The organism is Streptomyces thermodiastaticus (genome assembly GCF_014656135.1).
GTDB lineage: Bacteria > Actinomycetota > Actinomycetes > Streptomycetales > Streptomycetaceae > Streptomyces > Streptomyces thermodiastaticus.
Genome location: NZ_BNBV01000004.1, coordinates 1 through 57671, shown reverse-complemented (window position 1 = coordinate 57671; position 57671 = coordinate 1). Strand labels below are relative to the sequence as shown.

At 71.3% G+C, this 57671-nt stretch carries 51 protein-coding genes and 3 pseudogenes (1 of these 54 running past the window's edge); 18 read left to right on the top strand and 36 right to left on the bottom strand.

The window, feature by feature from the left end:
- Window positions 1–933, bottom strand: partial view of a succinyl-diaminopimelate desuccinylase gene (gene dapE / locus IE286_RS05545; RefSeq protein ID WP_189795487.1) — the 5' portion only. 147 nt of this gene lie to the left of the window's left edge; 933 of the gene's 1080 nt are visible here — the first part of the coding sequence; the start codon lies at window positions 931–933; the stop codon falls past the left edge of the window.
- A 177-nt stretch (window positions 934–1110) separates the two neighbouring features.
- Here dapE and IE286_RS05540 point away from each other — a divergent pair, with 177 nt between their 5' ends.
- Complete coding sequence (locus tag IE286_RS05540; protein WP_189795486.1) at window positions 1111–2085, top strand: VldE C-terminal domain-containing protein; 975 nt, start codon at window positions 1111–1113, stop codon at window positions 2083–2085.
- Window positions 2086–2463: 378 nt separating this feature from the next.
- A complete protein-coding gene (locus IE286_RS05535; protein WP_189795485.1) occupies window positions 2464–2883 on the top strand; it encodes an ATP-binding protein in 420 nt (139 codons plus the stop codon).
- Between the two features lie 112 nt (window positions 2884–2995).
- On the opposite strand, the gene IE286_RS05530 is transcribed toward IE286_RS05535, so the two are convergent.
- On the bottom strand, window positions 2996–4093 hold the full coding sequence (locus tag IE286_RS05530) for a bifunctional succinyldiaminopimelate transaminase/glutamate-prephenate aminotransferase (RefSeq protein ID WP_189795484.1): 1098 nt from the start codon (window positions 4091–4093) through the stop codon (window positions 2996–2998).
- A 203-nt stretch (window positions 4094–4296) separates the two neighbouring features.
- A complete protein-coding gene (gene fdxA, locus IE286_RS05525) occupies window positions 4297–4617 on the bottom strand; it encodes a ferredoxin (RefSeq protein ID WP_125496634.1) in 321 nt (106 codons plus the stop codon).
- A 140-nt stretch (window positions 4618–4757) separates the two neighbouring features.
- Between fdxA and IE286_RS05520 the strand changes: the two genes are divergently transcribed.
- A complete protein-coding gene (locus tag IE286_RS05520; protein ID WP_189795483.1) occupies window positions 4758–5807 on the top strand; it encodes a GNAT family N-acetyltransferase in 1050 nt (349 codons plus the stop codon).
- 20 nt (window positions 5808–5827) lie between these two features.
- On the top strand, window positions 5828–6691 hold the full coding sequence (locus IE286_RS05515; RefSeq protein ID WP_189795482.1) for a transglutaminase-like and tetratricopeptide repeat-containing protein: 864 nt from the start codon (window positions 5828–5830) through the stop codon (window positions 6689–6691).
- A 186-nt stretch (window positions 6692–6877) separates the two neighbouring features.
- On the opposite strand, the gene IE286_RS05510 is transcribed toward IE286_RS05515, so the two are convergent.
- The 7 genes and pseudogenes from IE286_RS05510 to mshB all read right to left on the bottom strand — a co-directional run bounded on the left by IE286_RS05510 (window position 6878) and on the right by mshB (window position 14208).
- Entirely contained in the window at window positions 6878–7492 is a 615-nt protein-coding gene (locus IE286_RS05510) for a response regulator transcription factor (RefSeq protein WP_189795481.1), read from the bottom strand.
- Window positions 7489–8696 (bottom strand): annotated as a pseudogene (locus IE286_RS05505) (sensor histidine kinase). Before IE286_RS05505 ends, IE286_RS05510 begins: the two are co-directional and overlap by 4 nt.
- Entirely contained in the window at window positions 8693–9448 is a 756-nt protein-coding gene (locus tag IE286_RS05500; protein ID WP_189795480.1) for an ABC transporter permease, read from the bottom strand. The pseudogene IE286_RS05505 and the gene IE286_RS05500 overlap by 4 nt, the downstream one beginning before the upstream one ends.
- Window positions 9445–10404, bottom strand: coding sequence for an ABC transporter ATP-binding protein (locus IE286_RS05495; RefSeq protein WP_189795479.1), 960 nt, complete (start codon window positions 10402–10404; stop codon window positions 9445–9447). Before IE286_RS05495 ends, IE286_RS05500 begins: the two co-directional genes overlap by 4 nt.
- Before the next feature lie 95 nt (window positions 10405–10499).
- Window positions 10500–12665 carry a peptidoglycan binding domain-containing protein gene (locus tag IE286_RS05490; protein WP_189795478.1) on the bottom strand — a complete coding sequence of 722 codons (2166 nt, stop codon included), beginning with the start codon at window positions 12663–12665 and terminating at the stop codon, window positions 10500–10502.
- Window positions 12666–12862: 197 nt separating this feature from the next.
- Window positions 12863–13315: a DUF6113 family protein gene (locus tag IE286_RS05485; RefSeq protein WP_189795477.1), complete on the bottom strand. Its 453-nt coding sequence runs from the start codon at window positions 13313–13315 to the stop codon at window positions 12863–12865.
- Complete coding sequence (gene mshB / locus IE286_RS05480; RefSeq protein WP_189795476.1) at window positions 13312–14208, bottom strand: N-acetyl-1-D-myo-inositol-2-amino-2-deoxy-alpha-D-glucopyranoside deacetylase; 897 nt, start codon at window positions 14206–14208, stop codon at window positions 13312–13314. The genes IE286_RS05485 and mshB overlap by 4 nt, the downstream gene beginning before the upstream one ends.
- Window positions 14209–14337: 129 nt before the next feature.
- Here mshB and IE286_RS05475 point away from each other — a divergent pair.
- A pseudogene (locus IE286_RS05475) lies at window positions 14338–14700 on the top strand (Scr1 family TA system antitoxin-like transcriptional regulator); the annotation flags it as partial.
- Entirely contained in the window at window positions 14697–14906 is a 210-nt protein-coding gene (locus IE286_RS05470) for a DUF397 domain-containing protein (RefSeq protein ID WP_189795475.1), read from the top strand. The pseudogene IE286_RS05475 and the gene IE286_RS05470, both read left to right, overlap by 4 nt.
- Window positions 14907–15194: 288 nt before the next feature.
- Here the strand turns inward: IE286_RS05470 and IE286_RS05465 are convergent, their stop codons facing one another.
- A complete protein-coding gene (locus IE286_RS05465; RefSeq protein ID WP_189795474.1) occupies window positions 15195–15389 on the bottom strand; it encodes a hypothetical protein in 195 nt (64 codons plus the stop codon).
- Window positions 15390–15589: 200 nt separating this feature from the next.
- On the opposite strand from IE286_RS05465, the gene IE286_RS05460 reads away from it, so the two are divergent.
- On the top strand, window positions 15590–17722 hold the full coding sequence (locus IE286_RS05460; RefSeq protein WP_189795473.1) for a S9 family peptidase: 2133 nt from the start codon (window positions 15590–15592) through the stop codon (window positions 17720–17722).
- Window positions 17723–17924: 202 nt separating this feature from the next.
- Here IE286_RS05460 and IE286_RS05455 read toward each other — a convergent pair whose 3' ends face one another.
- The 12 genes from IE286_RS05455 to IE286_RS05400 form a co-directional block, all read right to left on the bottom strand.
- Window positions 17925–19022, bottom strand: a complete 1098-nt coding sequence (locus IE286_RS05455; RefSeq protein ID WP_189795472.1) for an ABC transporter ATP-binding protein — start codon at window positions 19020–19022, stop codon at window positions 17925–17927.
- Window positions 19003–19989, bottom strand: a complete 987-nt coding sequence (locus IE286_RS05450) for an ABC transporter ATP-binding protein (RefSeq protein WP_189795471.1) — start codon at window positions 19987–19989, stop codon at window positions 19003–19005. The genes IE286_RS05455 and IE286_RS05450 overlap by 20 nt, the downstream gene beginning before the upstream one ends.
- A 9-nt stretch (window positions 19990–19998) precedes the next feature.
- The gene (locus tag IE286_RS05445; RefSeq protein WP_189795470.1) at window positions 19999–20979 is read right to left on the bottom strand and encodes an ABC transporter permease; all 981 of its coding nucleotides are present in this window, start codon (window positions 20977–20979) and stop codon (window positions 19999–20001) included.
- Complete coding sequence (locus IE286_RS05440) at window positions 20972–21895, bottom strand: ABC transporter permease (protein ID WP_189795469.1); 924 nt, start codon at window positions 21893–21895, stop codon at window positions 20972–20974. The genes IE286_RS05445 and IE286_RS05440 overlap by 8 nt, the downstream gene beginning before the upstream one ends.
- Before the next feature lie 6 nt (window positions 21896–21901).
- On the bottom strand, window positions 21902–23521 hold the full coding sequence (locus IE286_RS05435; protein ID WP_189795468.1) for a peptide ABC transporter substrate-binding protein: 1620 nt from the start codon (window positions 23519–23521) through the stop codon (window positions 21902–21904).
- 252 nt (window positions 23522–23773) lie between these two features.
- Window positions 23774–24922 (bottom strand): ABC transporter ATP-binding protein, encoded by a 1149-nt coding sequence (locus tag IE286_RS05430; protein WP_229861980.1) that lies wholly within the window; start codon window positions 24920–24922, stop codon window positions 23774–23776.
- On the bottom strand, window positions 24915–25973 hold the full coding sequence (locus IE286_RS05425; RefSeq protein ID WP_189795467.1) for an ABC transporter ATP-binding protein: 1059 nt from the start codon (window positions 25971–25973) through the stop codon (window positions 24915–24917). Before IE286_RS05425 ends, IE286_RS05430 begins: the two co-directional genes overlap by 8 nt.
- Window positions 25974–25984: 11 nt before the next feature.
- Window positions 25985–26932: an ABC transporter permease gene (locus IE286_RS05420; RefSeq protein ID WP_189795466.1), complete on the bottom strand. Its 948-nt coding sequence runs from the start codon at window positions 26930–26932 to the stop codon at window positions 25985–25987.
- Window positions 26925–27857, bottom strand: a complete 933-nt coding sequence (locus IE286_RS05415) for an ABC transporter permease (RefSeq protein WP_189795465.1) — start codon at window positions 27855–27857, stop codon at window positions 26925–26927. Before IE286_RS05415 ends, IE286_RS05420 begins: the two co-directional genes overlap by 8 nt.
- A 168-nt stretch (window positions 27858–28025) precedes the next feature.
- A complete protein-coding gene (locus tag IE286_RS05410; RefSeq protein ID WP_189795464.1) occupies window positions 28026–29648 on the bottom strand; it encodes a peptide ABC transporter substrate-binding protein in 1623 nt (540 codons plus the stop codon).
- Between the two features lie 747 nt (window positions 29649–30395).
- Window positions 30396–32306 carry a translational GTPase TypA gene (gene typA, locus IE286_RS05405; RefSeq protein ID WP_189795463.1) on the bottom strand — a complete coding sequence of 637 codons (1911 nt, stop codon included), beginning with the start codon at window positions 32304–32306 and terminating at the stop codon, window positions 30396–30398.
- A gap of 306 nt (window positions 32307–32612) precedes the next feature.
- Window positions 32613–32879 carry a GntR family transcriptional regulator gene (locus IE286_RS05400; protein WP_189795462.1) on the bottom strand — a complete coding sequence of 89 codons (267 nt, stop codon included), beginning with the start codon at window positions 32877–32879 and terminating at the stop codon, window positions 32613–32615.
- Window positions 32880–33037: 158 nt separating this feature from the next.
- Between IE286_RS05400 and IE286_RS05395 the strand changes: the two genes are divergently transcribed.
- On the top strand, window positions 33038–33217 hold the full coding sequence (locus IE286_RS05395) for a hypothetical protein (RefSeq protein WP_189795461.1): 180 nt from the start codon (window positions 33038–33040) through the stop codon (window positions 33215–33217).
- A gap of 671 nt (window positions 33218–33888) precedes the next feature.
- On the opposite strand, the gene IE286_RS05390 is transcribed toward IE286_RS05395, so the two are convergent.
- Together IE286_RS05390 and IE286_RS05385 are read right to left on the bottom strand one after the other, a co-directional pair.
- Entirely contained in the window at window positions 33889–36129 is a 2241-nt protein-coding gene (locus IE286_RS05390) for an ABC transporter family substrate-binding protein (RefSeq protein ID WP_189795460.1), read from the bottom strand.
- A 286-nt stretch (window positions 36130–36415) separates the two neighbouring features.
- The gene (locus IE286_RS05385; RefSeq protein WP_189795459.1) at window positions 36416–37651 is read right to left on the bottom strand and encodes a glycoside hydrolase family 18 protein; all 1236 of its coding nucleotides are present in this window, start codon (window positions 37649–37651) and stop codon (window positions 36416–36418) included.
- Between the two features lie 204 nt (window positions 37652–37855).
- Between IE286_RS05385 and IE286_RS05380 the strand changes: the two genes are divergently transcribed.
- From IE286_RS05380 to IE286_RS05345, 8 genes and pseudogenes are all read left to right on the top strand, one after another.
- Complete coding sequence (locus tag IE286_RS05380) at window positions 37856–39520, top strand: hypothetical protein (RefSeq protein ID WP_189795458.1); 1665 nt, start codon at window positions 37856–37858, stop codon at window positions 39518–39520.
- Window positions 39521–39752: 232 nt separating this feature from the next.
- Complete coding sequence (locus tag IE286_RS27740) at window positions 39753–41096, top strand: Imm49 family immunity protein (RefSeq protein ID WP_308115049.1); 1344 nt, start codon at window positions 39753–39755, stop codon at window positions 41094–41096.
- 37 nt (window positions 41097–41133) lie between these two features.
- Window positions 41134–41931, top strand: coding sequence for a hypothetical protein (locus IE286_RS05370; RefSeq protein WP_229861978.1), 798 nt, complete (start codon window positions 41134–41136; stop codon window positions 41929–41931).
- Window positions 41865–43106 (top strand): hypothetical protein, encoded by a 1242-nt coding sequence (locus IE286_RS05365; protein WP_189795457.1) that lies wholly within the window; start codon window positions 41865–41867, stop codon window positions 43104–43106. The genes IE286_RS05370 and IE286_RS05365 overlap by 67 nt, the downstream gene beginning before the upstream one ends.
- Window positions 43107–43276: 170 nt before the next feature.
- Entirely contained in the window at window positions 43277–44128 is an 852-nt protein-coding gene (locus tag IE286_RS05360; protein WP_189795456.1) for an immunity 49 family protein, read from the top strand.
- 65 nt (window positions 44129–44193) lie between these two features.
- A complete protein-coding gene (locus IE286_RS05355) occupies window positions 44194–44592 on the top strand; it encodes a hypothetical protein (protein WP_189795455.1) in 399 nt (132 codons plus the stop codon).
- 232 nt (window positions 44593–44824) lie between these two features.
- A pseudogene (locus IE286_RS27855) lies at window positions 44825–44989 on the top strand (SUKH-3 domain-containing protein); the annotation flags it as partial.
- 13 nt (window positions 44990–45002) lie between these two features.
- Entirely contained in the window at window positions 45003–45155 is a 153-nt protein-coding gene (locus IE286_RS05345) for a DUF397 domain-containing protein (RefSeq protein WP_189795454.1), read from the top strand.
- Between the two features lie 146 nt (window positions 45156–45301).
- Here IE286_RS05345 and IE286_RS05340 read toward each other — a convergent pair whose 3' ends face one another.
- From IE286_RS05340 to IE286_RS05320, 5 genes are all read right to left on the bottom strand, one after another.
- The gene (locus tag IE286_RS05340) at window positions 45302–47953 is read right to left on the bottom strand and encodes a SpoIIE family protein phosphatase (RefSeq protein WP_189795453.1); all 2652 of its coding nucleotides are present in this window, start codon (window positions 47951–47953) and stop codon (window positions 45302–45304) included.
- Window positions 47954–48355: 402 nt separating this feature from the next.
- Complete coding sequence (locus IE286_RS05335; protein ID WP_189795452.1) at window positions 48356–48847, bottom strand: ATP-binding protein; 492 nt, start codon at window positions 48845–48847, stop codon at window positions 48356–48358.
- Window positions 48848–48912: 65 nt separating this feature from the next.
- Window positions 48913–49326 (bottom strand): (deoxy)nucleoside triphosphate pyrophosphohydrolase, encoded by a 414-nt coding sequence (locus IE286_RS05330; protein WP_189795451.1) that lies wholly within the window; start codon window positions 49324–49326, stop codon window positions 48913–48915.
- Between the two features lie 113 nt (window positions 49327–49439).
- Complete coding sequence (locus tag IE286_RS05325; RefSeq protein WP_189795450.1) at window positions 49440–49637, bottom strand: SPOR domain-containing protein; 198 nt, start codon at window positions 49635–49637, stop codon at window positions 49440–49442.
- A gap of 556 nt (window positions 49638–50193) precedes the next feature.
- On the bottom strand, window positions 50194–50946 hold the full coding sequence (locus tag IE286_RS05320) for a GntR family transcriptional regulator (RefSeq protein ID WP_189795449.1): 753 nt from the start codon (window positions 50944–50946) through the stop codon (window positions 50194–50196).
- A 154-nt stretch (window positions 50947–51100) separates the two neighbouring features.
- On the opposite strand from IE286_RS05320, the gene IE286_RS05315 reads away from it, so the two are divergent.
- Window positions 51101–52204 carry a pyridoxal-phosphate dependent enzyme gene (locus IE286_RS05315; protein WP_189795448.1) on the top strand — a complete coding sequence of 368 codons (1104 nt, stop codon included), beginning with the start codon at window positions 51101–51103 and terminating at the stop codon, window positions 52202–52204.
- A gap of 196 nt (window positions 52205–52400) precedes the next feature.
- Here IE286_RS05315 and IE286_RS05310 read toward each other — a convergent pair whose 3' ends face one another.
- The 4 genes from IE286_RS05310 to ychF form a co-directional block, all read right to left on the bottom strand.
- On the bottom strand, window positions 52401–52616 hold the full coding sequence (locus tag IE286_RS05310; RefSeq protein ID WP_189795447.1) for a hypothetical protein: 216 nt from the start codon (window positions 52614–52616) through the stop codon (window positions 52401–52403).
- Window positions 52617–52674: 58 nt separating this feature from the next.
- Entirely contained in the window at window positions 52675–52956 is a 282-nt protein-coding gene (locus tag IE286_RS27735; RefSeq protein ID WP_373312676.1) for an ATP-binding cassette domain-containing protein, read from the bottom strand.
- Window positions 52957–53133: 177 nt separating this feature from the next.
- Entirely contained in the window at window positions 53134–53514 is a 381-nt protein-coding gene (locus IE286_RS05300) for an aminotransferase class IV (protein WP_189795445.1), read from the bottom strand.
- Window positions 53515–53723: 209 nt separating this feature from the next.
- Complete coding sequence (gene ychF / locus IE286_RS05295) at window positions 53724–54812, bottom strand: redox-regulated ATPase YchF (protein ID WP_189795444.1); 1089 nt, start codon at window positions 54810–54812, stop codon at window positions 53724–53726.
- A 351-nt stretch (window positions 54813–55163) separates the two neighbouring features.
- On the opposite strand from ychF, the gene IE286_RS05290 reads away from it, so the two are divergent.
- Complete coding sequence (locus tag IE286_RS05290) at window positions 55164–55610, top strand: DUF6542 domain-containing protein (RefSeq protein WP_229861977.1); 447 nt, start codon at window positions 55164–55166, stop codon at window positions 55608–55610.
- A gap of 66 nt (window positions 55611–55676) precedes the next feature.
- Here IE286_RS05290 and ppgK read toward each other — a convergent pair whose 3' ends face one another.
- Window positions 55677–56423: a polyphosphate--glucose phosphotransferase gene (ppgK, locus tag IE286_RS05285; RefSeq protein WP_189795443.1), complete on the bottom strand. Its 747-nt coding sequence runs from the start codon at window positions 56421–56423 to the stop codon at window positions 55677–55679.
- Between the two features lie 77 nt (window positions 56424–56500).
- Complete coding sequence (locus IE286_RS05280) at window positions 56501–57508, bottom strand: 4-hydroxy-3-methylbut-2-enyl diphosphate reductase (protein ID WP_189795442.1); 1008 nt, start codon at window positions 57506–57508, stop codon at window positions 56501–56503.
- Window positions 57509–57671 lie beyond the last annotated feature (163 nt).

The window sequence follows — 57671 nt, the reverse complement described above, 5'->3', positions numbered from 1 at the left end:
CGTCCAGCCGTACTTGGGCTGCGGGGTGCCGCCGACGGCCTCGACGAAGGCCGCCGCGGCCGGGTGGTCCAGGCCCGGCAGGGCGCCGGGGCTGTGGTCGTCGACGACGAACTCCTCCACGCCGCAGTCCGCGAACACCTCGTGGACGTGGGCGACCGCCTCCTCGGGCGTGCGGTCCGGCGCGTAGCGGAAATTGACCGTCACGACGCACTCGTCGGGGATGACGTTGCCCGCCACGCCCCCGGAGATCCGCACGGCGTTCAGGCCCTCGCGGTACCGCAGGCCGTCGATGACCGGATCGCGCGGCTGGTACTCCCCGAGCCGGGCCAGAATCGGCGCGGCGGCGTGGATCGCGTTGGAGCCCATCCAGCCGCGCGCCGAGTGCGCCCGCTCACCCTTGGTCTTCAGCAGCATGCGCAGCGTGCCCTGGCAGCCGCCCTCGACCTGGCCGTCGGAGGGTTCCAGCAGCACCGCGAAGTCGCCCCGCAGCCAGTCGGGGCGGGTCTCGGCGACGTGGCGGAGCCCGTTCAGCTCCGCGGCGACCTCCTCGTTGTCGTAGAAGACGAAGGTCAGATCGCGGTTCGGGGCGGGCACGGTGGCCGCGATGCGCAGCTGCACGGCGACGCCGGACTTCATGTCGCAGGTGCCGCAGCCCCAGAGCACCCCGTCCTCGTCCAGACGGGAGGGCACATTGCCGGCGATGGGCACGGTGTCGATGTGGCCGGCCAGGATCACCCGCTCCGCGCGGCCCAGCCGGGTGCGGGCGACGATGTTGTTGCCCAGGCGGTCGACCGTCAGGTGGGGCAGGGCGCGCAGCGCGGCCTCGATCGCGTCGGCGAGCGATTTCTCGGTGCCGCTTACCGAGGGGAAGTCGACGAGCTGCGCGGTCAGCCGCGCGGCGTCCAGCGTGAGGTCAAGCGGGGAATCGGCCATGTCCTCGACCCTAACCCGCGGTGCGGCCCGGGCCCGCCGGGCGCGCCCCTCGCCGGGCCCGGCGCGCCGCGGCCGGCTCCCGGGCGGTCAACGTCCGGCTCCGCCGGGCGCGTTGAGCTGGGAACTCCTGCCACCGCCTGGCTCGACAGCGGGCTCGTCTCCAGTACCTTGTACCGCGTGTCTGAGCCGTCCCCCACTTCGAAAGTTCGTGGCCGCCTGCTGAGAACCGGGGCGGCCGTTGCCGTTCTGCTCGCGCTCGCGGGATATCTCACGGTGCAGTACGTGACGGGCGGCGCGGCCCCGGGCTGCAAAGTGGTCGCCGCGCACGGCGACGCGTCGTACGAGTTCACCCCGGAGCAGGCGGTGAACGCGGCGACGATCGCGGCCGTCGGCACCGGGCGGGGCATGCCCGAGCGGGCGGTGACCATCGCGCTGGCGACCGCCCTGCAGGAGTCGGGCCTGCGCAACCTGCGGCACGGCGACCGCGACTCCCTCGGCCTGTTCCAGCAGCGGCCGTCCCAGGGCTGGGGCGCTCCGAAGGAGATCATGGACCCGACGTACGCGGCCGGGATGTTCTACGAGCACCTCGCCAAGGTGCCCGACTACGCGCATCTGCCGCTGACCGTGGCCGCCCAGCGGGTGCAGCGCAGCGGTTTCCCGGAGGCGTACGCCAAGCACGAGCCGGACGCCACGCTGCTCGCGGACGCCCTCACCGGGCATTCCGCCGCCACGCTGACCTGCCAGGGCCGCCCGAGCGCGACGGCCACCACCGGCCCGCACGCGGTGCGGGCGGCGCTGGTGCGCGACTTCGGGCGGGACGTGCTGCAGGAGGCCGGCGCGGTGGTGGACGGCGACGGGGCGTCGCCGTCGCCCGCGGTGCGGCACGCCTCGGCCGTGGACGACCGGACGGTGACGCTGCCGGTGTCCGCCGCCCCGCAGGACGGGCGCAGCGCGCGGCAGCGCGGCTGGCAGCTGGCGCACTGGGCGGTGGCCAACGCCTCGGCGCTGCACATCGAACGCGTCTCCTACGCCGGCCGGGAGTGGACCGCCGGTCTCACCGACGGCGAGTGGCATCCGATGGACGCGAAGAACGACGACCGGCCCGGCACCGGGGCGGACGCCGGCGCGGTACGGATCACCACCGGACGATGACAGGGCCGTCCCGTGGTCCGGCGGGCACGGAGCACGGGACGGCATCGAGGACTGTCGGACGCGTCTGCGCCCGTTCCCCCTGCCGGGTGATGTACGACCGCCCGGCCCGGCACGGGGCACGGGCTCGCGCACTGTCCGTTTGCCTGGGCCGAAACGCCAGGGCACATCGGGACGAAAGGATTCCGCAGAGACCCGCAGCAGCATTCCTTTCGTCCGTTTTTGTGGGAAGCGGATCATGCGACGCATTACCGATCCTTTACATCGGCGCACCGCAACCTTTCCGCCCTTCGAGCGGTAGTCACAGCGTCCGTGCCCCGCCGTCCGGCGGGGTCGCACACGCACGTGTTCGCACCCGTATCCTCCCGCCGAAGGAGCACCATGTCCCTCCCCCTGACCCGCCGGATCGCCCGTGCCGCGCTGCTCGTCGCCGCGGGAGCGGCTGCCGGGGTCGGTGCGGCCGGCTCCGCCTCCGCCGCTCCCTCGCTGCCGGCCTCCCCGGACCTGGGCGGTCTGACCGCCCTGGACGGGGCGAGCGTCGGCACCACCGTGGACGGCGCGGCGCAGCACGTCACCGGGACCGCGGGCGACACCGGCAGCAAGGCGCTCAAGCAGACGGTGCCCGCCGCGGGCAAGGCGGGCGGCGGGCTGGTGAAGAAGGCCGCGCCGCAGGCGCAGAAGACGGCCGGTGACGTCGCCGGGACCGCGGCCGGGGCGGTCGCGGACACCACCACGACGGCGGCCGAGGGCGGCCTGCCGGCCCAGTCCCTGCCGTCGGCCGGCCTGCCGCTGGGCGGCTGAGCGGTGCGGCCCGGCGGGCCGCGCGGAGCGAGCACCGGCGGGCGGCCGCGGCACACGGAAGGGGCCCGGGGACGACCCCCGGGCCCCTTCGCCGTTCACACCTGTGGGGCGGCTACTGCGCCAGTCGGCGCACCGCCGCCTCGATCCGCTCGTCGGTGGCCGTGAGAGCCACCCGCACGAACGACTCGCCGGCCGGCCCGTAGAAGTCGCCCGGGGCGACCAGGATGCCCCGTTCGGCCAGGTGGGCGACCGTGTCCCAGCAGGACTCGTCCCGCGTGGCCCACAGGTAGAGGCCGGCCTCGCTGTGCTCGATGCGGAAGCCGTGGTCGAGCAGCGCCCGGCGCAGGACGGTACGGCGGGCGGCGTACCGCTCGCGCTGCTCGTGGACGTGGGCGTCGTCGCCCAGGGCGGCCACGGCGGCGGCCTGGGTCGGCGCCGAGGTCATCATGCCGCCGTGCTTGCGGATCTCCAGCAGCGGGCCGAGGACCGCCGGGTCGCCGAGCAGGAAGGCGGCACGGTATCCGGCGAGGTTGGACCGCTTGGACAGGGAGTGCACCGCGACGACGCCGTCCAGCGAGCCGCCGTTGACGTCCGGGTGCAGGACGGAGACCGGCTCGGTCTCCCAGCCCAGCTCCAGGTAGCACTCGTCGGCGACGACGAGCACGCCGTGCTCCCGGGCCCAGGCGACGATCCGCGTCAGCTCCTCCTTGCCCAGCACCCGGCCGGTGGGGTTGGAGGGGGAGTTGAGCCACAGCAGCTTCAGGTTCGCCGGGTCCAGGGCGGTGGGATCGTCGTAGGCCTCGTGGTCCGCGCGGGCCAGGCGGGCACCGACCTCGTAGGTGGGGTAGGCCAGACGCGGGTAGGCGACCTTGTCACCGGGGCCGAGGCCCAGCTGCGTGGGCAGCCAGGCGACCAGTTCCTTGGAGCCGACGACCGGCAGGACGTGCCGGTGGGTGATCCCGCGGGCGCCCAGGCGCCGCTCCGCCCAGCCGGTGATCGCGTCGCGCAGCTCGGGCGTGCCCCACACCGTGGGATAGCCCGGGGAGTCGGCCGCCGCGATCAGCGCCTTCTGGACCAGCTCGGGGACCGGGTCGACGGGGGTGCCGACCGACAGGTCCACGATGCCGTCAAGATGGGCCGCGGCCGTCTTCTTGAAGGGCTCCAGCTTGTCCCAGGGGAAGGTGGGAAGCCGGTCGGAGACTGCGGACACGGGATCAGGCTCACTTTCTCGAACGGCGCGTGCGCGCCAAGAGGCGCGCTCACGCCAGCGTACGCCCGGCGCGACGCACCACCGCGGTCCCGTACGGAGACCGAACGCCGGAGGCGCTCAGGCCGTACGGGACCGGCCCGCGGGGCATCCCGCAGGCGATCGTCCGAGCGGGGTGGCGGCACGCGGCGGCGGGCCGCCGGTGATCACTCGCTCTGCGGCGGCAGCGCGGCCACGAACGGGTGGTCGCGCTCGATCAGACCCAGCTTGCTGGCGCCGCCGGGCGAACCCAGCTCGTCGAAGAACTCGACGTTGGCCTTGTAGTAGTCCTTCCACTCCTCCGGCACGTCGTCCTCGTAGAAAATCGCCTCGACCGGGCAGACCGGCTCGCAGGCTCCGCAGTCGACGCATTCGTCCGGGTGGATGTACAAGGACCGCTGGCCCTCGTAGATGCAGTCGACCGGGCACTCCTCGATGCACGCCTTGTCCTTGACGTCGACACAAGGCTGCGCGATGACGTAGGTCACGCTGTCGTTCCTCCTCGATAGGGCGCTGGCGGGCCTCCTCAGGCTCCGCCGCCTGGCGCGCGGGAGCGCGGCGTCGTCGATGCCCGCCCCTAGTATCTCCGTTCCGTGGTGTGATCCGAACAGGAGGGGTGAACTGACCTGTGGAAATTGCGGCTACAGGACGCTACGAGGTCCGTATCACCGCTTCTGACGTGGGCAAACGGGTCTCCGTCCGGCGCTTGAGCGTACCCGGGGCGACCGGCGAGAAGTTCACCGACACGGTCGGTGTTCTCACATCATGGGACGACGGTGTGCTCGTGATCACACGACGGAACGGAGAGAGTGTCCGGATCGCGGAGAAGGACCTGGTCGCCGGGAAGGTCGTGCCCGCCGCCCCTGCCCGCCGGCGCGGCCCGGCCGCGACCTGGGAGGAACTCGCCCATGTCACGGCACGCGCCTGGCCGCCGGTGGAGTGCGAGCGGCTCGGCGGGTGGGAGCTGCGGGCGGCCGGCGGGTTCACCCGGCGGGCCAACTCGGTGCTGCCGCACGGCGACCCCGGCCTTCCGCTGGATGCGGCGCTGGCCGCCGTCCGGCGCTGGTACGGCGAGCGCGGTCTGCCCGCGTACATCCAGGTCGCGACGGGCGCGGAGGGCACCCAGGAGACGCTCGCCGCGCAGCTGGAGCAGCGCGGCTGGACCCGTGAGGTGAGCGTCGAGCTGTGGACCGGGGCGCTGGCGCCGGTCGCGGACCGGTCCGAGGGCTCCGGAGTCGTGCTGTCCCGCACGGCCGACGCCGCCTGGCGTGCGCGCTACGGGCGCACCGGGGCGGGCGAGGTGGCCGAGAAGGTCCTGCACGCGCGCGGCGCGGAGAGTGCGCCGGGGGTGTCGGTGTGGTTCGCGGCGGTGCCCGGGGCGGCCGGGGAGCCGCCCGCCGCGATCGGCCGGGTGGCCGTGGACGGACGGTGGGCCACGTTCGCCGCCGTGGAGGTGGCCCCCGAGCAGCGGCGGCGCGGGCTGGCCACCGCCGTCATGGCCGCGCTCGCCCGGCGGGCCCTCGAGGAAGGCGCCTTCGCCGGATGTCTGCAGGCGGAGAGTGACAACACCGGGGCGCGGGCGCTGTACGCCGGGCTCGGGTTCGCTGTGCACCACAGCTACCACCACTTCCGCGCGCCGGAGCCGGCGGAGCAGGACACGGCCGGTTCGGGCCGCTGACGAAGGGGCACGAACCAGGCATGACTCCCCTTTCTCCTGCCCCTTGTCCCCCACCGCCGCAGCGGTCGGAGGAGCTGCGCCGGCGGTTCGCCGAGGAGGCGCGGTCCGAGCGGCCTGACGTGTCCGCGCTGTGCCTGCTGGTGGCCGCGGCGGCCGACGGCACGCTGGACGAGGCCGGGATGGACGCGGTTCAGGTGGAGCTGGACGATCTGGCCGGGCAGCTGCCGTACCGGCCGGGCGGGCCGCGGGCCTGGGCGCGGGCGCTGCACGAGCTGCTCGGCGAGCGCTGCGGGTTCCGCGGCTGCGGCGCCGACTACCAGCGGCTGCAGTCCTCGCTGCTGCACGAGGTGCTCAGGCGGCGGCGCGGACTGCCGATCCTGCTGTCGGTGGTGTGGATGGAGGTGGCGCGCCGGGCCGGTGCGCCGGTGTACGGGGTGGCGCTGCCGGGCCACTTCGTGGTCGGGTTCGGCGCGCCCGAGGAGCAGGTGCTGGCCGACCCGTTCGACGGGGGCCGGGTGCTGACCGGGGCGGACGCCGAACTGCTGGTGGCCGGGGCGACGGGGGCGCCGCTGCACCCGTCGATGCTGACACCGGCGGCGCCGCTGGACGTGGTGCTGCGGATCCTGAACAACATCCGGGCGTGGGCGGCGGCGCGGCCCGAGCGGTCGGACGTGGCGCTGTGGGCGGTGGAGCTGTCGCTGCTGCTCCCGTCGCATCCGGCGCGGCTGCGCTACGAACGCGCCCAGCTGCTGGTGCGGCGCGGTGACTTCATCGGCGGGGCACGGGAGTTGGAGGCGTACGCGGACGTCGTCGCGGCGGTCGACGAGCCGACGGCCCAGCGGGTACGCGGGCAGGCGGTGGCGGCCCGCGCGATGCTCAACTGAGCCCGGATGCCGGAAGATCCGCTGAGCCCGTGGACCGGAGGAGACCGGAAGATCCGCTGAGCCCGTGGACCGGAGGAGACCGGAAGAGCCGCTGAGCCCGTGGACCGGAGGAGACCGGAAGAGCCGCTGAGCCCGTAGACCGGAGGAGACCGGAAGAGCCGCTGAGCCCCAAGGCCGGGAGAACCGCTACAGCCAGCCCTTCTCCCGGGCGATGCGCACCGCCTCCGTCCGGTTGCGCACCGCGAGCTTCTGGATCGCCGTGGACAGGTAGTTGCGGACGGTGCCCCGGGACAGGTGCAGGGCCTCGGCGAGTTCGGCGTTGGTGCGGCCGTCGGCGGCGGCGCGCAGCACCTGGCGTTCGCGTTCGGTGAGCGGGTTGGCGCCCTCGGCGAGGGCGGCCGCGGCGAGCGTGGGGTCGATGACGCGTTCACCGGCCAGCACCTTGCGCACCGCCTCGGCGAGCTGCGCCGCGGGCGCGTCCTTGACCAGGAACGCGTCGGCGCCGGCCTCCATGGCGCTGCGCAGATAGCCGGGGCGTCCGAAGGTGGTCAGCACGACCAGCTTGACCGCGGGCAGCTCCCGGTGCAGCCGGGCGGCCGCCTCGATCCCGGTGCAGCCGGGCATCTCGATGTCGAGCAGGGCCACGTCGACGTCGTGGGCACGGGCGGCCTGGAGCACCTCGTCGCCGCGCGCCACCTGGGCGACGACCTCGATGTCCTCCTCCAGCCCGAGCAGGGCGGCCAGCGCCTCACGGACCATCGACTGGTCCTCGGCGAGGAGGACCTTGATCGTGCTGCTCATGCCGGGGATCCTACGTCCCCGCCGGGCCCAGCGGTACGCGGGCGACCAGCCGGAATCCGCGTTCGACGCGGCCCGCCTCCAGCACGCCGCCGGCCGTGCGCAGGCGTTCTTGCAGACCGGTCAGGCCGTTGCCGGGGCCCCTGCCGGAGCCGCCCGAGCCGTTGTCCGTCACGCTCAGTTCGAGCAGGGGGCCGTCGAGGGTCTGCCGGCGCAGCACCTCGACGGTGCAGCGGTCGGCGCCGCTGTGCCGGATGATGTTGGTGACGGCCTCGCGCAGCGCCCAGGCGAGCGCGGACTCCTTCTCCTCGGGCACCCCGTCGAGCGGCAGCTGGTCGGGCAGGTCGGCATGGACCCCGGCGGTGGTCAGGGCGAGCCGGGCGCCGGCGAGTTCCGCGCCGAGCCGGGGCCGCCGGAAGCCGGTCACGGCCTCGCGCACGTCGACGAGGGCCTGGCGGCTGACCCGTTCGATGTCGGCGACCTGCTGGGCCGCCTTCTCAGGCTGCCCGGGCAGCATGCGGCCGGCCAGCTCGCTCTTGAGCGTGATCAGGGACAGCGAGTGGCCGAGCAGGTCGTGCAGGTCGCGGGCCAGGCGCAGGCGTTCCTCGTTGGCGGCGAGCTGGGCGACGGTGGCGCGGGCCTCGCGCAGCTCGATCGTGGTGCGCACCAGCTGCCGCACGCCGGTCATGGCGAAGCCGACGAGCAGCACCACCAGCAGCATGTAGGACACGACGTCCTTGTCGCCGTTGGAGAGCCCGGTGGCCGCCATCGCCGCGGTGGTCAGCGGGATCGTCCAGTACGCGGTCCTCGCGGGGAAGGTGGCGCCGCAGGCGACGGAGACGTAGACGAACAGGCCGATCCACGCCGTTCCCAGGGTCAGGTTGAGCACGACGGCCAGCGCGCCGAGCACGGTGACGCAGCAGGCGACCACCGGCCCGGGGAACGGGCGGCCCATGTTCCGGTAGACCAGTGCGAGATAGGTGGCGGTGAAGCACGCCAGCCCTGCCCAGCCGGCGGCCGTCCCGGCGGCCGTGTGGCGGCCGGACCCCAGGTCGTTCACCGGCGAGCCGAGGAAGACCAGCCAGGGCAGGATCCACACCAGCTTGCGCCGGACGTCGGCCCGGGTGCGCGGCGGCCGCCCCACGGGCACCTGCCGCTCGGGGCCGGTCTCCTCGTGGGGCTGCGCGTCGTGCGTCGTCACGCTCACGCCTTCAGCGTGTCCTTTCGGTACAGCCAGGCCGCGCCGCCCGTGAACACGGCGAAGAAGACGACGAGGAGCACGACGTCCTTCGCCTGCGGGGCCCGGCTCTGCTCGATGGCCTGTCCGAGAGCAGCGTAGGCGTGCGTCGGCAGCCACGAGGCGACGGTCCGCAGCCACCGCGGGAAGGTGGTGGCGGGCATCCACAGGCCGCCGAGCAGCGACAGGCCGAAGTAGACGAGCATCGTGACCGGGCGGACGGCGTCCCCGGTGGCGAGGTAGCCGATGGCGACCCCGAGCGCGGCGAACACCAGGCTGCCGGCCCAGATCACGCCGGTGAGGGCGAGCCACTGCCAGGCGGCGAGCCGGACGTGTTCGACGGCGGCGGCCACCGCGAACACCACGACGACGGACGGCAGGCTCACCACGGCGGCGCTCGCGGTCTTGCCGAGGACGTACCCGTGGCCCGGCAGCGAGGTCAGCCGCAGCTGGCGCACCCAGCCGTTCTCCCGCTCCTTGGCGATGCGTTCGCTGTTGCCCACGAGCACGGCGGTCAGCGCGCCGAAGGAGGCCATGGACACCATCATGTACGTCGGCACGGTCAGACCGCTGCCGTCGACCTGTGCCCCGGCACCGGACTGCCCGGCCACGATCAGGAACAGCAGGGACGGATACAGCACCGAGAAGAACAGGAACTTGCGGTTGCGCAGGGTGCGGGCGAGCTCCAGTCTGATCAGGCTGCGGGACGCGAGGACGCTCACGGCTGCCGGGCCTCCTCCGCCTCGGTGATGGCGACGAACGCCTGCTCCAGTCCGAGCCCGGCGACTTCGAGATTGCGGGGGTGGACGCCGAGCCGGTACAGGGCGTACACGGTGGCGTCGGCGTCGGACGACTGGATGCGCACGGTCCGTCCGCTGATGTCGAGCGCGGTGAGGAACGGCAGCCCGCGCAGGGCGGCCTCGTCGATGCCGCCGTCCAGGTCGAAGCGGATACGGCGGGCGCCGGCCTTGGCCTTGATCTCGGCGGCGGTGCCGTCGGCCAGCAGCCTGCCCCGGTGCAGCACCAGCACCCGGTCGGCCACGGCGTCGGCCTCTTCCAGGTAGTGGGTGGCGAACAGCACCGTGCGGCCCTGGCCGGCCTGTTCGCGCACGGTGGACCAGAACGCCTGGCGGGTGGTCACGTCCATGCCGGTGGTCGGCTCGTCCAGGACGATCAGGTCGCTGTCGCCCGCGGTGGCCAGCGCGAACCGCACCCGCTGCGCCTGGCCGCCGGAGAGCTTGTCGACCTTGCGGTCCGCGATCCCGGTCAGCCCGGCCCGGGTCAGCACCTCCTCCACCGGATATCGCCGTGGGTGCAGGTCGCAGGCGAGCCGCACCAGTTCGGCGACGGTGACGCCCTCCATCAGGCCGCCGCTCTGCAGCATGGCGCCGACCCGGCCGGCCACGATCGCCTCGCGCGGAGCGGTGCCGAAGAGGGTGACCGTTCCGCTGTCGGGGCGCTTGAGCCCGAGCAGCAGGTCGAGGGTGGTCGACTTGCCCGCCCCGTTCGGCCCGAGCAGCGCCACGGTCTCGCCCGGGTGCAGGACGAGACTGAGGTCGTCCACCGCTCTCACTGCCCCGTAGGCCTTGGTCACCCTCTCGAACGCCACCACCGCGCCCGCGGCGGCGTGCGCGGTGGTGGGCGGATGCGTCCCTGTCGTCGTGACTGCCGTTGTCATGGCCCCATACTGTCCGCCGGGCCTTGACGGACGGCAGTGCCGTCCGTCCCGAGTGCCGCATGACAGGTGTCATGCGGCACGGGTGACGGACGGCCTCAGCTGGGGTTCGTGTCGATGACGGCGACCCGGTCGGTCTTGCTCATCAGGGCCGGGCGCATGGCGCTGATGACGTCCTGGACGGTGACGGGTGTCTTCTGGCCCGTGCCACGGGTGATCAGGACGCCGTCGAAGGTGCCGCCGTACAGCTGCTTGAGCACCGTCTCGTCGTAGGAGTCCACCAGCTTGCCGTTCACCGCCTTGACCCGCAGGAACTTCCACAGCGACTTCTCGGGGCTGAACACCACGGAGTGCGCCGGATCGGTCATGACGGTGACCTTGTCGGACATCGCCGGCTCGGCGAACTCCTTCATCATCCGGTCGACCTCGGCGTCGGGGACCGTCGGCCGGCGCGTGGTGGTGGGCACCTGGACGGTGGCGGGGGTGCCGGTGGCCACCTGGGTGCGGTACGCCTCCTCGATCGCCTGCACCGAGCGCTCCGGGTCGATGCCCTTGCCCGTCTTGCCGTACACGGGCACGGCCTTGCCCGGCTCGAACCTGATGGTGCCGTCGGACGCCGTCCCGGCGTCGCCCGCGACGTTGCGCAGGGCGGCCCGCAGCTTCTCCTGGTCGACGGGGATCCGCGGTTCGACCACCCGGTGGTTGCCGAACAGGGAGCCGATCACCGAGACGGGGTTGTAGTCGCTGGTGGCGGCTGCACTGGCCGTGGCCTGGGTGTCGAACTGCAGCCCGGCCTGATCCGGGGTCAGGGTCACGGTCTTGCCGTCCACGGACAGCTTCATCGGCTCGTCGACCCGCTTGCCGAAGGCCTCGTCCAGCTTCTTCACCGCGTCGTCGCGCGTGCCGCCGCCGATGTCGACGCCCAGCACGGTGGTGCCCTTGGGCACGTCGGAGTGGTTCATCAGCAGCCCGGCGCCGTAGGCGACGGCGGCCACGACGACCACGCCGCCGCCGAGCAGCACCAGCTTGCTGCGGCCCTTCTTCTTGGCCGGCGTGCCGGACTGCGCGGAGGAGGGCTGCGGGGGTGTCGCCGCCGGCGGCTTCCCGCCGGGCTGGATGACGGGGATGCCGCTGGTGACGGTGTCACCGGAGACGTTCTGCGGCCGGGGGGCGGTCGCCGCGCCGCCGGGCGCGGGGGCCGGCCGCTGCGGGGTGAGGACCGCGGTGTCGTCGCTGAGCCCGCCGCCGGGGCGCGGGGCGTGCGCACCGGCCGGAGCCCCCGGGGCGCCCGGGGAGGCGAACGCGCCGTCACCGGTGACCGGGCCGCCGGTGGGCCCGGCGGGTCCCTGCGGGCCGCCGCCCGGCCGCTCGCTGCCGCCGAGGGTGTGGTCACGTGCCCCGTCCGGGCCGGTGCCGGAGGCATACGGCGGGTCGTCCTGACGCGGCTCGCCGCTGCCGCCGGGACGGGAGCCGGCCAGGGCCTCGGTCACGTCGAAGGAGCCGGTGCCGCCGCCGTGGCCGGGGGCGACGGGGCCGCCGGTGGCGCCGGGCAGCCCGCTGCCCTTGCCGCCGGTGCGGGCGGCTCCGGGCACGTTCATGGAGCCGACGACGCCGCCGGGATGGCCGCCGAAGCCGGGGTGCCGGCCGGCGCCCGGTGCGGCCGTGTCGCCGCCCGCGGGACCGCCGGTCGCGGCCGGGCCCGCGGCGGGCTCGCCCGGCGCGCCGCCGGACGCGCCGGCACCGCCCTGACCGCTCTTCTTGACCGGGGGCTTGCGGGGCTGGAACCAGTCGCTGGTCGTCTTCTCCGCCGGACGGCTCGCCGGTTCGGCGTCGCCCTGCCCGGCACGCCCGCCGCCCTGGCCGCCGGGCGTGCGCGTGGCACCGGTGTGGTCCGCCGTGCCCTGGGCGCCGGCGTCCGCGGAGCCGGCCCGCTCGTGCGCCGCCCTGCCCGCGCCGGACGCCTTGTCCGCGTCGGCCCTCTCGCCCCGCAAGGCCCCGCCGGCGCCGTCCGTGTCGCCGCCGGCCCCGGCGACGGGTTTGCGCACGACCACCGGCGGAATCGGCCGCGACCCAGGAATGTTGATCTTGACGCGGGTCGTCAGCGTGGTCTCGGTCTTGCGTTCCTCCGGCTGCGCGGCACCGCTGCCCGCGCCCGCGCCGTCGCCGGACCCCGCCGGGACACCGTAGGGCGGGGTCCCCGACGGGTAGGCGGCTCCTCCACGCCCGCTGGGCCCGGAGGACGGAGTGTCAGTTTCACGACTCAAGGCAGGTTCTCCCGGTTGGCTCCGCCGCCCGTTACGACCTCACAGTACGTGGGAGTCCCCCGGCACGAGCGCAGTGGAGTGCTTGGGGGAGGCTCGGCGGCGCGCACCACCATACTGGCCGCTTCCAGCCTGTTTCCCTGGGCCGTTGGGCAAACCCACACCAGACCCGCACGGGTGCGCAGGGAAGAAGCGGTACGTCATTCGCCAAGTCGGGCGTCACGGGCGTCCGGTTGCCTCACCCGGCCAAGAGTGGCGCAGACCACAGCGACGGCCATGCCGCCGAGCAGGAAGAGATAGGATCCAGCGCCCGCCGCGAAGAGGAAGTCGCCTTCCGGGCGGCTGGCGGTGAGCAGCAGCACGGCGATGAGCCAGCCGGCCGCGCCCGCCACCGCGCCGCCACGGCTGCGCAGTGCCTGCGTCCCGCCCAGGAACAGCCCGGCGGCGCCCGCGAGGGCCAGCAGCAGACCGCCGGGGAACCAGGCGGCCTGCACCAGCGCCCCGGCACCGCCGACCACCGCACCGAGCACGAACAGCACCAGGTACGCGGCCGTCCGGCCCGCCGACGGCAGCTTCAGCGGCTGCGCCGGCAGGGGGCCGTGCGCCGGCTGGGACGCGGGGCGCCGCTCCGGTCCGCGTCCCGCCGGGCTCATGCCGCCTCCTCGATGCCGGCGAACAGATCGGTCAGGGTGCCCGCCCCGGCCGGGGTGCCGTCCCCGCCGCGCACCAGCTCGTAGTACTCGGTGGTGAACAGCGGCTGGGCGAGTTCGTTGGAGAGCGCGAAGCAGGACCCGGCCACCTCGATCTGGGTGGCGTGCGCGCGCATTGCGGCGGCCTTGGCGGCAGCGGCCCGGGCGTCGCCCTCGATCCGGGCGGTGATCCGCTCGTCGGGCACCACCCCGGGAACGTCGTCCACCTCGGCGGACTTGTCGAAGGGCAGGCCGGGCAGGTCCGCGCGCAGCCGCGCGAAGGCGGCCTCGGCGACGGAGCGCGGCACCCGGTTCCAGTACACGCGGGGGATGTCCCAGGGCTCTCCCAGGTCGGGCCGCACGGCCGGGTCGGCGGCCAGCTCCGCGGCGCGCATGGCGACGCGGTGCGCCTTGATGTGGTCGGGATGGCCGTAGCCGCCGTTGTCGTCGTAGGTCACCAGCACCTGGGGGCGCACCTCGCGGACGACGGCGACGAGATGCTCGGCGGCGGTGTCGAGGTCGGCCTGCCACAGGCAGTCCGGGTCCTCGTTGTCGGGCAGCCCCATCATCCCGGAGTCCCGGTAGTGCCCGGCACCGCCGAGCAGCCGGACGTCGGTGACCCCCAGCTCGGCCATGGCCGCGGCCAGCTCCTGCCTGCGGTGGGCGCCCAGTGCCTGACCGGTCAGATGCCGCAACTCGGGCGGGATCACCTCGCCCCGCTCACCGAGCGTGCAGGTGACCAGGGTCACCAGCGCGCCTTCGGCCGCGTACCGGGCCATGGTCACGCCGTTGTTGATGGACTCGTCGTCGGGGTGCGCGTGCACCAGCAGCAGACGCCGAGCGGGCAGTTCGGTCATGGGTACCAGCGTACGAGGCCCGCTGCCGGCGCCCGCGCGCCCCGGTGGCGGACGCCGGAGCGCGCCGGCGCGAGAAGGACGGCGCGCGGACGGGGCGCATGAGCCGCGATTTCCTCAGGGGCCGCACTGGAACCGGCACCGGAGATCAGCTACGTGCTGGAGGAGTGGACACTGCGGCGCCCCCTGGGCGGCAAGGCGAATCTGCGCGCGCAGCTGACGTATCTGCTCGACATCGGGCAGATGCGCAACGTCGAGCTGCAAGTGATGCCCATGGACCGCGAAGAGCATGCCGGGCCGGCCGGCAGCACTGAGCTTCTGACGTTCGACAACGGTACGGCCGTGGAACGTTCACCCTCAGTCGCCAACGGCCGACCAGTATCCGATCTCCGGCAGCTCCGTATCCTTGAACTCCGGTATGGCATCATCCGGGCGCAGGCCCTCACACCTCGTGCGTCGGCCGCGTTCATCGAGCAACTGCTGGGGGAGACATGATCCGTACCAAAGTGTCCGAGAACGCGCCCGGTCTGACGTGGTTCAAGAACAGCTACCGCAGCGGCAGTGAGGTCGACTCCTGCGTGGAGATCGCCACCGAACCCGGCACGGTGCACGTCCGCGACTCGAGGAACGTCCACGGGCCGCGGCTTGCCTTCCCCGCCACTGTCTGGGCCCAGTTCCGCCCGTACGCGGCCACGGCATGACGGCGCCGGGGCTCGTCGCCGTGCATGCGGCGGGCCCCACACCAGCGAACCGCCGGTCGGACACGGCACGTTGCCCCCGCGCACAGCGCGGGCAGGCCCGGGGGCAGGGAGAGGTGCGGGCAGGACGGAGTCGTTGCGGAAGGACCGAGGACGGCGCCGAGGCGCGGGCGCCCGAGGCGGACAGGCAGACACGCCCCGCCGGGCCGGACACCGCGGAGGGATGCCGGCCCGGCAGGCGTAAGCACGGTCTTCAGCTCTGGTCCGTCCTGTACAGCGCGGGGACAGCGTTCAGAACTTGAGACTTCCGATCATCCCCGCGATGTTCGTGGTGAGTTGGCTGATCGTGGGCGCGACCGTGGAGGAGGCGAGGTAGAAGCCGAGGAGCATGCACACGATCGCGTGACCGGCTTTCAAGCCGGACTTCTTGATCAGCAAGAAGACGATGATCGCCAGCAGCACCACCGCCGAAATCGAGAGTGCCACGGCGGCTCACCTCCAAAGATCCCAGGGACGCGGGGGGTCAGGGGGGTCGGGGTCTTGGTCGGACGGACTGGGAGCAGGTAAATCCACACAACGAGCAGTGCGTTCATACCCACTATGCGCCAGTGATCATAACTATCCGCACGCGCGCGCAGGCCCGCGCACGGCCGCACAAGGGGGCGCATGGCCAATATGGTCGGGGCATGACGACCGAGCCCCTCTCCTTCCCCCGACGGCACGCCCGCACCCAGCGTTTCACCCTCGGCGCGCCCCGCGCGTTCACCGTCGCTCCCGACGCCTCCCGCGTGGTCTTCCTGCGGTCCGGCTCCGGTACGGACCGGGCGAACGCGCTGTGGTACCTGGACCTTCGCGATCGCACCGAGCACCTCGCCGCGGACCCGCGGACCCTGCTCGGCGGCGCCGCGGAGGACCTCTCCCCCGAGGAGCGCGCCCGCCGTGAGCGCAGCCGCGAGAGCGGCGCCGGCATCGTCGGCTACGCCACCGACACCGCCGTCGAGCTGGCCGCCTTCTCCCTGTCCGGGCGGCTTTTCACCGCCGAACTGCGGGCCGGCACCACGCGTGAACTGCCCGTTCCCGGGCCGGTGATCGACCCGCGGCCGTCCCCGGACGGGCGGTACGTCGCCTACGTCGCGGGCGGCGCCCTGCGCGTGGTGGGCACCGAGGGCGACGGCGACCGGGCGCTCGCCGAGCCCGAGGAGCCGTCCGTGGCGTACGGCGTCGCCGAGTTCGTCGCGGCCGAGGAGATGGGCCGTTCGCGTGGCTTCTGGTGGGCGCCGGAGTCGGACCGGCTGCTGGTGACGCGGGTGGACGATACACCGGTGGGACAGTGGTGGATCTCCGATCCCGCCCGCCCGGAACGTGAGCCGGTTCACATCCGCTACCCGGCCGCGGGCACCGCGAACGCTACCGTACAGCTGTTCGTCATCGGCCTGGACGGGCGGCGCACCGAGGTCGTCTGGGACCGGGAAAGCTACCCCTATCTCGCGCGAGTGCGCTGGTCAGAGGGGGGTTCGCCGCTGCTCCTCGTACAGGCGCGGGACCAGCGCGGGCAGTTGTACCTGGCCGTGGACCCGGACACCGGGGCGACCCGGACGGTGCACGCGGACGAAGATCCAATTTGGCTGGAACTTTTCCCCGGTGTTCCCTGCTGGAGCCCGTCCGGAGAGCTGGTGCGGATCGCGGACGAGGGCGGCGCACGGGTCCTGGTGGTCGGTGAACGGCCGTGGACCGGACCGGAGTTGCATGTGCGAGCGGTGCTCGACGTGGCGGACGGCGACGTGCTCGTGTCCGCCTCGGCGGGCGCCGGGACGGCGGACGCGGAGATCGGTGAGGTCCACGTCTACCGCGTCGGCGAACGGGGCGTGGAGCGGGTGAGCCAGGAGCCCGGCGTGCACTCCGCGGTGCGTGCCGGGGACGTGACCGTCCTGGTGTCCGCCACGCCGGACCGGCCGGGCACGCAGGTGCGGGTGCTGGAGGGCGGCACGCCCACGGCGTTCATCGCCGACCGGGCGGAGGATCCCGGGCTGACCCCGCGCGTGACCCTGACCCAGGGGGGCGCACGCCAAATTCCGTGCGCCGTGCTTATGCCTTCGGACTACCCCGATGACACCTCCCGCCGGCTGCCCGTGCTGCTCGACCCCTACGGCGGCCCGCACGGGGCCCGGGTCGTCGCAGCGCACAATGCGCACCTGACCTCCCAGTGGTTCGCCGATCAGGGCTTCGCGGTGGTCGTCGCCGACGGCCGCGGCACCCCCGGGCGCTCCCCCGCCTGGGAGAAGGCGATCCACCACGACTTCACCGCCACCCTGGACGACCAGATCGAGGCGCTGCACGACCTCGCCACGCGGTATCCGCTCGACCTGGACCGGGTGGCCATCCGCGGCTGGTCCTACGGCGGCTACCTGGCCGCACTGGCGGTGCTGCGCCGCCCGGACGTCTTCCACGCGGGCATCGCGGGCGCCCCGGTCACCGACTGGCGGCTGTACGACACCCACTACACCGAGCGGTACCTCGGCGACCCGGCCGCGCACCCGGAGACGTACGCGCACAACTCCCTGGTCACCGACGAGGGTCTGTCCGCGCCCGCCGAGCCGCACCGGCCGCTGATGATCGTGCACGGTCTCGCCGACGACAACGTGGTGGTCGCCCACGCCCTCAGGCTGTCCTCCGCCCTGCTCGCCGCCGGCCGCCCGCACGAGGTGCTGCCGCTGTCCGGGGTCACCCATATGACCCCGCAGGAGCAGGTCGCGGAGAATCTGCTGCTGCTCCAGGTCGACTTCCTCAGGCGGTCCCTGGGGCTGAGCGGGCAATCCTGAGGGCCGGGGCGGAAGGGGGCCGGGCGCGGACGGGTGCCGTACCTGAGACGGGCCGCCGTACAGGGGACGGGCCGGGGCGGCATGGCAACCCCCGGCCCGTCCACGGCACCCGCACGGCCGTACGGCGTCCAGCGTGCCGCGCGCCCGTGTCGGCGCCCTTTCCGCGACGTTGCCCGCGCGTCAACGACGCGGCCGGCGGAGGTCATTGCGCGTTCGCCGCGCCGTGGCCGTCCGGCTCCCGGCGCGGTGCCGGCCCCGGCGGCGGCTCGCGCTCCGCGGCGAAGTGACAGGCGGAGTCGTGGGCGGCCGGTCCGCCCTCGGACCGGAACCACTCGGGCACCGCCAGCGCCGGAACCTCCACCGCGCACCGCTGCCGGGCCTTGAAGCAGCGGGTGCGGAAGCGGCAGCCGGAGGGGATCGCGGCCGGGGAGGGCACGTCACCGCTGAGCACGATCCGCTCCCGCCGCTCGCGCGCCTCGGGGTCGGGCACCGGGACCGCCGACAGCAGCGCCTGGGTGTAGGGGTGGGTGGCGTGCTCGTAGATCTCCTCATCGGTGCCCATCTCCACGATCCGCCCCAGGTACATCACCGCCACCCGGTCGGAGATGTGCCGGACGACCGACAGATCGTGGGCGATGAAGACGTAGGACAGCCCGAACTCCGCCTGGAGCCGCTCCATCAGGTTGATCACCTGCGCCTGCACCGACACGTCCAGCGCCGAGACCGGCTCGTCCGCGACGATGATCTCCGGCCGCAGGGCCAGCCCGCGGGCGATGCCGATGCGCTGCCGCTGGCCGCCGGAGAACTGGTGCGGATAGCGGTTGACGTACTCCGGGTTGAGGCCGACCACGTCCAGCAGTTCCTTCACCCTGCGGCGCCGGTCGCCCTTGGGGGCCGCCTCCGGGTGGATCTCGAAGGGCTCGCCGACGATGTCGCCCACCGTCATCCGCGGGTTCAGCGAGGTGTACGGGTCCTGGAACACCATCTGGATGTTGCGGCGGACCGCCTTGAGGGCCTTGCCGGACAGCCGGGTGATGTCCTCGCCCCGGTAGCGGATCCGTCCCGCCGTGGGCCGCTCCAGGCTGCACAGCAGCCGCGCGACGGTGGACTTGCCGCAGCCGGACTCGCCGACGATGCCCAGCGTCTCGCCCCGGCGCAGTACGAAGTCCACGCCGTCGACGGCCTTCACCGCGCCGGTCCGCTTCTTGAACAGCACGCCACTGGTGAGCGGATAGTGCTTGACCAGCCCGCGGACCTCGAGGATCGGTTCGGGAGCGGGCTCAGGCACCGGCGCTGCCATCCAGGCACTCCCTCCAGAAGTGGCAGGCGCTGCCCCGCGTCGGCGAGACCTCGTACAGCGGGGGGACGTCCGTGCGGCACACGTCCCGTGCCATCGGGCAGCGCGGGTGGAAGGCGCAGCCGGGCGGGATGCGCAGCAGGCTGGGCGGCAGACCCTTGATCGCGTACAGGTCGCGGCCCTTGCGGTCCAGGCGCGGCACGGAGTCCAGCAGTCCCCGCGTGTACGGGTGGGCCGGACGCTTGTACAGCTCGTGCACCGGCGCCTGCTCCACGATGCGCCCGGCGTACATCACCGCGATCCGGTCCGCGACGTCCGCGACGACGCCCAGGTCGTGGGTGATGAGGATCAGCCCCATGCCGTACTCGCGGCGCAGGTCCGCCAGCAGGTCCATCACCTGGGCCTGCACGGTCACGTCCAGGGCCGTGGTCGGCTCGTCGGCGATGATCAGGTCCGGTTCCAGGGCCAGCGCCATCGCGATCATGATGCGCTGGCGCATGCCGCCGGAGAACTGGTGCGGGAAGTCGCGCACCCGCTGCGCGGCGGCCGGGATCCTCACCCGCTCCATCAGCTCCACCGCCTTCGCCCGCGCCGCGCGGCGGCTCAGGCCCCGGTGCACGGTGAACATCTCGGCGAGCTGGTCGCCGACGGTCATCACCGGGTTGAGGGCGGACAGCGCGTCCTGGAAGATCATGGCGATCGCGGCGCCCCGGATCCGGCGCCGCTCCTCCTCCGGCAACGTGAGCAGGTCGCGGCCCCGGAAGAGCACCTGGCCGCCGGTGACACGGCCCGGCGGGGTGTCCAGGATGCCCATGACGGCCTGCGCGGTCACGGACTTGCCGGAGCCGGACTCGCCGAGCACGGCGAGCGTCTCGCCGGCGTCGACGGCGTAGCCGACCCCGTTGACGGCGTGCGCGACGCCCTCGCGGGTGCGGAACTCCACGTGCAGGTCGCGGACTTCGAGCAGCACGGCGTGCGGTCACCTCAGCTTCGGGTCGAGGGCGTCGCGCACCGCGTCGCCGAGCATGATGAACGCCAGCACGGTGACCGCCAGGGCCCCCGCGGGCCACAGCAGCGCGTGCGGGGCGTTGCGGACGTAGGGCGAGGCGGCGGAGATCTGGATGCCCCAGGAGACGCTGGGTGGTTTCAGTCCGACGCCGAGGTAGGACAAGGTGGCCTCCAGCGCGATGAACGTGCCCAGCGCGATGGTGGCGACCACGATCACCGGGGCGACGGCGTTGGGCGCGATGTGCCGCAGCAGGATCCGGGGGCCGGAGGCGCCCAGGGCGCGGGCGGCCTGCACGTAGTCGTGCTGTTTGGCGGTGACGACGGCCCCGCGCGCGATCCGGGAGATCTGCGGCCAGCCCAGCAGTACGAGGAACCCGACGACGGGCCAGACCGTGCTGCTGGTGACCACGGACAGCAGCACCAGGCCGCCGAGGACGACCGGGACGGCGAAGAAGACGTCCGTGATCCGCGACAGCAGCGCGTCCCAGAACCCGCCCACGTAGCCGGCGAGTCCGCCGAGGACCGAGCCGAGGACGGCGACACCGGCGGTGGCGCACACCCCGACGGTGACGGAGGCGCGGGCGCCGTGCACGGTGCGGGTGTACACGTCGCAGCCCTGCCCGTCGTAGCCGAAGGGGTGGCCGGGGCTCGGTCCGTCCTGGGCGCGGGCCAGGTCGCAGTGGAGCGGATTGCCCGGGGCGATCAGCGACGGCCACAGCGCGATGACGACCAGGAAGCAGATCACCAGGGCGGAGAGCACGAAGACCGGGTTGCGGCGCAGGTCGTGCCAGGCGTCGGACCACAGGGAGCGGGGCCGGCCGGCGGGTCGGCCCGTCTCCCCGGAGCCCACGGTGGCCGCCTCGGCCGCCGCGAGATCCATGCCGGCGCCGGTCCCGGTGCCGGCGATCGCGCGTTCGGGCTCCTGCGGCTGGGGCAGCGACGGCTCAGGCATAGCGGATCCTGGGGTCGAGGACGGCGTACAGCAGGTCCACGAGCAGATTGGCGATCAGGAACACCAGGACGAGCACGGTGACGAAGCCGACGACGGTCTGGGTGTTCTGCCGGAGGATGCCCTGGTACAGCTGGTAGCCGACGCCGTGGATGTTGAAGATGCGCTCGGTGACGATGGCGCCGCCCATCAGCGCGCCGACGTCGGTGCCGATGAAGGTGACCACGGGGATGAGCGAGTTGCGCAGCAGATGCCTGACCACGACACGGCGCCGCGGCAGGCCCTTGGCGACGGCGGTGCGCACATAGTCGGCGCGCCGGTTCTCGGCGAGCGAGGTCCGGGTCAGGCGGGTGACGTAGGCCAGGGAGACGGAGGCGAGGACCAGGCCGGGCAGGATCAGCTGGTCGAAGGTGGCCTGCGGCGGCACCGACGGTCTGATCCAGCCCCAGCGCACTCCGAGCAGCAGCTGCAGCAGCAGACCGGTGACGAAGGTTGGCACGGAGATGACGACGAGGGTGGCCAGCAGCACGGCGGTGTCCACGGGCCGGCCGCGGCGCAGCCCGGTCACCACGCCGAGCGTGACCCCGACGACGATCTCGAAGACGACGGCGACCAGGGTGAGCCGGACGGTGACGGGGAACGCCGAGGCCATCAGCTCGATCACCGGCCGGCCGTTGAACGCGGTGCCGAAGTCGCCGGTGAAGACGTTGCCCATGTAGGTCGCGTACTGCCGCCACAGCGGCTGGTCGAGGCCGAACTCCCGCTTGAGCTGGGCGGCGGTGGCGGTGTCGCAGGCGCGTTCCCCGCACAGGCCGGCGACCGGGTCGCCCATGACGTTGACCATGACGAAGAGCAGCGCGGTGGCGCCCGCGAACACCGGGATCATCTGCAGCAGGCGTCGCACGACGTACCGTCCCATGGCGGCTCAGCCCACCCTGATCTCGTCGTAGACGGGCACGCTGAACGGGTTGAGCGCGACGTCGTGCAGCCGGTCGGAGTAGCCGGCGCTGCCGTTCTGGTACCACAGCGGGATGGCGGCCATCTCGTCCCGCACGACGCGTTCGGCCTGCTGGAACAGCCGGATCGCGGTGGCCCGGTCGCGGGTGGCGTTGGCCTGGTCGACCAGCCGGTCGAAGGTCGCGTTCGACCACGTGCCGTCGTTGGAGGAGGCGTCGGTGTAGTACAGCGGCTGCAGGAAGTTCTGGATGAGCGGATAGTCCATCTGCCAGCCGGCCCGGAAGGGGCCCGTGACGCGGTGCTGGGCGATCCGGTTGCGGAAGTCGGCGAAGGTGCCCACCGGGCTGCCGACGCAGGCGTGGTCGTCGCCGAGGGCGTTGTTGATGGAGTTGCACACCGCGTCCACCCACTCCTTGTGCGAGCCGGAGTCGGCGTTGTACGTGATCCGCACCTGCCCGCCGGGCAGCCCGCCGCCCTCCTGGATGAGCCTCTTGGCCTCGGCGGGGCGGTAGGTACAGGCCCGCCCGCACAGGCCGGGCTGGTAGCCGCCGGCCTTTCCGAGGACGGGCGAGGTCCAGTCGGTGGCCGGGGTGCGGGTGCCGCGGAACAGGGTCCGGGTGATGGTCTCCCGGTCGATGGCCATGGACAGGCCGATGCGGACCTTGCGGGCGCCCTCGGTGTTCCAGGCCTTGTCCCAGAACGGGAAGGCGAGGGTCTGCAGAATGCCGGCCGGGCTGTTGATGTAGCGGCCGTCCAGGTCCTTGCGGACGTTCTTCAGCTGGGTGGCGGGGATGTCGTCGGCCAGGTCGAGGTTGCCGGCCAGCACATCGGTGTAGGCGGTGGTGCTGTCGGTGTACACCAGCAGGGTGACGCCGTCGTTGCGGGCCTTGTCCGGCCCGGGGTAGGCGTCCCACTTCCTCAGGTACATCTGGGCGCCCTTGGTGTACGACTCGATCCGGTACGGGCCGTTGCCGACCGGCTTGTCCAGCCAGGCCTTGTGGTCGGTGAAGAACATCCGCGGCAGCGGGGCGAAGGCGACGTAGCCGAGGGTGTCGGGGAAGGAGGAGAACGGCTGGCTGAGCCGGACGGTGAAGGTGCGCGGTCCGGTGACCGTCAGCCCGGAGAGGGTGTCGGCGGTCTGCCGGCCCTCGGCGGGGTGGACCTTGTCGTAGCCCTCGATGTAGCCGAAGAAGTATGCGTTCTTCTGGTGGTTCTTCAGGCTCGCGCCGTAGTTCCAGGCGTCGACGAAGCTGCGGGCGGTGACGGGTTCGCCGTTGCTGAAGCGCCAGCCGGGCTTGACGGTGATGGTGTAGGTGCGCGCGTCGGTGGTCTCGATCTTCTCGGCGAGCATGTTCTCGGCCTTGCCGGTGCGCGGGTCGTACCGCTTGAGCCCACGGAAGATCATGTCGAGCACCTTGCCGCCCTGCACCTCGTTGGTGTTGGCCGGCTCCAGCGGGTTCTGCGGATCGCCCCAGGAGGAGCTGAGCACGCTGCCGCCGGGGACGCCCGCCCCGCTGCCGCAGGCGGCCAGCGGCAGCACGGCCGCCACCGCACCGGCCGCCCACGCGACGCGCGCGGGTGCACGCATGGGCGCCTCCTCGAAAGGGTGCGGTACGGACCGGCGCGCCCGGCCCGGCCTCTGACGGCATGCCAGACACCGGCCGGCCTGCACACATATCAGCAGACGATCCGCCGGATGTCGTCGCGCCGCACCGGGAGGCAGCCCCTGGCCTCAGCCGTTCGGCCGAGCGGTCCGCTCCCGCGCACCGGTGCCGGAAAACGCCGGTTCCCGGCACCCTGGAGCGGGTGCCGGGAACCGGCGGGGCGGTGCGACGGGTGGTCAGGCCGCGTGCACGACGTCCTTCTCCTCGGCGAAGTGGCAGGCCGACTCGTGGGCCGCGGGCGAGTCCGTGCCCTTGAACCGCTCCGGCACGGCCAGCACCGGGACCTCCGTGGCGCACTTCTCCTGGGCCTTCCAGCAGCGGGTGCGGAAGCGGCAGCCCGAGGGCGGGTTGGCCGGGGAGGGCACGTCACCGGTGAGGATGATCCGCTCGCGGTGCTCGCGGGCGTCCGGGTCGGGCACCGGGACCGCCGACAGCAGCGCCTGGGTGTAGGGGTGCGTCGGGTGGTCGTAGATCTCCTCGTCGGTGCCGATCTCGGCCATCTGACCCAGGTACATCACGCCCACGCGGTCGGAGATGTGCCGGACGATCGACAGGTCGTGCGCGATGAAGATGTAGGACAGGTTGAACTCGTCCTGCAGCCGCTCCATCAGGTTGACGACCTGCGCCTGCACCGACACGTCCAGCGCGGAGACCGGCTCGTCGCAGATGATGATCTCCGGGTTCAGCGCGAGACCGCGGGCGATGCCGATGCGCTGCCGCTGACCGCCGGAGAACTGGTGCGGGTAGCGGTTGATGTACTCCGGGTTCAGGCCGACGACGTCCAGCAGCTCCTGCACCCTGCGGCGCCGGTCGCCCTTCGGGGCCACCTCCGGGTGGATGTCGAAGGGCTCACCGATGATGTCGCCGACCGTCATCCTCGGGTTCAGCGAGGTGTACGGGTCCTGGAACACCATCTGGATGTTGCGGCGCACGGCCTTCAGGGCGCGCCCGGACAGCTTGGTGATGTCCTGGCCCTTGTAGAAGATGTGGCCGGCGGTCGCCTGCTCCAGGTTCATCAGCAGCTTGGCGACGGTGGACTTGCCGCAGCCGGACTCGCCGACGATGCCCAGGGTCTCGCCCTGGTACAGGTCGAAGGAGACCCCGTCGACGGCCTTGACCGCGCCGATCTGCTTCTTGAACAGGATGCCCTGGGTCAGCGGGAAGTGCTTCTTCAAATCCCGCACCTGCAGGATCGGCTCGCCGCGCTGGACGGGCTTCTCGATCGCGGCGACCTCCTCGTCCTCGAGGCGGGCGCCGGCGCCGTCCGCCTTGGAGACGTTCACCTTGCCGACCGGCTGCTCGTCCTTCTTGCTCGGCTCAGCCATGGATCGTCTCCTTCCAGAAGTGACACGCCGCGGCGCGGCCCGGCAGTTCGGAGCCGTCGCGCTCGGTGACCGGCTCCAGCTCGGGGATCTGCGTGCGGCAGATGTCCTGGGCCTTGGGGCAGCGCGGGTTGAAGGCACAGCCGGACGGGATGCGCAGCAGGTTGGGCGGCAGGCCCTTGATGGCGAACAGCTCCTGGCCCTTGTGGTCCAGGCGCGGGATGGAGTCCAGCAGACCCCGCGTGTACGGGTGCGCCGGACGCTTGTACAGGTCGTGCACCGGGGCCTGCTCCACGATGCGGCCCGCGTACATCACCGCGATCTTGTCGGCGACGTCCGCGACGACGCCCAGGTCGTGGGTGATGAGGATCAGGCCCATGTTGTACTCGCGCTGGAGTTCCGCGAGCAGGTCCATCACCTGCGCCTGGACGGTGACGTCCAGAGCCGTGGTCGGCTCGTCGGCGATGATCAGGTCCGGTTCCAGGGCCAGCGCCATCGCGATCATGATGCGCTGGCGCATGCCGCCGGAGAACTGGTGCGGGTAGTCGTCGACGCGGGCCTTCGCGGCCGGGATCTTCACCCGGTCCATCAGCTCCACGGCCCGGGTCTTGGCCTCCTTCTTGGACAGGCCCTGGTGGACGCGGAACATCTCGCCCAGCTGGTAGCCGACGCTGAGCACCGGGTTCAGCGAGCTGAGCGCGTCCTGGAAGATCATCGAGATCCGGCGGCCGCGGATCTTGCGGCGCTCCTCGGCGGACATGGTGAGCATGTCCTGCCCGCGGAAGCGGATCTCCCCCTGCGGGATCTTCGCCGGGGGCATGTCGAGGATGCCCATGATGGCCTGCGCGGTCACGGACTTGCCGGAGCCGGACTCACCGAGCACGGCGAGCGTCTCACCGGCGTTCACGCTGTAGTTGACGCCGTTGACGGCCTTGACGACGCCGTCGCGGGTGTGGAACTCCACGTGCAGGTCCCGCACTTCCAGCAGCGGGCCCCCGTCCTCCCCGGCGTCGCGGGGCGACGGCACGGCGGAGACTTTCTGAATGGTGGTCACGTACGCCCTCCTCAGCGCGTCTTCGGGTCGAGGGCGTTGCGGACCGCCTCACCGAGCATGATGAACGCCAGCACCGTGACGCTGAGCATGATCGACGGGTACAGCATGATCCACTGCGCCACACGGATGGAGTTGCCGCCGTCGGAGATGTCGTTGCCCCACGACACACCGTTCAGGCCGAGACCGAGGAACGACAGCGTGGCCTCGGCACCGATGTAGACGCCGAGCGAGATGGTGGCGACGACGATCACCGGCGCGATCGCGTTCGGCATCACATGGCGGAACAGGATGCGGCCGGTTCCGGCACCGAGCGCCTTGGCGGCCTGCACATAGTCCGTGGACTTCACGGTGATGACCGCACCGCGCATCACACGGGCCGTCTGCGTCCAGCCGAGGAAGGCCAGGGCGGCGATGACGACCGGGATGGAGCGGTCGGTGAAGGAGTTCAGCATCACCATCGCACCGAGCAGGAACGGGATGCCCATGAACATGTCCGTCAGCCGGGACAGCACCGCGTCGACCCAGCCGCCGAAGTAGCCGGCGATCATGCCGATCACGCCGCCGAGAATGACCACCAGCACGGTGGTGCCCGCGCCGACGAGCAGCGAGGCGCGGGTGCCGTAGATGGCACGGGCGTACACGCTGCGGCCCTGGGCGTCGTAGCCCAGCCAGTCGGCCTGGAACCAGTGCCCGTAGTTCGGGTGCTGCAGGTAGTGGTTGGCCAGGTCCTTGTTGTTCGGGTCGGCGTTGGTGAACAGGCCGGGCCAGGCGGCCATCACCAGCAGCAGCAGGATCAGCACCGCGGAGACGATGAAGATCCAGTTGGAGCGCAGGTCGCGCCAGGCGTCGCCCCACAGGCTGCGGGTCTTCTCCGGCTTGTCCTCGGACACCTCGGCCCCCGCGGCCGCGGTGGTGGCGGAGGGCACCGCCTCGTCGGCGGACTTGGTCAGCTCAGGCATAACGGATCCTCGGGTCCAGGACCGCGTAGAGCAGGTCGACGATCAGGCTGCAGACGAGGTACACGAGGACCAGGATGGTGACCAGGCCGACCAGCGTGGTGCCCTCGCGACGGGTGATCGAATCGGCGATCGTGCCGCCGACACCGTGGATGTTGAAGATGCCCTCGGTGACGATGGCGCCGCCCATCAGGGCGCCGAGGTCGGTGCCGAGGAAGGTGACGACCGGGATCAGCGAGTTGCGCAGCAGGTGCACGCCCACCACCCGGCGCCGGGGCAGGCCCTTGGCGATGGCGGTGCGCATGTAGTCGGCCCGCAGGTTCTCCGCGACCGAGGTGCGGCTGAGCCGGGCGACGTAGGCCAGCGAGGCACTGGCCAGCACGATGGCCGGCAGCAGCAGCTGGTTGAAGTCGGTGGGATCGGTCACCGACGGCTCGAGCCAGCCGAGGTTGATGGCGAACACCGTCTGCAGGATGTAGCCGAGCACGAAGACCGGCACCGAGATCAGCAGCAGGGTGAAGAACAGGATCACGGTGTCGGCGGCCTTGCCCGCGCGCAGGCCGGCGACCACACCGAGGACGATGCCGATGACCGCTTCGATGACGAAGGCCAGCGAGGCCAGACGCAGCGTCACCGGGAAGGCCTCGCCCAGGATCTCGGTGACCGGGCGGCCGCTGGCGATCTGCTTGCCGAAGTCGAAGTGCAGCACGATGCCCTTCATGAAGTCCCAGTACTGGACCAGAACGGGCTTGTCGAGGCCGTACTCGTGCCGCAGCGCACGGATCACCGACGGTGTGGTCGCCTTGTCGCCGAACAGTCCGCGCACGGGGTCGCCGGGCAGGGCGTAGACCATCAGGAAGATGAGCAGGGTTGTCCCGATGAAGACCGGGATCATCTGGAGCAGTCGTCGTGCGACATAGCGCCCCATGGTGCCTCCATGTCAATCACAGCGGCAGGCCCTTTTCGCCGCGCACGAGCCGGATCCCCGACGGGTGTCCGTGCGTACGCGGCGAAAAGGGCCCCCCGGCCGATCGGCCGACGCCGTGCCGCACCCCTCCCCGGAGTGCGGCACGGCACACGCTGTCGTTGTCAGCGGTTACTTCTTGACCTCAACGCCGGTCACGATCGGGTCACCCGACTGGTCGTACTTGACGTTGGTGACCTTCTCCGAGTAGCCCGCGTTGACCTTGTAGTACCAGAGCGGGATGCTCGGCATGTACTTCGGCAGCTCCTTCTCGACCTGCTGGTACAGCTTCTCCGACTCCTCCAGCGTCTTGGCCGAGTCGGCCTTGGCGATCAGGTCGTCGATCTCCTTGCTGGAGAAGCCGCCCTGGTTGCCGTCGGCCTTGGAGCCGAACAGGTCGCGGATGAAGTTGGAGATGAACGGGTAGTCGAGCACCCAGCCGGAGCGGTACAGGGACTTCACCTGGTGCGCGTCGCGCGCGTTGGTGTCGGCCTGGAAGTCCGCCTTGGAGTCACCGGTGCACTGCACGCCGGTGGCCTTGGTGATGGAGCCGCAGACCGCCTCCACCCACTCCTTGTGACCGCCGTCCGCGTTGTACTGGATGGAGATCTTGTTGCCCGGGACGCCGCCGCCCTCCTTGATGAGCTGCTTGGCCTTGGCCGGGTCGTACTTGGTGATGTCGCCGGCGGCGTTGGGCTGGTAGCCCATGACGCCCTTGGCGACCCAGCCGGTGGCGGGCTCGCGGGTGCCCTGGAGCACGGTCTTGGTGATGGTGTCGCGGTCGATCGCCATCGACAGGCCCTGCAGGACCTTCGGGTTGATGTTCTTCCACTGCTTGGTGTAGAAGGCCACCGCGATGGTCTGGATCGCCGAGTACGGCTGGTCCACGGCGCGGTCGCCGAGGTCCTGCTTGTACACGGGCAGGTCACGCGGGGCGACCTGGCGCATCACGTCGAGGTTGCCGGACTTCAGGTCCTGGTAGGCGGTCTCGAGCTTGGCGTAGTTCTTGAAGATCACACCGCCGTTCTTGGCGGGGTTCGGGCCCTTGTAGCCGTCGAACCTGGCGACCTCGATCGACTGCTTGTGCTGCCAGCTGACGAACTTGTAGGGGCCGTTGCCGATCGGGTGCTCGCCGGCGGCCGCGGGGTCCTTGTAGAAGGACTCGGGCAGCGGGTCGAAGACCTCGTAGCCCAGCTTGTAGATGAAGTACGGGATCGGCTTGGACAGCGTGATGGTGAAGGTGTTGTCGTCGATCACCTTCAGGCCGGACATCGTGTCCGACTTCGGCTTGCCGCTGGCCGGGGCGACATCGTCATAGCCCTGGATGTCGGCGAACCAGGCGCTGTTGGTCTGCTTGTGCTCCGGGTTGGCCGCCCAGTTCCACGCCTTGACGTAAGAATTCGCGGTGACAGGGGTGCCGTCGTGGAACTTCCAGCCCGGCTTCAGCTTGACCGTGAAGGTCTTGTTGTCCTTGGTGTCGATCGACTGGGCGTTGACCATGACGATCTTGCCGTTGCTGTCGTAATCGACGAGCCCGGAGAACAGGGCCTTGATGACGATGCTTCCGTTGGACTCCATGGTGTTCGCCGGCTGCAGCGGGTTCTGCGGCTCCCCCACCTCGACCGAGAACTTGCCGTTCGGGTCGATCGCGGCCTTGCTGTCCCCGCCCTTGTCGCCACCGCCACCACAGGCCGTCGCGCCCAGCGCCACAACAGCGGCTATCGCAACCCACTTGGCGCTCTTGGCACCACGCATGGGGCTCCTCCTCATGAGTCCAATGGTTCACCGCATGGAGAGACACACGACCATCACCGTCAACCGGCGCCTGAAATGGTCAGGTGTCCCCCCGCGCTCGTGAGTCGGCGCCGACGGCGGCGTGACCCTTTGATCCGAGCATCTACGCGCCTAACTATCTGCCATCCGAACCAGACCAAACCACACCTTCAAGGTCTCGGTTCGATCACACCTGCCGCATACTTCTTCCAAAATCCGGACAAAGGGTTTGGTGAAAGATCCCTGCGAAACGGACTTGTTACACGAGTATCGGCGCATGGTGTCCGGATAGCGGACACACGGGCGTGAATAACCGGTTGCGGAATACGGCAGGGCGGCATTACCGGTACCGGATGCCCGCGAACCGGCCGTCCACGGCACCGGACACACCGGCACGAGCGCCCGGTCAGCCGCAGATTTCGGTCACTGTAGCAACGGCTCGGCCCCGCGCAGCGGTCTTGACCCTGTCTCGACGCCGCGTTGTAGGGAAAACCCTCTACGGCCCTGTCATCGCGGCCCGTTGAGCAGCGGGCATACCCCGCATCCGGCCCGCGGCACCACCCCCGCGCACAGGAGCGCCGGCAGCGCACCCCGGGTCCGCTTCTCCGCCCGCGCCACACCACGGCACGGATGCGCCCCGGTGTGCGCGAGGGCCTGCCCGGCGGATGCCGGACAGGCCCTCGTTCGGTGGTGTGTGCGGTACGGCCGTGCGGCCGCACCGGGTGCGGATCAGCTGCTGTGCTTGGCCCTGGCCGCCGCACGGGCGCGCTCACGCTGGTCGAGCACGACCTTGCGGATGCGAACGGCCTCCGGGGTCACCTCGACGCACTCGTCGTCCCGGCAGAACTCCAGGGACTGCTCCAGGGACAGCTTGCGCGGCGGCACGATCGACTCGGCGATGTCGGCGGTCGAGGACCGCATGTTGGTGAGCTTCTTCTCCTTGGTGATGTTGACGTCCATGTCGTCGGAGCGGGAGTTCTCGCCGACGATCATGCCCTCGTACACCTCGGTGCCCGGCTCCACGAACAGCACGCCGCGCTCCTGCAGGTTGGTCATCGCGAACGCGGTGACCACACCGGCGCGGTCGGCGACCAGGGAGCCGTTGTTGCGGGTCTGCAGCGGGCCGGCCCACGGCTCGAAGCCCTCATGGATGGAGTGCGCGATGCCCGTGCCGCGGGTCTGGGTGAGGAACTCGGTGCGGAAGCCGATCAGGCCGCGGGAGGGCACGACCCACTCCATGCGGACCCAGCCGGAGCCGTGGTTGGACATGTTGTCCATGCGGCCCTTGCGCACGCCCATCAGCTGGGTGACCGCGCCCATGTGCTCCTCGGGCACGTCGATGGTCATGCGCTCCACCGGCTCGTACGTCTTGCCGTCGATCTCCTTGGTGACGACCTGCGGCTTGCCGACGGTCAGCTCGTAGCCCTCGCGGCGCATCGTCTCCACCAGGATCGCCAGGGCCAGCTCGCCGCGGCCCTGCACCTCCCAGGCGTCGGGACGGTCGGTGTCGAGCACCCGCAGGGAGACGTTGCCGATCAGCTCGCGGTCCAGGCGGTCCTTGACCTGGCGGGCGGTGACCTTGCGGTCCTTGACGGCCGTCCTCTTGTCGGCGCCCTTGCCGGTGGCGCCCTTGCCGACCAGCGGGGAGGTGTTGGTGCCGATCACCATGGAGATCGCCGGCTCGTCCACCTTGATCAGCGGCAGCGCGACCGGGTTGTCCGGGTCGGCCAGCGTCTCACCGATCATGATGTCCGGGATGCCGGCGACGGCGCAGATGTCGCCCGGACCGGCCTTCTCGGCGGGCTTGCGGGTGAGCGCCTCGGTCATCATCAGCTCGGAGATCCGCACGTTCTGCACGGAGCCGTCCCGCTTGATCCACGCCACCGTCTGGCCCTTGCGCAGCTCGCCCTGCTCCACGCGCAGCAGCGCGATACGGCCGAGGAAGTTGTCCGCGTCCAGGTTGGTGACGTGGGCCTGCAGCGGGGCGTCCTCGTCGTAGGTGGGGGCCGGGATGTGCTCCAGGATGGTGGAGAAGAACGGCTCCAGGCTGTCGGAGTCGGCCGGGACCGTGCCGTTCTCCGGCTTGGTCAGCGAGGCGATGCCGTCGCGGCCGCAGGCGTAGACGATCGGGAACTCGATCTGCTCCTCGTCGGCGTCCAGGTCCAGGAACAGGTCGTAGGTCTCGTCGACGACCTCGTCGATCCGGGCGTCGGGACGGTCCGTCTTGTTGATGCACAGGATGACGGGCAGGCGGGCCTGCAGCGCCTTGCGCAGCACGAAACGGGTCTGCGGCAGCGGGCCCTCGGAGGCGTCCACCAGCAGCACCACGCCGTCGACCATCGACAGACCGCGCTCGACCTCACCGCCGAAGTCGGCGTGGCCGGGGGTGTCGATGATGTTGATGGTGATGGGCTCCCCGCCGTCCTTGGGGTGGTACTTCACCGCCGTGTTCTTGGCGAGGATCGTGATGCCCTTCTCACGCTCCAGGTCGTTGGAGTCCATGACCCGGTCGTCGACCTGGTCCAGCTGGTGCGCGGCGAAGGCGCCGGCCTGCTTCAGCATGGCGTCGACGATGGTGGTCTTGCCGTGGTCGACGTGGGCGACGATGGCGACGTTGCGGATGTCGTGGCGCGTGGCCATAGAAGGCGTACTCCCGGAGTGAGCGATCGGCTGCGCGTACGTCCTCGCTTACGCGCGCCCTGCCGGGCTGAACACGCCACGGCCTCACCCCATGGTACGGCGCCCCGGCCACCGGGCCCGTCCGGGTGGCGTCCGCGCAGGCCGGAAGCGGCCGCATGGGCCTCCGCGACCGCTTCCTCAGGCCGTGGGGGTACCTGAGATTCGTCCGGTGGTCGGTCGGCGATGAAACGACCAGGCCCCGCTCAAGTGACCACCCTGCCCCTGTTCGGCCACTCGGCCGACGGGGGGCGCCTTTCGCGTCGCGTTTCAGCCCTCGTCCGCTGACCGTTCCACAACGAACGTGCCGCGGGCGGGGAGCGTAACGACCAGGCCGCGGTCCCGGAGTTCTCGGACCGCACGGCGGGCGGTCAGGTAGGCGACGCCGTATATCTCCGCAAGGTCCCGTTCCGCCGGCAGCATCGCGCCGGGCGCAAGGATGCCAGACCTGATCTGCTCGGCGATGTCGTCTGCCACCTGTACATAGACGTACACGGGCCGCGCGGGATTGATCCGGCCGCTCCGGTCTCTGTCCATACACCCGAGCATGTGGCCGAGCACGGCCGCGTGCAGACCTGGGATGCTGCATATAGCTGCACATAGCGGTGTATAGCAGTAACTTGCCGAGTAAGTACCCCCGCGGCCGCGCGACCGGCCCGGGGGCGTGGCCACCGCTACAAGGGGAGCGACGACCCATGGATCGTAAAGCACCAGCCCAGAGGCCGACCCCGGCCGCGCCCGGGTGCGCCGAGTGCGTACGCCTCGACAACCAGCGCCGGGCCGCCGAGCTCGACGGCGACCTGTCCCGCGCCGTCGACTGCCGCGTGCTGCTGCGCCGGCACCGCGCCGCCGCACACCCGGGCGGCGAGCAGTGACCGCGCCGGCCGCCAACGGCGGCGAGCAGGTGAGCGACGGCACCGTATTCGGGCAGTGGTGCTCATGGCACCACGGCGCCGCACTGTCCCGCCCCGTCGCGATGATCGAGCGCGGGCCCGGAGCGGGCGGCACCCTGTACGCGTGCCGGCCGTGCCGGATCAAACACGGCTTCGACTCGATCCCGACGTTCATGGCGAGGGCCGCCCTGTTCAATCACCTGAGGGGTACCGACGACACGCCGCCGTGCCCGTCATGCAGCCGGTACGAGCGATGCCCGGAGGGTGACGCCCTGTGGGCCGAGCTCCGCCGCCAGCGGAGGGCCGACCAGCGGACCGACCAGTGACCGACCGCCGCCACGCCACGCAGGAACCCGACCCACCCCGGTTGACGATGCGCGTTACCCGCATCCGTGACGGCCGCGTGATCGAGCGGGGCGAAGAGATACGGATCATGGCCGACGCCAGCCTCGAGCCGCTGCACACGTCGGCGTGGCCGCCGTGCCAGTGTCCGCGGCACCGAGGCCGCAACCGCGGGTAGACCCGCGCACGGCCGCGCCGCCGACCGCGCCGAGCGCGACGAGGGCCCGCCCCAATCCCGGGGGCGGGCCTCTTTGCTGGTCAGGCGACCGGCCCGACGCGTGCCCCTATACATGCACTGTCGTGTGTGAACGCTACGACGACGTCGACGGCGCCGGCGCCGGCTGCGCCCCCTTCTTCAGGAAGCCCATGTCCTCCCAGACGGGCGTCTGGAAACCGAAGGCGCCCACATTGGCCAGGGTGCTGCGGGTGGCCACCAGCTGGGGCCGCTGGTAGAGGGGGATGGACCCGGCGACCGCCCAGATCCGGGCGTCGGCCTTGCGGATCAGCTCCCGCTCCTTCTCCTCGTCGAGCGTGGACAGGGCCTGGTCGAAGAGCTGGTCGACCTGGTCGGTGCCGACCCGGGTGTAGTTCTGCTGGACGCTGAGCGAGCCGTCGGCGGCCGGCACCGGCTTGGCGTAGACGGGACGGGCGTCGGTGGCCGGGTAGGCGGTGGCGGGCCAGGAGTACAGCGCCAGGTCGTACTGGCCGGCCGCGATGTGGTCCCGGAAGTAGCTCGTGTCGGGCACCTTGGTGATCTGGGTGCCGATGCCGACCTGGTCGAGCATGACCCTGATCCGGTCGGCGACCTTCTCCAGGGTCTGCGAGCCGGGCCCGGAGGGCAGCACGAACCGCAGCGTCAGCGGCTTGCCGTCCTTGGCCAGCCGCCCGGTGCCGGCCGGCGCCGCGGTGCCCTTCGGGGCGTACGCCCCGGGCGCGCCGCCCTGCGTGTAGCTCCGGCCGTCCTGGCCGAACTGCTGGGGGTGGGCGTCCCGCGCCCCGTCCTGCCCCTGGTGTTCCTCTCCCCGCTGTCCCTTGTGGCCGTCGCCGGCCGCCCGGTCTCCGGGCCGGGTCAGCCCCTTGCCGTCCCCGTCGTGCCGCACCTCGTCGTCCCGGCCCACGACGTAGGTGCCGTCGCCGCTCGGGGTGGCCGTCGCCGGCCGGCCCTCAGGACCGGCGGCCTTGTCGCCCTTCTTCTGCCCGCTGGCCGTGCCCTGCGTCCAGCCGGCGTCCGAGAGCAGCGCCTTGGCCCGCGCGGTGTCCTGCCCGCCGAGGGCGTCGCTGTTGTCGGCGTAGGCGTCCTGCCCGGACAGGGCGAGGTGGCTGCCGACCGGCTGCGCGGGCAGGCCGAGCGGTTTCAGCGCGACCTCGGCCAGTTCCTTGCGGTCGATCGCGTGGGCGACCGCGTGCCGGACGCGTTCGTCGGCGAGGGGTCCGCTCGCGCCGTTGAGGGCGAGCTGGGTGTAGGCGGGCTCCAGGGACTTGTGCAGGGTGAAGCCGCGCAGGCTCTGCTGCTGCCGGAGATAGGTGCTCAGCTGGTCCCGGCCTTCCTGCACCGCCTGCCGTTCGGCCGCCGCGGCCTGCTGGTCGGAGCCGTGCCGCACCGCCCACGAGCGCAGCGCCTGCGCGGCGGCACCGCCGTCGGGCAGAGCGAGCAGCGCGGAGCTGCCGGGAGGCCCGGCGGTCAGGGTGAGCTTCTGCAGGTCGGCGGGGTCGAGCTCGGCCACGTCCACCGTGCCGTCGGCGAGCGCGGCGGCACGTTTGTCGCGCGGCACCTCATGCAGCACGATCTGGTCCAGTTTGGCGCGGTGGCCCCACCAGCGCGGATTGCGGACAAGGACGACGTCCTTGCTCTGGGCGTCGACCTTCTGCACGGTGAACGGCCCGGCGCTGACCTTCAGCTCCTTGCGGGCGCCGTCGTTGAACGCGGAGGCGCTGCCCGTGACCTCCTTCGGGTACAGCGGGGAGAACAGCGACTTCCAGTCGGCGTAGGGGCGGGCGAAGGTGACCCGCACCTCCTGGGCGTTCTTGCCCTGCTCCACCTTCTCGATGCGGTCGTAGCCGGCGTTGCGGGCGGTCCAGTAGGCGGCGTCCTTGCCGGACAGGGCGCGCCACTGCGCGGCGAAGTCGTCGGCGCCGATCGCCCGGCCGTTGCTCCACACGGCCTGCTGGTTGAGCCGGTAGACCACGACCTGCTTCGGCTCGGTGTCCGTCACCTTGGCGTCGTCGAGGTAGTCGGCCACCCGCTGCGGCCGCCCGGCGGCGTCCATGCGGAACATGGCCGGCAGCACGGCCTGCGCGACCCGGGTGGTGCCGGCGTCGGCACCGGCCTGGTAGGCGTTCAGGGTCTGCGGCAGGGCGTCCACGGCCCAGCGCAGCGTGCCTCCGTCGGCCACCTGCGCCCGGCCGGCCGCCGCGATGTCCTGAGGAGCCAGCGGCTTGCTGCCCTCGTCGTCGGAGCCGCAGCCGGCCAGCCAGGGCACCGTGAGCACGCCCGCGGCCAGGAAGGCGATGGAGCGCAGGACCGCGCGCGACCCGACACCGTCGTACGACATCTGTGCAACCTCCGAGGAGCCGGTCCCGCCGGTGGGCAGGGCAGGCGACGCGGGCAGAGACATACGGGAGCTATGTCAACTTTCAGCGGTATGTGGCGGTGATTTGGCGCTGATCAGATCTACGGCCAGATCTACGGCCCCACTGAAGAGGACAGGCTCCGCCGCCCCGAGGCGACACGGCGGCGCGGGGCGCGAAGGTCACCCGCGTGGAGCAATGGGCCCGGGGCCGGCGCGGAGGCGCAGGGGGAGGCGACGTCCGGCCGGACGCGGGACGTGCACCGCACGGTCACGCGGCGTGCACCCATCCCTCCCGGTACGCCTCCCAGTCCTCCTCCGTGGCGGCGAAATCCACGTAGAGGGCGACCCCGAACCGGGCCCGCTCCCGGTCCGTCCGGGACAGCCCGAGCCGCACGCCGCGCACCGCGGCCGGCACCGTCTCGGCGTGCGCCCAGTGCCCGAACCGGTTCTCGTGGAAGAAGGGCAGCCCCATCAGCAGGTCGGTGCCGGCCGGGGTGACCTCCAGGGCGAGCGAGGTCTGCTGGGCGACGTACCCGCCGTACAGGCCGGACAGCGGCTGCATGGTGTCGTACGACATCACCGCGATCTGGTCCACGCGCCGGGCCACCTCGCCGAAGTACGCCTGCGACCACCACTTGGGGTGGTTCGTGAGCGTCTTCCACAGGGAGTGGAACTTTGGCAGCGGGTCGATCTGGTGCGCGGCGACCGACAGCAGCGCATGGTGCCCGCGGGTCACGGCGTGCAGCGCGTCCAGCAGACCGAGGTAGTTCCGGTCGCCCGAGTGCAGCGGCTCCAGGTCGACGTGGACGCCGTCGAACCCCGCGTCCAGCACCGCCCGGCCCGACGCGACCACCGCGGCACGCGTCGCCGCCCGCTCCAGGTGCAGCCCGTCCGGGCTCTCCGTGGCCAGCACGTCACCGAGCCAGGCCTGCACCCTGACCCCGGGCAGCTCCCGGTGCACGGCGCCGACCAGCCAGGCGGCCTTGCGGTAGGCCGTGCGCGGCAGCGTGCCGTCGTGCTCCAGCGGCCCGGCGTGCACATACAGGTCACGGATCCCGGTACCGCGCAGCCGCCGGGACAGGGCGGCGACATCGGCGTCGGTCTTCCGCCCGTCCACCCAGGCATGCCCGAGCCACAGCGCGTCCCGGCCCCGGGTGTACGTCCCGTCGGCCGGCTCACCGGCGTAGTTCAGCCGCAGCGCGGCCTCGGCGGCGAGCAGGGGCAGGAGGACGAGGAGCGGGAGGGCGAGGGCGAGGGCCAGGACGAGGCGGCGGATGCGGCGAGGGAGGCGGGGTGGGCTCGGGTGGCCGGCCATGGCTGGTGCGGAGCCGCCGACGGGCGACGGGGCGTCAGTGGCCGTCGCGGCCTGCACTGCCGCCGACACATCACCGTTCTCGTGACCCACGGCACCGGTGCCCTTGTCCGGCGCATGCTCCGCGTCACCACTTTCCCGTCCCGACGCATGCTCCGCCCTGCCGCTCCCCTGCCCCGAGCTGCGCTCCATGCCCTTTCTCCCCTCCCGCGTGACCGCGCCCGGGCCGCCCCACCGCTGACGCAGCCCCGCTCGCACGTTCGACGGGGCGGCCCTACGCTCCCGAATGTGACGGCATCCCCTCCCCGGCCCATCCGGGCGCGGCGCGCGGCCTCGCGGTGGCCCGCGCGAGCGACGCATGCCCTGCTGGGTGGCACGGTGGGAATCGTGTGGCTGGTGTTCCCCACAACGACGGCCGCCGACGCCTCCGCGGTTGCAGCGCCCCGTGCCGGGCCGGTGGCTCCCGCCGCCGCACCGCAGCAGGACGGCACGTCGGCCGACGACCTCGTCCTGCCGCTCATCGCGGTGGTCACGGCGGGCGCCCTCGCGGGTTACGGATACCTGCGGCGCACCCGCCGCGCCCGGACCCGGACGACGCCCGGCGGCGGAGAGCGGGACGGCGCCGGAGAGCGGGACGGCGGCGACGGTGCCAGGCACCGAGGCCCGCGCAACGGGTCGGACGGCCGGACCGGTACACGCGGGACTGACGCATGCGGGCCTTATGCACGCAGGCCGAGCGCCGCAACCACCCCGAGCGCCTCGGCCGGCTTCGGGGGCCCGTTCCGCCCCGTCGGAACCCCGGCCCGGCACCTGCCGTCCGCCGCGCTCGAAGCGCAGGTCTGCGAGGCGCTGGTCCTGGCCGACGACTGTCTCCGCACCTCCCGGGAGGAGCTGGTCTTCGCCCAGGCACGGTCCGGAGCCGAGGCCTGCGCACCCTTCGCCCGCGCGGTGCACCAGGCCGAAGCACAACTGACGGCCGCCTTCCGGCTGCGGCAACGCTACGACGAGGGCGTCCCCCACCCCGCGGACGGCCGGGCAAGGCAGCAGGCGCTGGCCGAGATGAAGGCACGGTGCGAGGAGACGTGGCGGCTGCTGGACGCGACGGCGGCGGAGTTCGACGCGGTGCGCGGCCTGGACGGGGAGCAGGGCCTGACCGAGGCACTCACGCTCGTGGAACGACGACTGCACGACCTCTCGGTCCGCGCGCCGACGACGGAGACGGTCATGGCAGGCCTGCACGGGCGTTACGCGTCCACCGCCTGCGAACCGGTCCTGGGCTACGTGGAACAAGCAAGGAGCCGGCTGGCGTTCGCAACGGCCCGCCTCGACCGGGCACGCCGGGCTGCCGACGGGGGCGTCAGGAGCCATGCCGCCGCGGAACTGCGCGCCACGGAGGCCGGGGTGGCCCAGGCAGCGGTGTTCCTCGATGCCGTCTCACGCTTCGCCGCCGAACTGGACGAGGCGACAACGTTGGTGGCGCCCGCGCTGAGCGGTGCGGAAGCGGCCAGGGCAGGGGCGAAGGATGGGCTGACAGGGGTCCCCGCCGGCGAGGTGCACGCCAGGATCTTGCACGCCGACGCCGTTCTGATGTCACTGCGACGGGAGTTGACGTCCGCACGCCCTTACGACCCGCTGGCCGTCCTGCGCCGGATCGTGGCGGCGACGGCACCGCTGGGCGCGGGACGCACGGGGGTCCTGTCCGCCGCGGCCTTGCTCACCGCCCGCAGTGCCGTAGCCGCCGCGGACGCCTTCACCACCACCCACCGAGGCAGCGTGGGTGCCACGCCCCGTGTCCGCCTCGCCGAGGCCCGGCATCTGCTGGCCGCCCAGGATCCGGCCGCACTGCCCCGCGCCGACACCCTGGCACGCACCGCCCGCGACCTCGCCGAACAGGACGTCCGTAGTCACGGCAACCCGTACGCGGAGACGGACACACACGCCCCCGGCACCGCGAGCGCCATTCGCGGCGGCATCCTCCTGCCGAACGGCTCATCCACCGGGACAGCCCTGGCCTATGGCGGCCTGGGCACGCGCATGAGGCGTACTGCGCAGGTCCGTTGACGACCGGCTGGACCACTGCCCTCAGGAGTGGCGCATTGGTCACCACCGTTCTCCGCCACCCTCTGCGGACAGACAACTGACCCCGCCTGCATGGTGAACACCGGCCGCGCCACCAGCCGTGCGTCTGACCTTTGTCGAACAGCACCGCACGAGACCACCGGAGCCTCGACACGGTCAGCGGAGTGCATCTCACGCCCACGAGCAGCACCCGACATGGGAGACAGAAGCGGAGGTGCACGAAAGCAAGGCCGCATACCGCGAGTCACATGTTCGCATGCGGGACGTTTCGGAGGCCTTTGGTGAACCCGTAGCGGAACATCACGTCATTCCAGAGCACTATCCGAATGCTGTCCGGGAGCCTCTCGACGGCCCGCTCAATGGAAACGACCAGTTCGACCAGGTATGGCGTCGCGAGGACGGCGGTTATGTTGTAGTCGAAGCCAAGAGCAGCGTCGACACTGATTTGGGAGCTCGCAACCTGCCGGACGGCAGGCGGGTGTCCCAGGGGACAAGGGGTTACTTCCTCGATATCATCCGCGAAATGGAGGAACGCGGCAAGAAGAACCCTCGCGAGAGGGAATTGGCGCGGAATCTCCGGAAGGCGCTGCAACAAGGGAAAGTGGACTACATAGTCGTCAAGGGCGAGAAGAACACAGGTCGGTACACTGGCTACCACATGCGCCAGTTCGACATTTCTCCCGAAGGGAAACGCTTTGTGACAGTCACCATCCCTCGACACAGCTCGCCAGGACCAGATGACGAGGGCTACGCCGAAGCTCTCGGACGCTACGTGGTCGAAGATGTCGAAGACCTCGAAGGTTCACCCGAGTCCATGGACCTGGTATTGAACACAGCCGTGCTCCATGTCCATGCTCGTTGTGCCGTAGATCCGCGAGCTGCCAGATTGGAGACGTGGGAGGCGGTGGTCACCGCCCTGCAGATCTACTCCGCCCTCTACGCGGTGACCAGCACGAACGAAGGCACCGTGCGGTGCCGCATCGCTCACAAAGTCCGCACCCTGCCGGCCATCGGACCGCGCACCTACGCAAGCGCCGGCAACTGGCTCACCGCCTTCTGGCTCGCCGTCATCTGCCGCGACCAGAACCGTCTGACACACCTGTGCGAAGTACCGCTGGAACAACTACGGGCACCCGATGGGACATACGACGAGTACATCTACCACTGGGTCGCGGCTTTGCAGGCCTACTGGCTACAGCGCCCCGGACTGGTGGAACACCTGACAGAAGCACTACGCCGCTCCCACCCCGAAACCACCCGCATCGCCCCCAGCGACCTGCTGCAACACATCCTTTATCCCCCGATCAACCTCTTCTACCGCTTCCTCCAGCACGACGAACCCGGCTTCAACCAAGCCCTCGCAGAGTCCGTGCACCTGCACAACGCCTACTGGACAGCCGACCAAGACCGAACCGACAGCCCGTCCGGTATGGTCGCACTCGCTCCCCTGGCCATCGCCTGTCTGGCCTACGACGGCAACATCCCCATCGACGTCCAGACCGACTACCTCCCCAAACACCTCCTCGAACGCAGCTGGCTCGGCGAGTTCGAGATCTGAGTTGGTGTGACCGGCCACCGGGTTGGCGTTGTCGGTGATGCCCGGTACCGCCGCGTTGTTCTGGACCCTCCCCGACGACAAGCTGCCCTCCTGGATCCGTGACTCGCGCACCGCGATGAAACAGACCGGCAAGGCCCTGGTCGCCTGGGACGAGTGGAGCAAGAACCCCGCCCGCGCCGCCGGCGCCGTCACCTTCAACGTCCTCACCACCGTCTTCACCGGTGGCGCCGGCGGTGCCGCCTCGGGCGCCGGCAAAGCCGGCGCGGTCGCTCGCGCGATCTCGCTCGCCGGCAAGGCGGGCCACTTCATCGACCCCATGACCTATGTGGGCAAGGCCGCAGGTGCGGGGCTGTCGAAGATCGGCGACATCGCCAAAGGCCTCAAGGGCGTCGGCAACATCAAGATTCCCCAGCTGCCGGAGAACGCCATCACCCTGCCCGAAGGCACCGTCCACCTGCCCGACGGCACAGTGCACCTGCCGGAGGGTTCCCCGATCCCGCAGGGCGCAACCCAACTGCCCAACGGCACCGTCGAGCTGCCCCACGACGTCCCCGTGCTGCCCGAAGGCACCACCAAACTGCCCAGCGTCGACGGCTCCCCGGCCCAGTACATGGACCCGCACGGCAACCTGCTCGACCACCAGGGCACCATCGTCCAGCACGCCGACCAGGCACCCGTGGACGTCGTCGACAAACCCCGGCCCGAGTCCGGCAGCCCGGCCGCAGGCGCGAACACCCCGCACACACCCACCCCGGCCAAACACCCGCCATGGCCGCCGCGGGCGTCCACACCGCCGAACAGGCCGGCCACCACATCCGCCTCGGCACCAACCTGAGCAGCGACCTCGGCGACCTAGGCCGCATCGGCGACGACGTACCGACCACCCCCACCATCCACGCCGGCGGCGACCTGCCGAGCAGCAGCCTGGGTGACCACCTCCCCGGCGGCACAGCCGACCATCTCCCGAGCAGTCGCCTGAGCACCGATACGCCGACCAACAGCGTCGACACACACACGCACACCCCGGCTGGCACACCGGAACACACCGTTCCCGGCCCCAGAACGGACGATCCCGCTCCGGGAAGCCACACCACCGACACCGCTCCCGGCCACGACCTGCCGAGCGGCGGAAACGACTCACTGCCCGGCCATGGCTCCGAACGGCCCACGGGCGGATCCGCGCTGGATACCCCGAGCGGAGCCGGCGACGACGCGGCACACAGTGGGCACGGCACCACACAGCACGCCCGCGAAGCGGACCAACATCGTGCGGAGTACGAGGCTGCCCGTCAGAAGCCCGCCGACGAGCGCACGCCCGAGGAACCTGCAGCCATTACGCGGGAACACGTCCGGCTGGCCAACGAGGATCCTGCCTGGCGCGCGGAGCACTACGACAAGTGGAGACTGGGCAAGCGCAACCAAGCCGAAGAACTGGTCGATGGCCAGCTCCTGCCCAAGCTGGTCGAGAAACCAGACGGCACCTGGATAACCGCGGACGACCTACCGTACGCGAACCCGGAGCAGTACCACCTCGAAGACGTGGTGCGCGGCCGGGACACGGTAGACCCGAACGCACTCGCCCATCTGGACAAAGTTTCCGCCAAACGCTTCGCAGGCATGCAGCTCACCAACGCGGAGAAAGCCTTCGAAGCCAACCCAACAGACGAGACCGCACACGCACTGGCTCAAGCACAAGAGCATCTCAATCAAGTTGTTGGTGAAGGCGTTTCGAATAACAGCGAGCGCGGCGAGAAGCTCGGCGAGGAAGCAGCGCGCCACCACATGATGAAGGAGGCTTTTCCGGAGCCATTGGAATCACAGACCTCCCTGAAACCCCAACAAGTCCAGGAAGTTCGACCAGCTCTGGCGGGACGAAGACGGCAACCTCATCATCGTCGAGGCGAAGGCTCCCCATGCACGCCTGGAGTGGCGGCAGGGCAACGGGCCCTTGGACAGCGGCACCATGGTGAAGCAAGGGACCATCGAGTACGTCCGTGCCATCCTGGCTGACATGAAGGCGCGGGGCCTACACTCTCCGCAGGACCTCAAGTACGCGAGGGAGATACAGGCAGCCCTAGCGAATAAAACTTTGAAGTACGTACTCGTTCAAGCAACAGAAAATTCCGGTCGGTACGCCGGAGCCACACTCAAGCATTTCAAGATTTTCTGAGGACTCCGCGTTGGTTTCAACCATCCCCCGCCACCAATTTCCCACAGAAAACACGGAAGAGGGTCTCGCCCTTCTTCGAGAAACCGCACAAGAGGAGATCGACGCACTGGAAGAGTCCTCCACCGGACTGGGCGACGCTTTCCAAACCTGCCTGATTTTGGCGCATTCGCACTTCCTACTGGATCCGAGGGCAGCGATCTTCCCCACATGGGATGCGTGGGTGACCGCCATGCAGGTTGGTTCTGCCGTGTTCGCTGCCGCGACCACGACCGAACCCCATGTGCAATGTCGCATTGCCCACAAAGACCGTACTCTGCAAGCGACCGGGCCGCAGTGGTACGTCAACCCTTCCACCTGGATCAACGCCCTTTACCTGGCTGTGGCATGCCGCGAGAAGGACCGTATCAACGCCCTGTGCCGGGTACCTGTGTCCCTGCTCCGGGAGAACGGGTCGCGTTTCGAGGAGTACCAGTACGCCTGGGTTGAAACCCTGCAGGCGTACTGGCGAGGTGACATGGACCTCGTCCGGAAGCTGGTGGCCGCTGTTGACGCAACCGACCCGCGGTCCGTCGCCGACCCGGAAGCCGTGAGCAAGATCGTCTACCCGCCGATGGAACTGTTCCATCGCTTCATCCGGAAGGACGACGCCGGTTTCAACCAGGCACTCCTCAACGCCCTCCGGTGGCACAAGGAGTACTGGAGCGAGGAAAGCCGAGCACTGCACGCCACCGGCCTCGTGGCACTCGGACCACTCGCCATGGTCTGCATCGCCTACGACGCCGGCATGCCCATCGAAGGCGAATCCGACTACCTGCCCGCTGTTCTCATCAAGCGCAACTGGTGCGGCGAGTTCCCCACCTGAACGGTCCACAAACACACCAGCCGGAGTACCTCGTGATCGAAATCACTGCCGTCGTTTCATAGACCGTGAGCATTACCATCCCACGTCACAGCTCGCCAGGATCAGATGACGAGGGCTACGCCAAAGCTCTCGGACGCTACGTGGTCGAGGATGTCGAAGACCTCGAAGGTTCACCCGAGTCCATGGACCTGGTGCTGAACACAGCCATGCTCCATGTCCATGCTCGTTGTGCCGTAGATCCGCGAGCTGCCAAATCGGAGACGTGGGAGGCGGTGGTCACCGCCATGCAAATCCACTCCGCCCTCTACGCGGTGACAAGCACGAACGAAGGCACCGTGCGGTGCCGCATCGTTCACAAAGTCCGCACCCTGCCGGCCATCGGACCGCGCACCTACGCAAGCGCCGGCAACCGGCTCACACCGCCTTCTGACTTGCCGTCATTTGCCGCGACCACAACGGCCTGACGCATTTGTGTGAAGTTCCGCTGGATCAATGGGGCTCGCGGCGTCATGCACACAAGGCTCATTCACGGGAAACTCGGCATAAGGAAAGACGGCACAACCTTGTCACACAACGATTATCTCCCGCCATGTGCCACATGCGAGCACGTCCTTTCAGCGCTCGGCATACACGCTCACTGAAGCAGCGAAGCGTAACTCTCGCCACACGCAGGAAGTAACACAGATTGAGGCGACAATGAGCGTCGATGACCTGACACCAGAAATGTCGGCATGGTTGACGAAACACGGCTGGTTCCCCGGCCGCGACATCGGCCAAGAAGCAGACACTATGATCAGCCTTCGACTCAGAGACGCCGAGCGGCGGGGATACCCGCTAACCATCTTCCTTGAGGCCAGGAATTTTATTCGGACCTATGGCTTACGCATGTGTCGAGGTCGCTCACCTCGACACCCGCACAGCCGTCCGCGACTCCAAGACCCCCACCCGAGCCACTCTCACCTTCCCTGCGGACACTTTCAGGGCCTTTATCGACGCGCTCAAGGAGCAGGGCGGCGAGAACCGTTGAAGAGCGGAAGGGGAAGCGGCAGCGGCTCCCTGCTCCCTCGTGGCTGACGCAGCACACAGCCCGTCGCCCGGCACACCGCATCGCGCCCCGGCCGGCGGCCGTGTGCGGAACACGTGGCCGCTGGACGGGGGCGATGCGGTGCCGTGTCAGAACAGGTTCAGCAACGCCTCCGCCGGATCCGCCAGCGGGGTGTCACCGTCGGGAAGGGGCAGTTCGAACCAGACCGTCTTGCCGTGCGGGGTGCGGCGTGAGCCCCAGGCGGCGCTGAGCAGGCCGACGAGTTGCAGGCCGCGGCCGCCCTCGTCGGTGTCGCGGGCACGGCGGCGGCGGGGCTGGACCAGGCCGGCGTCCCAGACCTCGCAGACCAGGGTGCGGTCCAGCAGGAGGCGGAGTCTGATCTCGCCCTCGCCGTAGCGGAGGGCGTTGGTGACCAGTTCGCTGACGAGGAGCTCTGTGGTGTCCACCAGGGGTTCGAGGTCCCAGGAGAGGAGCTTGCCGCGGGCCAGTTCGCGGGCGCGGCCGACGCTGCGGGGCTCGCGGGGCAGGACCCAGTCGCCGACGGACGCGGCGGGCAGGCCCTGGACGCGGGCCATGAGCAGGGCGATGTCGTCCTCGCCGTGGTGGCTGCCGAGGGTGTTGAGGACGTGGTCGCAGACGTCCTCCAGGGGGCGGTCGGAGTCGGTGAGGGCGCCCACGAAGGCCTGCAGGCCTTCGTCGAGGGGGTGGTCGCGGGATTCGACCAGGCCGTCGGTGTAGAGGGCGAGCAGGGAGCCCTCGGGCAGTTCGACCGTCACTTCCTCGAACGGTTCGCCGCCCACGCCGAGGGGCATGCCGGGCGGGACGTCGAGTGTCCTCGCCCGTGCGCCGGGTGCGACGAGCACCGGGGGGAGGTGGCCGGCGTTGGCGAAGGTGCACTGGCGGGTGACGGAGTCGTAGACGGCGTAGATGCAGGTGGCGAGGTACACCTCGGACAGGTCGGCCTCGCGGGGGCGGCGGGCGGCGCGGGTGGCCTGCTGGACGCCTCCGGGGGCGCCGAGGCCGCGGGCGATCTCGTCGAGGTGGGAGAGCACCTCGGCGGGTTCGAGGTCGAGCTGGGCCAGGGTGCGCACGGCGGTGCGCAGTTCGCCCATCGCGACCGCGGCGCGCAGGCCGCGGCCCATGACGTCGCCGACGACGAGGGCGGTGCGGTGGCCGGGGAGTTCGATGACGTCGAACCAGTCGCCGCCGACCTCGCTGGGCCGGCCGGTGGCCGCGTTGCCGGGCCGGTAGCGGCAGGCGATGTCCAGGCCGGAGGCCTCCGGGTCGCCGGGCGGCAGCAGGGAGCGCTGCAGGATGAGCGCGCGTTCGTGTTCGCGCCGGTACAGGCGGGCGTTGTCGATGCACACCGCGGCGCGGGCGGCGAGTTCCACGGCCAGGTCGCGGTCGCGCTGGCCGAAGGGTTCGCTGCCCTTGGTGCGGGCGAACTGGGCGAGTCCGACGACGGTGTCGTGGGCGACCATCGGGACGGCCAGGGTGTGCTGCACCAGGCCGCCTTCCTCGCCGGGCACCAGCTGCGGGCGGGCGGTGCGCAGGGCGTGGGCGCAGCGGGAGTGGAAGGGGTAGTGGTGGACGGAGCCCACCTCGACGGGTTCGCCGGTGGCGGCGAAGGGTGCTCCGGCGACGGCGCTGGCGTAGGCGACGCGGCGCAGTTCGGCGCTGCCGTCGGCGAGTCCGTGCGGGGTCTCGTCGCCGGTGAGCAGGCCCTGGTAGAGGTCGACGGTGGCCAGGTCGCAGAAGCCGGGGACGACGACGTCCAGCAGTTCGCGGGCAGTGGTCTCCAGGTCGAGGGAGTTGCCGATGCGGGCGCCGGCCTCGTTGAGGAGGGCCAGGTTGCGGCGTGCGGCGGCGGCCTCGCGGGCGGCGGCGCGGCGGGCGGTGACGTCGGTGGCGAGCCAGGCGATGCCGATGGGCCGGCCGCTGCCGCTGTGGACCCGGTAGAGGTTGACGGACCAGTGGCGGCGTTCGTCGGAGCCGGGCACGAAGCCGGTGACGCTCATGTCCGTGATGGACTCGCCGGTGCGCAGGACCCGGCGCAGTATGGCGGTGACCCTCTCGCCCTCCGCGCGGGACAGGTAGTCGTGGACGCTCTTGCCGCGATGGTCGTCGGGGGTGCCGCCGAAGAGGGAGGCGAAGCGTTTGTTGGCGCGGCGGATCCGCAGGTCGGTGTCGATGAGCAGGAAGGCGAACGGAGATTGACCGAAAATCGCCTGTGAGGCGGCGAGGTCGGTCTCGATGCTGCGCAGGGTGTGGACGTCGACGACGATGCAGACGGCGCCGCGGTCGCCTTCGGCGGTGCGCGTGGGCATGACGTACACCTCGGCCAGTCCGCGCAGGCCCTGCCGGGTGCGGTTCGGGCGGTGCGTGCCGTCGGTGCGCGGGCTCCGGGTGCCGTACGGGCGGTCGGGGAACCGGAAGGGGACGACCCCGGTCCACTCCCGTCCGTCGAGGATCTCGGCCATCTTGCGCTGTCCGCGTTCACGCAGGTCGGGGTCGATGAACGCCTCGATCGGGTCCATGCCGAGGGCGCGCTCGGCGGGGATGCCGAACAGCTGCTCGGCGCGCAGGCTCCACTGGTCGACGAGCCCGTCCGGGCCGATGGAGAAGGACGCCGCCTTGATGTAGTCGTAGATGGAGCCGGGCGGGCTGCTCTGCCACATCGTGTCCGCGGGCGGCGTCCGTTCGGCGCTGCCGCCCGCGGTGTTCCTCGCGCCGTCCGACGGGTCCTCGGACTCCGTGGCCTTCGCTGGTATCTCGCTCACGCGAACCGTCCCCTCCAGCTCACCGCGTCCGGCACCGGTCACCGGGGGCGGCTGTCCGCAGTATCCAGCACTACGGCGCCGCGGAACACGGTGTTCACGATCACAGGACCGTCGCGATGCATTTCGGTCCGTTCTGTGACGACACAAAGAGTCTTCTAACCAGGTGACAGCCGGTCGAATCCCGCGGCGGTTCCACCGTCACCGAGCCGTGAACCGGCGGTCTCGGCTCGTGGTGCGCAGCTCGCCTGCGGATACGGGTCCGATCGCGGTCGTCGTGCGCCGCCGGATGGGCGTACGCCGTCGCGTCGTCAGGTGCTGTCGCGCCTTGCGGCTCGGTGCGTGCGCCGGGTGGTCTCGCGGGTGCGGGACCTGCCGGGACCGGGCCCGGCGGGTGCCCGGTCGTCAGGCGTTCCGCGTGCCGTCGTCGTGGGCGGCTTCACCGTCGGGCGCGTGGGCGTCCCCGTCGGGGGGCACGGCCAGTTCGAACCAGACCGTTTTGCCCGTTCCATCCGGGCGGGTCCCCCAGCGGCGGGAGGACGAGGCGAGCAGCTGCAGGCCGCGTCCGCTCTCGTCGTCCGGGCGGGGCCAGCGTTCGCGGGGCGGGTCGGGCCGTCCGTCGGACACCTCGACGAGCAGGGCCTCGCGCGTCCCGGAGGGGCGCACCAGTCGCAGGCCGATGGGACCGAAGGCGTGCCGCAGCGAGTTGGTGACCAGCTCGCTGACCAGGAGCACGGCGGTGTCCCCGAGGCTGGTGTCCAGCTCCCAGCAGCGCAGCTGCCCCCGGACGGCGGCACGGGCCGAGCGCACCGCGCCGGGGTCCGCGCGGAAGGTCCACTCGGCGCGGTCTTCTTCGGTGTCGATCACACCGATCACTTCCCAGGCCAGCGACCCCACCCATGCCTCGCCACATGGGGACTAACAGGCACATACCCGGCATACGGTGCTCAGTACCGCTCGGATCACCGTTCCGTGGGACTCATCGTGTTCTCGAGCACCGCCCGCACCGCGGGGACGTCCTGGGGCAGCCAGGGGACGCTCCAGATGTCGGACGGCTGGAGCCAGCGCAGCTCGTCGTGGTCCTGCAGCGGTCGCGGAGCGGCGGAGCCGGGGCGCAGGCGAGCGGTCCACACCCACATCTCGTACGGGGGCTTCAGGGGCCAGCTGCCCGGTATCCGGTCGACGGTCTCGGCGTCGACCCCCAGCTCCTCGTGCAGCTCGCGCACCAGCGCCGCCTCGGGCTTCTCACCGGGCTCCACCTTGCCGCCGGGCAGTTCCCAGCCGCCGGCCGCCTCAGGGGGTGCGCTGCGGCGTGCGGCGAGCAGCCGGCCGCCGTCGAGGAGGGCGGCACCCACCACCAGGATTCGTTCGGTCACGCCTGGAGCCTACGCAGGCGTCGCCGGCCGCGGTGAGGCACCGGCCGGTCAGCGGCAGGATCCGGCGGATCCGCGGGTGACCGCCGGGGGTGCCGGTGGCCGGACCGGGGCGGTCAGCCCTCGGTGTCCGTTCCGGAGCCGTTCTGCCCGATGCGCTCGACCCAGTAGAGCTGCTTGTGGCCGCGCCGGTCGAGGCTGTCCGCCATCCGCTGGGCCTCGGCGCGGGTGGCGTACCTGCCCACGCTGTAGCGATTGCCGTTGTCGTCCTGACGGACGACGAGCCAGGGAAGAGTGATCGTGCCGTCGTTCATCCCGCCCCAATGCTCCTTCCGCCCCGCGAGCCCCGCGCTCGCGAGCGGCTTCGCCGCGCCGTGCCCGCGACGGAAACCGCATTACGCATATGCCCGAGCCTACGCCTGGCCTTCACTCAGCGAACACGGATTTTCACGAACGGGTCGGCAACCGGCCACCGGACGGGGGCGCACACAACCGAGCGCGCCGCCCGGCACATGCGCGGACGCTGTTCCGTATGCGCCCCGGCAGGTAGCGGCGACCTGCGAGAACGACCGGAATCCTTCGCCCCGCGGGCATGCCTCGGCGGAACGGGACGGTGAACGCGCGGCGGTGGGCGCGTGAACGGCGCACGCCGGTGGCATACGGGGGCGCGCGGGACTCGGAGACCGCCCTCGGGTCGCGGTGCGGGACAGGCTCTCGGAGCGCCGCGGCCGGAAGGCCTTCCGGTCCCACGGAGGCCTTCCGGTCTCACGGAGGCCTTCCGGTCCCACGGAGGCCTTCCGGTCGCACAAGTCCTTCCGGACACCCGTGGAGGGCAGGCCCTCGGGTCATGCGACGGGCGCGGGCGGGACCTCAGCGCACGGACAGGTGGTAGGCCACCCGGTAGCGGTCCGCGGGGATCACCACGTCCGCGGTCTCCACGGGGCGGCCGGAGGCGTAGAAGGTGCGCTGGACGACCAGGACCACATGGCCGGGCACACCGCCCAGGGTGTGCAGTTCCTCGGCCAGGCCGGGGCGGGCGCCGACCTCCTCGGTGACGTTGTCCACGATCACGTCGATGGCGCGCATGCGCTCGACCACGCCCATGCCGCCGAGGGGGCCCTCCTCGGGGAGCATGACGGGCGTGCGGCCGGTGAGGGCGAGGGGTTCCCAGGAGGTGGAGAGCATCATCGCCTCGCCGGCGGTGCGGAAGACGTACTTGGTGCACATCACGCGGTCGCCGGGCTCGATGCGCAGACGCTCGGCGACGGCGGGGCTCGCCTCGGTCTGGGCGCTGCTGGACTCCCAGGTGCCGCGCATCTCGGGGGAGGCCTGCTCCTGGCGGAACGGATTGGCTCCCGAGGCGGGGCGGAAGCCGGAGCGGGCGATGCGGCGCGGGGTGGGCCGCTCGCGCACGTACGTCCCCGAGCCGGAGCGGCCCTCGACCAGGCCCTCGGCCATCAGCACCTTGCGTGCCTCCAGGGCGACGGTGTCCGAGACGCCGTACTCCTCGCGGATCCTGGCCTGGGAGGGCAGACGGGTGTGCGGCGGCAGCAGCCCCTCGACGATCTTCCTGCGGAGGTCACTCGCGACCCGCAGATACGCCGGCTGCTCACCGAAAGCCACTGGCCACTCCCCTCGCGTCTGTACGGACAGCAACAGCGTGGCAACCACGTGTTGCGACGTGCAAGCAGAGGCCAGAGAATCACCCGATGTGATGACACGGCGTTCACGTGGCATTCCCCGGGGCGCCGGCGGGCACGTTGCGTACTCTGCGCTCATGACACCTCTGCCGGACCGTTACTGCCCCGTCGACGGCGTCCGAATCCCCGGTGACTCGCTCGCCTGGTGCTGCCCCAGCTGTCACGGCCCCCTGGAGCTGGACTTCTCCCCCACCCCGGCACCCCTGAAGTCCCTCACGGGACGCGTCAACTCCCTGTGGCGGTACGCGGAGACGCTGCCGCTGGCGTCCCCTTCGGTGTCGCTCGGCGAGGGCCGCACCCCGCTCGTGCCCCTCACCGACACGGTGTCGGCGAAGCTGGACTTCCTGATGCCGACCCTGTCGTTCAAGGACCGGGGCGCGGTGCTGCTCGCCGAGCTGGCCCGGCGCATCGGGCCGCGCCGGGTGGTCGCGGACAGCAGCGGCAACGCGGGCACGGCCATCGCCGCGTACTGCGCCCGCGCGGGTCTGGCCTGCACCGTGTACGTGCCGCTGGGCACGTCCGCGAAGAAGCTGGAGCAGATCGAGGCGCACGGCGCCCGCGCCGAGGAGGTCGACGGCGGCCGGGAGGCGGCGGGCGCGGCCGCCCGCCGTGCCGCGGACGAGCCGGATACCTTCTACGCCTCCCACGTCTTCAACCCGTACTTCCTGCACGGCACCAAGACCTATGTGCACGAGCTGTGGGAGGACATGGGCGGACGGCTGCCCGATGTGCTGGTGCTGCCGGTGGGCAACGGCACGCTGCTGCTCGGCGCGGCCCTGGCGGTGGCCGAGCTGTACGGGGCCGGGCTGCTGGACAAGCGTCCGGCGCTGTGGGCGGTGCAGGCGGCGGCCGTGGCCCCGCTGGCCGAGGCGTGGGAGCGGGGCGCCGACGAGCCGACCGGCACCACACCGGTGGCGCCGACGTACGCCGAGGGCATCGCGATCCCCCGGCCGCCGCGGGCCCGGCAGATCCTGCGCGCGGTACGGGACTCGGGCGGCACCTTCCTGACCGTCACCGAGGACCGGATCCGGCACGCCCAGGCGGACCTCGCCTCCCGCGGGCTGTACGTGGAGGCCACCGCGGCGGTGTGCTGGGCGGCCGTGCGGGAGGGCGCGCTCGCGGGCAGGTCCGCGGTGGTGCCGCTGTGCGGGGCGGGGCTGAAGTCGGGGCTCGCCCGCTGAGCGGACGGCGCGGTCACGGTGGTCATCGCGAGGCCTTTTGGACGTCACGGCCCTGCTGGGTGAGGACCATGAAGGCCTCCTCCAGGCTGTGGGGTGACCTCGATGACGTCGGAGTGGTGCTCCACGTCGGCGGCGGGCAGTCCGGTCAGCGCGGCCGCCTCGGCGATGTCGCAGACGGGCGCCGGGTGACGGCTGATCAGTTCCGGGTGACCAGGTGGCGCGGCAGGGCGTCGGAGTCGGTGGCGTCGAAGTGGTGGCGGTCGCCGCGCACCACGCAGGAGCGCACCACGGGCAGGGCCGCGACCGCCTGGGCGTCGGCCGGGCTGATCAGGCAGGAGACGGTGCGTCCGCTGAGCGAGGCGCGGATGGACGAGGCAGAGCCGTCGGCGACGACGCGGCCCCGGTCGGTCATCACGACCCGGTCGGCGAACTGGTCGGCCTTACCAGGTCGTGGGTGGCGGACATGACGGTCATGCCGCGCTGCGCGTCCTCGCGGACCGGACCGTGGCCCAGAACTCGCGGCGGGCGACGACGTCCATGCCGGCCGTCGGCTCGTCCAGCACCAGGAGGTCGGGGGCGGACAGCAGGGCGACGGCGAACCGCAGCCGCTGCTGCTCACCGCCGGAGCACTCGGCGACCCGCCGGTGCCGCAGCGCGGTGATGCCGGCGCGGGCCATGACGCCCTCGACGTCGGCACCGGGGTGCGGCGAGCCGAGCATCCGCACGGTGGCCTCGGCGGTCGGATCGGGCAGCAGTCCGCCGGACCGGAGTACCGCGGCGACCCGCGAACGCCTCGATGCTCATCCGTTGCGCCTCACGCAGCGCCCGGACCTCCAAGTCCGGTCCACCTTTCAACTGCGGCCACGCGAGACTTTTTTGAGTGAACCAACGGAAGTCCAGCGTAGTCAGGTGATCGTTACGGCGCGTCGTTACAGCGGATCTGCCGGCACCTCCGTGTACGCCCTGCGAAGAGTGTCAATGATTGGGTGATCGTCGGTCAGGGCGATGTCGTCGACTCCGCTGACGGCACGGACCCCGATCGCCGCGTTGGTCGCGAAGACGGCCTGCACAGCCGCGATATCCGCGAGCCGGACCGGCATCTCCTCGTGGGCATGGGCGTCCTTGAGGAGCTGCATCGTCACGCCTCCGAGGATGCCCGCCTCGGGCCAGATCACGCGCTTCCCGTCGAAGAAGCCGATGTTCCAGGTGCCGCCCTCGGAGACGAACGACCGCTCGTCGACGAACAACGCGTCGTCGGACCCGTCGAGCTGGGCGGCCCGTCGGTAGGAGCTGCCCGAAGAGGCCGACACTCTTCACACTCGGCAGGTCGCGGACGTACCCGCACAGAGCTGCAAGCCCCACAGTCAGCACAGAACCAGCACGGGATGGATGGGAAGGGGTGATGAGGGGTGCTCACAGGCCAGCACCAAGGTACTGCGGAGGGGGCCGATTCCCGAACGGAACGACCCCCTATGACCTGGCCATGTGCCAGGTCATGCGCGCCGTGCCATGTCACCCGTCACACGTTGAACCGGAACTCCACCACGTCCCCGTCCCGCATCACGTAGTCCTTGCCCTCCATGCGGGCCTTGCCCTTGGCGCGGGCCTCGGCGACCGAGCCGGCCTCGACCAGGTCCTCGAAGGAGATGACCTCGGCCTTGATGAAGCCCTTCTGGAAGTCGGTGTGGATCACGCCGGCGGCCTCGGGGGCGGTGGCGCCCTTCTTGATGGTCCAGGCGCGGGCCTCCTTCGGGCCCGCGGTCAGGTACGTCTGCAGGCCGAGGGTGGCGAAGCCGACGCGGGCCAGGGTGGCCAGGCCGGGCTCGTGCTGGCCGACGGACTCCAGCAGCTCCAGGGCCTCCTCCTCGTCCAGCTCGGCGAGATCCGCCTCCAGCTTGGCGTTGAGGAAGATCGCCTCGGCGGGGGCGACCAGTGCGCGCTGCTCGTTCTTGAAGTCCTCGTCGACCAGCTCCTCCTCGTCGACGTTGAAGACGTAGAGGAAGGGCTTCGTGGTCAGCAGGTGCAGGTCGTGCAGCAGCTCTGCGCGCTCGCTGCCCTGGACGATGCCGTGCGCGAAGAGCGTGTCGCCCTTGTCCAGGATCGCCTTGGCCTCCTCGACGGCCTTGACCTTCGGGGCGACGTCCTTCTTGACCCGCGCCTCCTTCTGCAGACGCGGCAGGACCTTCTCGATGGTCTGCAGGTCGGCGAGGATCAGCTCGGTGTTGATCGTCTCGATGTCGTCCTTGGGCGAGACCTTGCCGTCGACGTGGACGACGTTCTCGTCCTTGAAGGCGCGGATCACCTGGCAGATCGCGTCGGACTCGCGGATGTTCGCGAGGAACTTGTTGCCCAGGCCCTCGCCCTCGCTGGCGCCGCGCACGATGCCCGCGATGTCGACGAAGTCGACGGTGGCCGGGACGATCCGCTCCGAGTTGAAGATCGAGGCGAGCTGGGCGAGCCGGCCGTCCGGGACGCCGACGACACCGACGTTCGGCTCGATCGTGGCGAACGGGTAGTTGGCCGCCAGCACGTCGTTCTTGGTCAGGGCGTTGAACAGGGTCGACTTGCCGACGTTCGGCAGACCGACGATTCCGATCGTGAGCGACACGTTGCGAACTTCCCGTAGCTGAGGAGACTGGGGGCCAACCGGCCGATCCACCAGTCTACGGCGTGCCGCGCTCCGGCTCCCCGGCGGTTCGGACGCGGGTCCGAACCGGCCCGCGCGGCGTGTCAAACGGCCTATTCAACACATAAGCAGACCTAGGTTGGTCCAATGGAGCAGCCCAGGACGCGACCTCAGCCGTACGGACCCCGACGTGACAGGACACCGGGCCCGGCCTCCTCGCCGCCGCGCGGGCGAGGGCGCGAGCCCCGGCCGGGCGCAGCGGCCGGGGACGGCCGGGCGGGGGGACGGCGGCCGCCCGACGAGCGGCGGCCGGGCGGCACACCGCGCCCGGCGGTGCGGGAAGGACGGCCGGGCGGCGGCGCGGCGGGCGCCGGCGGTGCCATACACGGGCCGCGGCTGACGCGGGTCCGGCTGACCGGGCTGGGCGCCGGACTGTTCGGCGCGGCCGTGATGAGCGCGCTGGGCGGGCTGATCGCCCTGCTGGGCGGGGCCGGGGCCGTCTACGGCGTGCTGTATCTGCTGGTGTGCGGGGCGACCGCGCTGTGGGTGCGCCGCGCCGACCTGCTGGCCGCGCCGGTCGCCGCCCCCATCGCCTTCACCGCGGGCCTGCTGCCCCTCGCCGACGGCGACGGCTTCCTCGGCACGCTCACGGGCCTGGTGACCGCCCTGGCGGGGCAGGCGGTCTGGCTCTACGCGGGCACCGCGCTGGCGGGCGTCACGGTCCTGCTGCGCCGGGCCGCCGCCCGGCGCGGTGCCGGGGCGCGAGGGCCGGCCCGGTGAGGGGTTCGGTGGTCCCGCCGGACGAGCGGCGCACCCGCACCGGAACGCGCCGGGTGCCACCCGCCGTCAGGCGAGGTCCGCGGCCCGCATCGCCGCGCCGACGATGCCCGCGTTGTTCTGCAGCTGGGCGGGGACGATCTCGGCGCGGATGCCCTTGATGTGGGGCAGGAACTTGTGGGCCTTGCGGCTGACGCCGCCGCCGATCACGAACAGCTCGGGGCTGAAGAGCATCTCGACGTGGGCGAGGTACTTCTGCACGCGGCGCGCCCACTGCTCCCAGGACAGGTCGTGGTCGTCCCTGGCCTTGCTGGAGGCGTGTTTCTCCGCCTCGCGGTTGTCCAGCTCCAGGTGGCCCAGCTCGGTGTTGGGCACCAGGGTGCCGTCGACGAACACCGCGCTGCCGATGCCCGTGCCGAAGGTCAGCACGATCACCGTGCCGCGCCGGCCCCGGCCGGCTCCGAACCGCATCTCGGCGACGCCCGCGGCGTCCGCGTCGTTCACCACGGTCACCGGCAGGCCCCCGAGCCGGTCGGTGAACAGGGCGCGCGCGTCGGTGCCGATCCAGCTCTTGTCGACGTTGGCGGCCGTGCGCACCGTGGCGCCACCGGTGACGACGCCCGGGAACGTCAGTCCGACCGGTCCGCTCCAGCCGAAGTGCTCGACGACCTGCCGGACGCCGTCGGCCACCCCTTCGGGGGTCGCCGGGTGCGGGGTGAGCACCTTGTGGCGCTCCTGGGCGAGGTCTCCCCGTTCCAGGTCCACCGGGGCGCCCTTGATCCCCGACCCGCCGACGTCCACACCGAAGATCTGCATGGTTCCACGGTACGCCGGGTCACCGGCCGTCACGTCCGGTGTGCCCCGACCGGTCCGGGCGAGGGGCGGGGTTCCGGTCAGGCCTCCGCGACGCCCGCGCCGCCGCGCTCGGCGACCAGCTCGGCCGCCTCCGCGCGCAGGTCGCGGCGCAGCTCCTTGGGCAGGGAGAACGTGATGGACTCCTCCGCCGCCTTGACGATCTCCACGTCCTCGAAGCCGCGCTCGGCCAGCCAGGCCAGCACCTGCTCGACCAGGACCTCCGGCACGGACGCGCCCGAGGTCACGCCGACCGTGGTGACGCCCTCCAGCCAGGTCTCGTCGATCTCGTCCGCGAAGTCCACCAGGTACGCCTGGCCCGCACCGGCCAGCTTGGCGACCTCGACCAGCCGCTTGGAGTTGGAGGAGTTGCGCGAGCCGACCACGATCACCAGGTCCGCCTCGGCACCCATCTTCTTCACGGCGAGCTGGCGGTTCTGCGTGGCGTAGCAGATGTCGTCGCTGGGCGGGGAGACCAGTTGCGGGAACCGCTGCTTGAGCGCGTCGACGGTCTCCATGGTCTCGTCGACCGACAGCGTCGTCTGCGACAGCCACACCACCTTCGACGGGTCGCGCACCTCGACCTTGGCGACGTCCTCGGGGCCGTCCACCAGCTGGATGTGCTCGGGGGCCTCGCCGGAGGTGCCGATGACCTCCTCGTGGCCCTCGTGCCCGATCAGAAGGATGTCGTAGTCCTCCTTGGCGAACCGGACGGCCTCCTTGTGGACCTTGGTCACCAGCGGGCAGGTGGCGTCGATGGTGGCGAGCCTGCCGCGCTCGGCCTCCTCGCGGACGGTGGGGGCCACGCCGTGCGCCGAGAACATCACGATGTTGCCCGGCGGCACCTCCTCGGTCCGCTCGACGAAGATCGCGCCCTTCTTCTCCAGGGTCTGCACGACGTACTTGTTGTGGACGATCTCGTGCCGGACGTACACCGGAGCCCCGTACTGCTCCAGGGCCTTCTCGACGGCGATCACGGCGCGGTCCACACCGGCGCAGTAGCCACGGGGGGAGGCGAGCAGGACACGGCGGCCAGACGAAGCAGTCATGGGCCCATCGTACGGCTGCCCCCGGCGGCGAAGAGATCGCCGGGGGTGGTGCCGGGGCGGCGCGGAGTGCGCGCGTCCCCGTGCTCGCACGGGCGCGTCCCCGTGCTCGCACGGCCACGGCCCGCGGCACACGCCGGCTTGCTCCGCGCAGCCGGCGTGTGCC

What these genes read in the sequence shown, in the direction of transcription:
- IE286_RS05535 (WP_189795485.1), top strand. Translation starts at nt 2,464, where the DNA reads ATGTCCCTCCCCCTGACCCGCCGGATCGCCCGTGCCGCGCTGCTCGTC.
- IE286_RS05515 (WP_189795482.1), top strand. Translation starts at nt 5,828, where the DNA reads ATGACTCCCCTTTCTCCTGCCCCTTGTCCCCCACCGCCGCAGCGGTCG.
- IE286_RS05510 (WP_189795481.1), bottom strand. Translation starts at nt 7,492, where the DNA reads ATGAGCAGCACGATCAAGGTCCTCCTCGCCGAGGACCAGTCGATGGTC.
- IE286_RS05495 (WP_189795479.1), bottom strand. Translation starts at nt 10,404, where the DNA reads ATGACAACGGCAGTCACGACGACAGGGACGCATCCGCCCACCACCGCG.
- IE286_RS05485 (WP_189795477.1), bottom strand. Translation starts at nt 13,315, where the DNA reads ATGAGCCCGGCGGGACGCGGACCGGAGCGGCGCCCCGCGTCCCAGCCG.
- mshB (WP_189795476.1), bottom strand. Translation starts at nt 14,208, where the DNA reads ATGACCGAACTGCCCGCTCGGCGTCTGCTGCTGGTGCACGCGCACCCC.
- IE286_RS05470 (WP_189795475.1), top strand. Translation starts at nt 14,697, where the DNA reads ATGATCCGTACCAAAGTGTCCGAGAACGCGCCCGGTCTGACGTGGTTC.
- IE286_RS05460 (WP_189795473.1), top strand. Translation starts at nt 15,590, where the DNA reads ATGACGACCGAGCCCCTCTCCTTCCCCCGACGGCACGCCCGCACCCAG.
- IE286_RS05455 (WP_189795472.1), bottom strand. Translation starts at nt 19,022, where the DNA reads ATGGCAGCGCCGGTGCCTGAGCCCGCTCCCGAACCGATCCTCGAGGTC.
- IE286_RS05445 (WP_189795470.1), bottom strand. Translation starts at nt 20,979, where the DNA reads ATGCCTGAGCCGTCGCTGCCCCAGCCGCAGGAGCCCGAACGCGCGATC.
- IE286_RS05440 (WP_189795469.1), bottom strand. Translation starts at nt 21,895, where the DNA reads ATGGGACGGTACGTCGTGCGACGCCTGCTGCAGATGATCCCGGTGTTC.
- IE286_RS05435 (WP_189795468.1), bottom strand. Translation starts at nt 23,521, where the DNA reads ATGCGTGCACCCGCGCGCGTCGCGTGGGCGGCCGGTGCGGTGGCGGCC.
- IE286_RS05430 (WP_229861980.1), bottom strand. Translation starts at nt 24,922, where the DNA reads ATGGCTGAGCCGAGCAAGAAGGACGAGCAGCCGGTCGGCAAGGTGAAC.
- IE286_RS05420 (WP_189795466.1), bottom strand. Translation starts at nt 26,932, where the DNA reads ATGCCTGAGCTGACCAAGTCCGCCGACGAGGCGGTGCCCTCCGCCACC.
- IE286_RS05415 (WP_189795465.1), bottom strand. Translation starts at nt 27,857, where the DNA reads ATGGGGCGCTATGTCGCACGACGACTGCTCCAGATGATCCCGGTCTTC.
- IE286_RS05410 (WP_189795464.1), bottom strand. Translation starts at nt 29,648, where the DNA reads ATGCGTGGTGCCAAGAGCGCCAAGTGGGTTGCGATAGCCGCTGTTGTG.
- typA (WP_189795463.1), bottom strand. Translation starts at nt 32,306, where the DNA reads ATGGCCACGCGCCACGACATCCGCAACGTCGCCATCGTCGCCCACGTC.
- IE286_RS05400 (WP_189795462.1), bottom strand. Translation starts at nt 32,879, where the DNA reads ATGGACAGAGACCGGAGCGGCCGGATCAATCCCGCGCGGCCCGTGTAC.
- IE286_RS05395 (WP_189795461.1), top strand. Translation starts at nt 33,038, where the DNA reads ATGGATCGTAAAGCACCAGCCCAGAGGCCGACCCCGGCCGCGCCCGGG.
- IE286_RS05390 (WP_189795460.1), bottom strand. Translation starts at nt 36,129, where the DNA reads ATGTCGTACGACGGTGTCGGGTCGCGCGCGGTCCTGCGCTCCATCGCC.
- IE286_RS05385 (WP_189795459.1), bottom strand. Translation starts at nt 37,651, where the DNA reads ATGGAGCGCAGCTCGGGGCAGGGGAGCGGCAGGGCGGAGCATGCGTCG.
- IE286_RS05370 (WP_229861978.1), top strand. Translation starts at nt 41,134, where the DNA reads ATGCCCGGTACCGCCGCGTTGTTCTGGACCCTCCCCGACGACAAGCTG.
- IE286_RS05365 (WP_189795457.1), top strand. Translation starts at nt 41,865, where the DNA reads ATGGCCGCCGCGGGCGTCCACACCGCCGAACAGGCCGGCCACCACATC.
- IE286_RS05345 (WP_189795454.1), top strand. Translation starts at nt 45,003, where the DNA reads ATGGCTTACGCATGTGTCGAGGTCGCTCACCTCGACACCCGCACAGCC.
- IE286_RS05325 (WP_189795450.1), bottom strand. Translation starts at nt 49,637, where the DNA reads ATGAACGACGGCACGATCACTCTTCCCTGGCTCGTCGTCCGTCAGGAC.
- IE286_RS05315 (WP_189795448.1), top strand. Translation starts at nt 51,101, where the DNA reads ATGACACCTCTGCCGGACCGTTACTGCCCCGTCGACGGCGTCCGAATC.
- IE286_RS05310 (WP_189795447.1), bottom strand. Translation starts at nt 52,616, where the DNA reads ATGACCGACCGGGGCCGCGTCGTCGCCGACGGCTCTGCCTCGTCCATC.
- ppgK (WP_189795443.1), bottom strand. Translation starts at nt 56,423, where the DNA reads ATGCAGATCTTCGGTGTGGACGTCGGCGGGTCGGGGATCAAGGGCGCC.
- IE286_RS05280 (WP_189795442.1), bottom strand. Translation starts at nt 57,508, where the DNA reads ATGACTGCTTCGTCTGGCCGCCGTGTCCTGCTCGCCTCCCCCCGTGGC.